Origin of the sequence: Mycobacterium sp. (assembly GCF_040509115.1) — a bacterium.
Lineage (GTDB): Bacteria > Actinomycetota > Actinomycetes > Mycobacteriales > Mycobacteriaceae > Mycobacterium.
In genome coordinates, this window is the sequence record NZ_JBEVLO010000143.1 from 1 (window position 1) to 53,606 (window position 53,606).

Annotated in this window: 43 protein-coding genes; 10 read left to right on the forward strand and 33 right to left on the reverse strand. The window is 67.0% G+C overall.

The window, feature by feature from the left end; translation table 11 throughout:
• A partial coding sequence (glgP, locus tag ABW137_RS10695; RefSeq protein ID WP_526399650.1) for an alpha-glucan family phosphorylase occupies window positions 1-1,688 on the reverse strand: 1,688 nt, incomplete at its 3' end.
• A 190-nt stretch (window positions 1,689-1,878) separates the two neighbouring features.
• Between glgP and ABW137_RS10700 the strand changes: the two genes are divergently transcribed.
• Both ABW137_RS10700 and glgB read left to right on the forward strand, forming a co-directional pair.
• Window positions 1,879-3,966 (forward strand): maltotransferase domain-containing protein, encoded by a 2,088-nt coding sequence (locus ABW137_RS10700; RefSeq protein WP_526399652.1) that lies wholly within the window; start codon window positions 1,879-1,881, stop codon window positions 3,964-3,966.
• A gap of 4 nt (window positions 3,967-3,970) precedes the next feature.
• On the forward strand, window positions 3,971-6,205 hold the full coding sequence (gene glgB, locus ABW137_RS10705) for a 1,4-alpha-glucan branching protein GlgB (RefSeq protein ID WP_526399654.1): 2,235 nt from the start codon (window positions 3,971-3,973) through the stop codon (window positions 6,203-6,205).
• Window positions 6,206-6,216: 11 nt separating this feature from the next.
• Here the strand turns inward: glgB and ABW137_RS10710 are convergent, their stop codons facing one another.
• Genes ABW137_RS10710 through ABW137_RS10725 form a run of 4 tightly spaced genes read right to left on the reverse strand, consistent with a single transcriptional unit; the run spans window position 6,217 to window position 11,332 of the window.
• A complete protein-coding gene (locus tag ABW137_RS10710; RefSeq protein ID WP_526399656.1) occupies window positions 6,217-7,686 on the reverse strand; it encodes a GntP family permease in 1,470 nt (489 codons plus the stop codon).
• Between the two features lie 31 nt (window positions 7,687-7,717).
• Complete coding sequence (locus ABW137_RS10715; RefSeq protein WP_526399658.1) at window positions 7,718-8,332, reverse strand: bifunctional 4-hydroxy-2-oxoglutarate aldolase/2-dehydro-3-deoxy-phosphogluconate aldolase; 615 nt, start codon at window positions 8,330-8,332, stop codon at window positions 7,718-7,720.
• Entirely contained in the window at window positions 8,329-9,942 is a 1,614-nt protein-coding gene (locus ABW137_RS10720) for an N-acyl-D-amino-acid deacylase family protein (protein WP_526399660.1), read from the reverse strand. The genes ABW137_RS10715 and ABW137_RS10720 overlap by 4 nt, the downstream gene beginning before the upstream one ends.
• Before the next feature lie 19 nt (window positions 9,943-9,961).
• Window positions 9,962-11,332, reverse strand: coding sequence for a type III PLP-dependent enzyme domain-containing protein (locus ABW137_RS10725; protein ID WP_526399662.1), 1,371 nt, complete (start codon window positions 11,330-11,332; stop codon window positions 9,962-9,964).
• A 74-nt stretch (window positions 11,333-11,406) separates the two neighbouring features.
• On the opposite strand from ABW137_RS10725, the gene ABW137_RS10730 reads away from it, so the two are divergent.
• From ABW137_RS10730 to ABW137_RS10740, 3 genes are read left to right on the forward strand one after another with little or no spacing between them, the layout of a single operon-like run.
• Entirely contained in the window at window positions 11,407-12,456 is a 1,050-nt protein-coding gene (locus ABW137_RS10730; protein WP_526399731.1) for a sugar kinase, read from the forward strand.
• Window positions 12,453-13,217: an IclR family transcriptional regulator gene (locus ABW137_RS10735; protein ID WP_526399664.1), complete on the forward strand. Its 765-nt coding sequence runs from the start codon at window positions 12,453-12,455 to the stop codon at window positions 13,215-13,217. Before ABW137_RS10730 ends, ABW137_RS10735 begins: the two co-directional genes overlap by 4 nt.
• 3 nt (window positions 13,218-13,220) lie before the next feature.
• Complete coding sequence (locus ABW137_RS10740; protein ID WP_526399666.1) at window positions 13,221-13,625, forward strand: RidA family protein; 405 nt, start codon at window positions 13,221-13,223, stop codon at window positions 13,623-13,625.
• Window positions 13,626-13,639: 14 nt separating this feature from the next.
• Here the strand turns inward: ABW137_RS10740 and ABW137_RS10745 are convergent, their stop codons facing one another.
• The 3 genes from ABW137_RS10745 to ABW137_RS10755 are packed head-to-tail and all read right to left on the reverse strand — an operon-like array spanning window position 13,640 to window position 16,168.
• Entirely contained in the window at window positions 13,640-14,533 is an 894-nt protein-coding gene (locus ABW137_RS10745; RefSeq protein ID WP_526399668.1) for a tetratricopeptide repeat protein, read from the reverse strand.
• 13 nt (window positions 14,534-14,546) lie between these two features.
• Window positions 14,547-14,930, reverse strand: coding sequence for a DUF3817 domain-containing protein (locus tag ABW137_RS10750; RefSeq protein ID WP_526399670.1), 384 nt, complete (start codon window positions 14,928-14,930; stop codon window positions 14,547-14,549).
• 56 nt (window positions 14,931-14,986) lie between these two features.
• On the reverse strand, window positions 14,987-16,168 hold the full coding sequence (locus tag ABW137_RS10755; RefSeq protein WP_526399672.1) for a thiolase family protein: 1,182 nt from the start codon (window positions 16,166-16,168) through the stop codon (window positions 14,987-14,989).
• An 84-nt stretch (window positions 16,169-16,252) separates the two neighbouring features.
• Between ABW137_RS10755 and mce the strand changes: the two genes are divergently transcribed.
• Window positions 16,253-16,726: a methylmalonyl-CoA epimerase gene (gene mce / locus ABW137_RS10760; protein WP_526399674.1), complete on the forward strand. Its 474-nt coding sequence runs from the start codon at window positions 16,253-16,255 to the stop codon at window positions 16,724-16,726.
• A 75-nt stretch (window positions 16,727-16,801) separates the two neighbouring features.
• Here mce and ABW137_RS10765 read toward each other — a convergent pair whose 3' ends face one another.
• Window positions 16,802-17,098, reverse strand: coding sequence for an Rv1322 family protein (locus ABW137_RS10765; protein WP_526399676.1), 297 nt, complete (start codon window positions 17,096-17,098; stop codon window positions 16,802-16,804).
• Between the two features lie 17 nt (window positions 17,099-17,115).
• The gene (nucS, locus tag ABW137_RS10770) at window positions 17,116-17,787 is read right to left on the reverse strand and encodes an endonuclease NucS (RefSeq protein ID WP_526399677.1); all 672 of its coding nucleotides are present in this window, start codon (window positions 17,785-17,787) and stop codon (window positions 17,116-17,118) included.
• A gap of 47 nt (window positions 17,788-17,834) precedes the next feature.
• Between nucS and ABW137_RS10775 the strand changes: the two genes are divergently transcribed.
• Together ABW137_RS10775 and ABW137_RS10780 are read left to right on the forward strand one after the other, a co-directional pair.
• The gene (locus tag ABW137_RS10775) at window positions 17,835-19,439 is read left to right on the forward strand and encodes an adenylate/guanylate cyclase domain-containing protein (protein ID WP_526399679.1); all 1,605 of its coding nucleotides are present in this window, start codon (window positions 17,835-17,837) and stop codon (window positions 19,437-19,439) included.
• Window positions 19,440-19,530: 91 nt separating this feature from the next.
• Entirely contained in the window at window positions 19,531-19,833 is a 303-nt protein-coding gene (locus ABW137_RS10780; RefSeq protein WP_526399681.1) for a hypothetical protein, read from the forward strand.
• A 62-nt stretch (window positions 19,834-19,895) separates the two neighbouring features.
• Here the strand turns inward: ABW137_RS10780 and ABW137_RS10785 are convergent, their stop codons facing one another.
• Window positions 19,896-20,666, reverse strand: a complete 771-nt coding sequence (locus ABW137_RS10785) for a hypothetical protein (protein WP_526399683.1) — start codon at window positions 20,664-20,666, stop codon at window positions 19,896-19,898.
• Window positions 20,667-20,751: 85 nt separating this feature from the next.
• Window positions 20,752-22,965 (reverse strand): WD40 repeat domain-containing protein, encoded by a 2,214-nt coding sequence (locus ABW137_RS10790; protein WP_526399685.1) that lies wholly within the window; start codon window positions 22,963-22,965, stop codon window positions 20,752-20,754.
• Between the two features lie 213 nt (window positions 22,966-23,178).
• Between ABW137_RS10790 and ABW137_RS10795 the strand changes: the two genes are divergently transcribed.
• Together ABW137_RS10795 and ABW137_RS10800 are read left to right on the forward strand one after the other, a co-directional pair.
• Window positions 23,179-25,227 carry a WD40 repeat domain-containing protein gene (locus ABW137_RS10795; protein ID WP_526399687.1) on the forward strand — a complete coding sequence of 683 codons (2,049 nt, stop codon included), beginning with the start codon at window positions 23,179-23,181 and terminating at the stop codon, window positions 25,225-25,227.
• Between the two features lie 34 nt (window positions 25,228-25,261).
• The gene (locus tag ABW137_RS10800) at window positions 25,262-27,346 is read left to right on the forward strand and encodes a WD40 domain-containing protein (protein ID WP_526399689.1); all 2,085 of its coding nucleotides are present in this window, start codon (window positions 25,262-25,264) and stop codon (window positions 27,344-27,346) included.
• A gap of 17 nt (window positions 27,347-27,363) precedes the next feature.
• Here the strand turns inward: ABW137_RS10800 and ABW137_RS10805 are convergent, their stop codons facing one another.
• The 21 genes from ABW137_RS10805 to ABW137_RS10905 form a co-directional block, all read right to left on the reverse strand.
• Complete coding sequence (locus ABW137_RS10805; RefSeq protein WP_526399691.1) at window positions 27,364-28,146, reverse strand: AfsR/SARP family transcriptional regulator; 783 nt, start codon at window positions 28,144-28,146, stop codon at window positions 27,364-27,366.
• 22 nt (window positions 28,147-28,168) lie between these two features.
• Entirely contained in the window at window positions 28,169-28,924 is a 756-nt protein-coding gene (locus ABW137_RS10810) for an AfsR/SARP family transcriptional regulator (protein WP_526399693.1), read from the reverse strand.
• A gap of 52 nt (window positions 28,925-28,976) precedes the next feature.
• Entirely contained in the window at window positions 28,977-29,159 is a 183-nt protein-coding gene (locus tag ABW137_RS10815; protein WP_526399695.1) for a hypothetical protein, read from the reverse strand.
• Between the two features lie 301 nt (window positions 29,160-29,460).
• Window positions 29,461-31,416, reverse strand: coding sequence for a DUF6519 domain-containing protein (locus ABW137_RS10820; RefSeq protein ID WP_526399697.1), 1,956 nt, complete (start codon window positions 31,414-31,416; stop codon window positions 29,461-29,463).
• 14 nt (window positions 31,417-31,430) lie between these two features.
• Window positions 31,431-35,135 (reverse strand): phage tail protein, encoded by a 3,705-nt coding sequence (locus ABW137_RS10825; RefSeq protein ID WP_526399699.1) that lies wholly within the window; start codon window positions 35,133-35,135, stop codon window positions 31,431-31,433.
• A complete protein-coding gene (locus tag ABW137_RS10830; protein WP_526399701.1) occupies window positions 35,132-36,703 on the reverse strand; it encodes a baseplate J/gp47 family protein in 1,572 nt (523 codons plus the stop codon). Before ABW137_RS10830 ends, ABW137_RS10825 begins: the two co-directional genes overlap by 4 nt.
• A 17-nt stretch (window positions 36,704-36,720) precedes the next feature.
• Complete coding sequence (locus ABW137_RS10835; RefSeq protein WP_526399703.1) at window positions 36,721-37,086, reverse strand: GPW/gp25 family protein; 366 nt, start codon at window positions 37,084-37,086, stop codon at window positions 36,721-36,723.
• Between the two features lie 14 nt (window positions 37,087-37,100).
• A complete protein-coding gene (locus tag ABW137_RS10840) occupies window positions 37,101-37,460 on the reverse strand; it encodes a hypothetical protein (protein ID WP_526399704.1) in 360 nt (119 codons plus the stop codon).
• Window positions 37,457-38,194 carry a phage baseplate assembly protein V gene (locus ABW137_RS10845; protein WP_526399706.1) on the reverse strand — a complete coding sequence of 246 codons (738 nt, stop codon included), beginning with the start codon at window positions 38,192-38,194 and terminating at the stop codon, window positions 37,457-37,459. Before ABW137_RS10845 ends, ABW137_RS10840 begins: the two co-directional genes overlap by 4 nt.
• A gap of 8 nt (window positions 38,195-38,202) precedes the next feature.
• Window positions 38,203-39,285: a contractile injection system protein, VgrG/Pvc8 family gene (locus tag ABW137_RS10850; RefSeq protein WP_526399708.1), complete on the reverse strand. Its 1,083-nt coding sequence runs from the start codon at window positions 39,283-39,285 to the stop codon at window positions 38,203-38,205.
• Between the two features lie 62 nt (window positions 39,286-39,347).
• On the reverse strand, window positions 39,348-39,662 hold the full coding sequence (locus tag ABW137_RS10855) for a hypothetical protein (RefSeq protein ID WP_526399710.1): 315 nt from the start codon (window positions 39,660-39,662) through the stop codon (window positions 39,348-39,350).
• A gap of 18 nt (window positions 39,663-39,680) precedes the next feature.
• Entirely contained in the window at window positions 39,681-40,415 is a 735-nt protein-coding gene (locus ABW137_RS10860; protein ID WP_526399712.1) for a hypothetical protein, read from the reverse strand.
• An 11-nt stretch (window positions 40,416-40,426) separates the two neighbouring features.
• Window positions 40,427-42,229 carry a hypothetical protein gene (locus ABW137_RS10865; RefSeq protein WP_526399714.1) on the reverse strand — a complete coding sequence of 601 codons (1,803 nt, stop codon included), beginning with the start codon at window positions 42,227-42,229 and terminating at the stop codon, window positions 40,427-40,429.
• Window positions 42,217-43,938, reverse strand: coding sequence for a hypothetical protein (locus ABW137_RS10870; protein WP_526399716.1), 1,722 nt, complete (start codon window positions 43,936-43,938; stop codon window positions 42,217-42,219). Before ABW137_RS10870 ends, ABW137_RS10865 begins: the two co-directional genes overlap by 13 nt.
• Window position 43,939: 1 nt before the next feature.
• Window positions 43,940-45,649, reverse strand: coding sequence for a hypothetical protein (locus ABW137_RS10875; RefSeq protein WP_526399718.1), 1,710 nt, complete (start codon window positions 45,647-45,649; stop codon window positions 43,940-43,942).
• A 191-nt stretch (window positions 45,650-45,840) separates the two neighbouring features.
• Entirely contained in the window at window positions 45,841-46,656 is an 816-nt protein-coding gene (locus tag ABW137_RS10880) for a T4 family baseplate hub assembly chaperone (RefSeq protein ID WP_526399720.1), read from the reverse strand.
• 10 nt (window positions 46,657-46,666) lie between these two features.
• The gene (locus ABW137_RS10885; protein ID WP_526399722.1) at window positions 46,667-47,143 is read right to left on the reverse strand and encodes a phage tail protein; all 477 of its coding nucleotides are present in this window, start codon (window positions 47,141-47,143) and stop codon (window positions 46,667-46,669) included.
• Between the two features lie 25 nt (window positions 47,144-47,168).
• Window positions 47,169-49,247 (reverse strand): phage tail sheath C-terminal domain-containing protein, encoded by a 2,079-nt coding sequence (locus tag ABW137_RS10890; RefSeq protein WP_526399724.1) that lies wholly within the window; start codon window positions 49,245-49,247, stop codon window positions 47,169-47,171.
• A 36-nt stretch (window positions 49,248-49,283) separates the two neighbouring features.
• The gene (locus ABW137_RS10895) at window positions 49,284-50,291 is read right to left on the reverse strand and encodes a hypothetical protein (RefSeq protein ID WP_526399725.1); all 1,008 of its coding nucleotides are present in this window, start codon (window positions 50,289-50,291) and stop codon (window positions 49,284-49,286) included.
• 278 nt (window positions 50,292-50,569) lie between these two features.
• Entirely contained in the window at window positions 50,570-51,739 is a 1,170-nt protein-coding gene (locus tag ABW137_RS10900) for a mandelate racemase/muconate lactonizing enzyme family protein (protein WP_526399727.1), read from the reverse strand.
• 57 nt (window positions 51,740-51,796) lie between these two features.
• On the reverse strand, window positions 51,797-53,500 hold the full coding sequence (locus ABW137_RS10905) for a tripartite tricarboxylate transporter permease (RefSeq protein ID WP_526399729.1): 1,704 nt from the start codon (window positions 53,498-53,500) through the stop codon (window positions 51,797-51,799).
• Window positions 53,501-53,606 lie beyond the last annotated feature (106 nt).

A 53,606-nucleotide genomic window follows, 5' to 3' on the forward strand; every position in this document is an offset into this window, starting at 1 on the left:
TGCGACTTGCCAGCCACGATCAACTGGATGGGACGCTCCTCGTCGAGCAGCAACCGTTCGAGGCGATCGGCATCACGAAGCATCAGCGTGAGTCGCTTGTAGGTCGGCACGCGTCGGGCGAACCCGACGGTCAACACCTTGGGGTCGAAAGCGTCTGCGATCCAACCGAGTTCGGCCTCCGCCGCGCCCCGCTCCAGCCAGGAACGGCGCAGCCTGGCGCGCACGTCGGCGATCAACAGCTCCCGTAGCTGCGAGCGGATCCACCAAAGATGCCCAGGGTCGACCTGCTGCAGCCGTTGCCAGGTATCCGGCTCGCTCAGCGGGCCGAGGTCTTCGCCGCCCAGCAGCTCGCGGCCCAGCTGCAACCACTGCGGCGCCGCCCACGTCGGCCCGTGCACGCCATTGGTGATCGAACCGATGGGCACCTCGTCCTGGTCGAACCCGTCCCACAGGTCGTTGAACATGCCGCGGCTGACCTGACCGTGCAGCAACGACACCCCGTTGGCCCGCTGCGCCAGACGCAGACCCATGTGCGCCATGTTGAACTTCGACGGGTCGTCCTCGGCACCGAAGGCCAGGATGCGGTCCAGGGGGACGCCGGGGAGCAGGCTCGACGAGCCGCCGATCGGTTCCTCGACCGTCGCTTCGTCCGCCCCGCCGAAGTACCGCGTGACCATCTCGACCGGGAAGCGGTCGATGCCGGCGGGCACCGGGGTGTGCGTGGTGAACACCGTGCTGGAGCGCACCACGGTCAGCGCGGTGTCGAAGTCGAGCCCACCGTCGGTGACGAGTTCGCGGATCCGCTCGACGCCGAGGAAGCCCGCGTGCCCTTCGTTCATGTGGAACACCTGCGGCTCTGGCAACCCCTCGACGGCGGTGAACGCGCGGATTGCGCGAACGCCGCCGATGCCGGCGAGAAGCTCCTGCTTGATTCGGTGCTCCTGGTCACCGCCGTATAGCCGGTCGGTGACGCTGCGCAGTTCGTGCTCGTTCTCCGGTATGTCGGAATCCAAGAGCAGCAACGGGATTCGGCCGACCTGGGCAATCCACACCCTGGCTTTCAGCTCGCCCGAGTCGGGCATCGCCAGCCCCACCAGCACGGGTGCGCCACCGTCGTCGGTGAGCAGTCGCAGGGGCAGGCCCTGCGGGTCAAGCGATGGATAGGTCTCGTGTTGCCAGCCGTCGGCGGTCAGGGACTGACGGAAGTAACCGGACCGGTAGTAGAGGCCCACGGCAATCAGCGGCAGCCCCAGGTCGGAGGCCGCTTTGAGGTGGTCACCGGCCAGAATGCCGAGGCCACCGGAGTAGTTCGGCAACACCTCGGAGACGCCGAACTCCATCGAGAAGTAGGCAATGCCGGTGGGCCAGGAACTACCGCCGTCGTCCTCCTGCTTCTCCTGGTACCACCTGGGCCTGGTCAGGTACGTGTCGAGTTCAGCGGCGAGATGGTCCAACTGGACCAGGAAGGACTCGTCACCGGCAAGCTCGTCGAGGCGGGCGGGGCTGACCCCGCCGAGCAGTGCCACCGGGTCTTGTCCCACCTGTTCCCACAGCTCGGAATCGATTGTGGCGAAAAGACCCTGGGTCGGCGTGTCCCACGACCAACGCAGGTTGACCGACAGCCGTTCGAGGGCCGCCAGACGCTCGGGCAGGTGGGTGCGGACGGTGAACCTACGGAGTGCCTTCACGTGAGTTCACCTTACTGACGCATCCCGCCTTCGCACGCAGAAGCGGGCACGCACAGATGCTCGACACGACCCATGGGGTTGAGCAGGACACTACGGTGGGTATAGGGCGCGACAGGGAATACGACGAAGCAATCGAGCAGACATAACCCTCAGTAGCCCGTGGCCCCCGCCGCGGGCGTAAGGAGCAGTGGTGGCCGGTCGGATCGAGATCGATGACGTCGCACCAGTGGTGTCCAACGGCCGATACCCGGCGAAGGCCGTGGTGGGCGAGGTGGTGCCAGTCAAGGCGGCAGTCTGGCGGGAAGGACACGATGCCGTAGCGGCCACTTTGGTCGTGCGGTACCACGGCACCAGCTACCCCGCTCTTGCCGCCGCGCCCGCGGGCTTGGCACCCCACGTCGAGCCCGTCCCGATCGAAGAGGTCGTCGGTGGTTCGCAGCGGGTCAAGCCGCAGCGGTCGCCGATGGAGCCTGGCCGAGAGCCGGACTTCTTCCACGGCCAGTTCACCCCCGACGCGGTCGGGCTGTGGACGTACCGGGTGGACGGCTGGAGCGATCCGATCGCGACGTGGCGCAAGAACGTCACGGCCAAGCTGAACGCTGGGCAGGGCGAGGCCGAGCTGGACAACGACCTGCGGATCGGCGCGCAGTTGTTCGAGCGCGCCGCGACGGGCGTGCCGCGTCAGGACCGATACCCGCTGATCCAGGCAGCGGAGGAGCTGCGAAAGCCCGGCGATCCGTTCACCCGGGCAGGCGCCGCACTGGCCCCCGAGGTGGCGGGGTTGCTGCACGACTATCCGCTGCGCGAGCTGATCACGCGCGGCGAGCAGCATGGTGTTTGGGTCGATCGCCCGCTCGCCCGGTTCAGCTCCTGGTACGAGTTGTTCCCGAGATCCACTGGCGGCTGGGATGGCGATGGCAAGCCGGTGCACGGCACCTTCGCGACGGCCAGCAAGGCCTTGCCACGGGTGGCGCGAATGGGATTCGACATCGTGTACCTGCCGCCGATCCACCCGATCGGCAAGGTGCACCGCAAGGGCCGCAACAACAGCGTCACCGCGGCGCCCAAGGACGTCGGATCGCCGTGGGCCATCGGCAGCGACAAGGGCGGCCACGACGCGGTGCATCCGAAGCTCGGCACGATCGACGACTTCGACGACTTCGTCCGCGAGGCTCGCGGACATGGTCTCGAGGTGGCTCTCGATCTGGCCCTTCAGTGCGCTCCCGACCATCCCTGGGCCAAGGACCACCCCGAGTGGTTCACCGTCCTGCCGGACGGCACGATCGCGTACGCGGAGAACCCGCCCAAGAAGTATCAGGACATCTACCCGGTCAACTTCGACAACGATCCCGCGGGGATCTACGCCGAGGTGCTCCGGGTGGTGAAGTTCTGGATGTCTCACGGCGTCAAGGTGTTTCGGGTCGACAATCCGCACACCAAGCCACCGAACTTCTGGGCCTGGCTCATCGGAGAGGCCAAGAACGCCGATCCCGACGTCCTGTTCCTCGCCGAGGCCTTCACCCGACCCGCGCGTCTGTTCGGGTTGGCGAAGCTGGGTTTCACGCAGTCGTACACGTACTTCACCTGGCGTACGGCCAAGTGGGAGCTGGTCGAGTTCGCCGAGCAGATCGCCGAGCACGCCGACTACGCGCGGCAGAGCCTCTGGGTCAACACCCCGGACATCCTGCACGAGAGCCTGCAGCATGGCGGCCCGGGAATGTTCGCCATTCGCGCGGTGATGGCCGCGACGATGAGCCCGACGTGGGGTGTGTACTCGGGCTATGAACTGTTCGAGGGCGAGGCCGTTCGCGAGGGCAGCGAGGAATACCTGAACTCGGAGAAGTACGAGTTGCGGCCCCGCGACTTCGAGGCCGCGCTCTCCAGGGGCGAATCCTTGGAGCCATTCCTGACGCGGCTCAACGAGATCCGCAAGTGGCATCCCGCGCTGAGTCAGATGCGCACCATCAAGTTCCACCACATCGACAACGACGCGTTGCTGGCCTACAGCAAGTTCGACCCGATCAGCGGCGACTGCGTGCTCGTGGTGGTGACGCTCAACGCGTTCGGCCCGGAGGAGTCGACGCTCTGGCTCGACATGAGCGCACTGGGAATGGCCGACTACGACCGCTTCTGGGTGCGCGACGAGATCACTGGTGACGAATATCAGTGGGGCCAAGCCAATTACGTGCGCATCGAACCAGCCCGGTCCGTTGCCCACATTCTGAACATGCCGCAAATACCAACCGAGAAGCGGCTAGAGCTGCTGCGGAGGGAATGAACACATGACCCGCACGAATGACATCGCCAGCCAGTACCTGCGACCCGACTCGTCGGAGTTGAACCGACTGCTCTCGGGCACGCACCATGATCCACACTCGATCCTTGGTGCACACGAGTACACCGACCACACCGTGATCCGGGTGCTGCGGCCAAACGCGCTCGAGGTGGTCGCCATCATCGGCAACGAGCGCTTCCCGTTCAGCCACGTCGAGGACGCGATGTTCGCGGTCGCGGTGCCCTTCACCGCGCTCATGGACTACCGGCTCGAGGTCGGCTACCCCGGGGGCGACGACGGGCCCCACGTCCACACGGTGGCCGATCCGTACCGCTTTCTGCCCACGTTGGGCGAGGTCGACCTGCACCTGTTCTCCGAGGGACGCCACGAGCGCCTCTGGGAGGTGCTGGGCGCGCACCCCAGGACCTACAACACGCCCGACGGTCCCGTCGATGGCGTGTCGTTCGCCGTGTGGGCACCGAATGCCAAGGGCATCAACCTGATCGGTGACTTCAACCATTGGAGCGGCAACGACGCCCCGATGCGTACGTTGGGTTCCACCGGCGTGTGGGAGCTGTTCTGGCCCGGTTTCCCCCCCGACGGGCTCTACAAGTTCCGCGTGCACGGCGCCGACGGAGTGACCACCGAACGCGCCGACCCGATGGCGTTCGCCACCGAGGTTCCGCCGCAGCGCGCGTCCCGCGTCACCAAGAGCGACTACACGTGGGACGACACGGACTGGATGACTCAGCGGGCGCTACGCAATCCCGTCTTCGAGCCGATGAGCACCTACGAGGTGCACCTGATGTCATGGCGGCCCGGCCTGAGCTATCGCGAATTGGCCACCGAGCTCACCGATTACGTCGTCGAGCAGGGCTTCACGCACGTCGAGTTGCTTCCCGTGGCGGAGCACCCCTTCGGCGGGTCCTGGGGTTATCAGGTCACCTCCTACTATGCGCCGACGTCGCGGCTCGGAACTCCCGACGACTTCCGGTACCTGGTGGACCGCCTGCATCAGGCGGGCATCGGCGTCATCGTCGACTGGGTGCCTGCGCACTTCCCGAAGGATGCGTGGGCGCTGGGCCGGTTCGACGGGACCGCACTCTACGAGCACTCCGATCCGCGGCGCGGTGAGCAACTCGACTGGGGCACTTATGTCTTCGACTTCGGCAGGGCCGAGGTGCGCAACTTCCTGGTGGCCAACGCGCTGTACTGGCTGCAGGAGTTCCACATCGACGGCCTGCGCGTGGACGCCGTCGCCTCGATGCTGTACCTCGACTACTCGCGTCCGGCGGACGGCTGGTCGCCGAACATCTACGGCGGCCGGGAGAACCTGGAGGCGGTTCAGTTCCTCCAGGAGATGAACGCCACGGTGCACAAGATCACGCCAGGTATCGTCACCATTGCCGAGGAGTCGACCTCCTGGCCGGGGGTCACCCGACCGACGAGCCTTGGTGGGCTTGGGTTCTCGATGAAGTGGAACATGGGCTGGATGAACGACACGCTGGCGTTCATCCAGCGCGACCCCATCCACCGGAGTTACCACCACCACGAGATGACCTTCTCGCTGTTGTACGCATTCAGTGAGAACTTCGTGTTGCCGATCAGCCACGATGAGGTGGTGCACGGCAAGGGCACACTGTGGGGTCGGATGCCCGGCAACGACCACATGAAGGCCGCCGGCCTGCGCGGCCTGCTGGCCTATCAGTGGGCCCATCCCGGCAAGCAGTTGCTCTTCATGGGCCAGGAGTTCGGCCAGCGCGCCGAGTGGTCGGAGGAGCGCGGCGTCGACTGGTTCCAGCTGGACGAGCAGGGCTTCTCGGGCGGCATCAAGCGGATGGTCAGCGACGTCAACGAGGTCTACAAGACCCGACGCGCCCTGTGGTCGCGCGACTCCTCCCCCGAGGGCTACTCGTGGATCGACGCCAACGACTCGGCGAACAACGTGCTGAGCTTCATGCGCTTCGGCGACGACGGCTCGATGCTGGCGTGCGTCTTCAACTTCTCGGGTTCCGAACACACTCCGTATCGCCTTGGGCTGCCTCATACCGGTACGTGGCGTGAGGTGCTCAACACCGACGCCACGATCTACAACGGTGCAGGCGCAGGTAACTTCGGTGCCGTCGAGGCGACGGCGGACCCATGGCACGGCCGTCCGGCCTCAGCCGAGATGGTGCTGCCCCCGCTGGCGGCGCTGTGGTTCGAGCCGGTGCCCGACGCTCTCGATGCCGAGGCCCCCTAGCCTCGGCGGCGTCAGCCGAACAGCGCGAACAATCCTGCGGCGACGGCGAAGCTGACCACGGACAGCACCGTCTCGAGCACCGTCCAGGTTTGAAGGGTCTGCTTGACGGTCAGGTTGAAGAACTTGGAGATGATCCAGAAGCCACCATCGTTGACATGACTGAGCACGATGGAGCCCGCCGCGATCGCCATGGCGATCAGTGCGACCGCCATCTGCGAGTAGCCGCCACCGGTCACCAGTGGCGCGACGATGCCACCCGTGGTGACGATCGCGACGGTCGCCGATCCCTGTGCGATGCGCAGCCCGCAGCTGATGACGTACGCCAACACGATCACCGGTAGTCCCGCTGCGGACATGGTGTCGGCGAGCGCGGTGCCAATACCGGTGGCCGAGATGACCTTTCCGAAGAAGGCGCCAGCGCCGACGACCAGCAGGAGCATCCCGACGGGCCGCAGCGACTCGCTGGTGAGGACGCTGAGCTCGCGTACGCTCGATCCGCGGCGCACACCGAGGACGTAGAACGCGATCAGCACGGCGATCAGGAGTGCGATCGCTGGAGTGCCCAAGAAGGTGAGCACGGAGAGCAATCGTCCCTCACCGAGCAGTTGGGTGCCGAACGTCGCACCGAGGATCAACACCAACGGGATGGCGATGATCGCTGCGATGAGACCCACGGACGGGGGGCTGGTCTCGACGACGGGGTCCTTCGTGGTCGCCGCTTGCCGGACCGCGGTCCCCCCACCTCCGGCCGGGGCGCCGCCCACGTCGTCGGCGGCCCCGTCCTCGACGAGGAACTCGCGCGGGACCTCCACCATGATCCGCTTGCCGATGTAGGTCCCCCAGAGGATGCCTGCGGCGATGAATCCTGGTATTCCACAGACGAACCCCATCAGGATGAGCCATCCCAAGCTGATTTCGAGCAGGCCGCCGAGGGCCACGGGCCCGGGATGGGGTGGCAGAAAAGCATGGGTCATCGACAGCCCCGCGAGCATCGGCATCGCGTAGAGCACCAGTGACTTTCCGCCGCGCTTGGCAGCCACGTAGACCAGCGGCGCCAACACGAAGATGCCGATGTCGAAGAAGACCGGGATCCCGAAGATCAGACCGAGCAGGCCCATGGCGACCGGGGCCCCACGCTCACCGAAGATCCCAAGCAGCTTCGACGTGAGAACGTCGGCGCCGCCGGATCGTTCCAATATCGCGCCCAACACGGTGCCGAGCCCGATGATGACTGCGATGTGTCCGAGGATGGAGCCGAACCCGGTCTCCAGGATCGAATCACCGCTCTTGATCGCGGTGCCGACGATGTCCTTGACGGGCAGGCCGGCGGCCAGCGCCAGCCCGAGCCCGGTGAGCAGGAGCGCCACGAACGGCTCGAGCTTGACCTTGATGATGACGAACAGCAGCAGTGCGATCGCGAGGCCGCAGAGTATTAGTAGCCCTGGCGTCGAGGTGCGGAGCCAGTCGATTGAGGGACTCATGGGTCGTCCTTTCCGGAACGGTAGCGGTGTCTTAGGTCAGCGACTGCACGAACGATGCTGCACGGGAGGCGATGTCGGGCCAGTCCCCGGACGCGACCGAGTGGGGTGCGACGACGTCGGTGCCCGCCGTCACCGCGACGGCGCCGTACTCCAGGAACTCGGCTGCGTTGCTCGCATTCACCCCGCCCGAGGGGATCAGCGCGACGTCCGGGAAGGGGCCGCGGAGGTCCTTGAAGTACCGCGGGCCGAATGCGCCTGCGGGAAAGATCTTCACGGCGGCAGCACCGAGATCGACCGCGATGAGCACCTCGGATGGTGTGAGCGCACCCATGATCAGCGGAATCTCGTGCTCGGCAGCCACCTTGGCGACGTCCGAGCGGATACCGGGGGTGACGAGGAATTCGGCACCGGAGTCGATGGCTGCCCCGGCCTGATCCGCGGTGCAGACCGTGCCCATTCCCAACACCGCGTCCGACGATGCCGCAGCACGCAGGTGTCCAAGTACCCCGGGTGTGGTGAAGGTGAGTTCCATGGCGTGAATTCCGGACTGCGACAGCGTGTTCGCGAGGGTCACGACGTCGGGGATGTCGGGCGCCCTGACGACGGCCAATACTCGGTCCTGCCGGATGATGGTCATGGCGGTCACGTCGTCTGCCTTGTCGTCGAGTCCATCCGCAGTGCGCGGCCGGCGAGGTGACCGGTTGGCCGACCGTCCTCGATGGCACAGACACCGTTGACGACGACGTGGCTGATCCCCTGCGCCTGCTGCTTGGGGTCGTCGAAGGTGGCGGTGTCGTTGACGGTCTTCGGGTCGAAGAGCACGAGGTCGGCGGCGTAACCCGGACGGATCAGGCCGCGGTCGGCGAGTCGAAGACGTTGGGCCGCACGTCCGGTCAGATGGTTGACGCACTCCTCCAATTTCAAGAGCCCGACTTCTCGCACGTAGTGGCCCAGGTACCGCGGGAAGGTGCCCCACGCTCGCGGGTGCGGCCTCGCGCCGACCAGGATGGCGTCGCTGCCACCCATGTGCCTGGGGTGCAGCATGATTGCCCGGACGTTGTCTTCGTCGCCGACGTGTTGCAGGATGCTGGTGGCCAGTTGGTCGCGTTGCAGGAGGTCGAAGAACACTTCGACCGGCGGGATTCCGAGGCCGTCGGCGAGCACGTCGATGGTCCGACCGACATAGTCGTCGAGGTCGTGGTTGGCCACGCCGCTGATCTGGATCGTGTCCCATTCGACGACGACGCCGTGGCAGCCGTCGGAGCCGTTGACGTTGACGTCCTCGGTGATTCGCGCACGCAGCTCGGGGTCGGCCAGGCGCCCGAGTGCGGCGTCGGGGCCACCGGACATCGCCCAGCTCGGCAGCAGCGCGGACAGCGTGGTCGCCCCTGGCAGGTATGGATAGGTATCGAGTGTGACGTCACACCCGTCGGCGATCGCCTGGTCGACCATGTCCAGGAATTCCGCGGCGCGACCGCGGTTGACGCCGAAGTTCATGGTCGCGTGTGTCAGGTGCAGGGCGCAGCCGGAGACCCGCGCCAATCCGATCACTTCGGCGTAGGCCTCTAGCGCACCGGCGCCGTAGGAGCGGGTATGCGGTGCGTAGAAGCCGCCGAACCGAGCGACGACCTCACACAGCGCGGCGAGCTCGGCGGTATCGGCGTACATGCCGGGGGTGTAGGTCAATCCACTCGACATGCCCACCGCGCCCTCGCTGAGACCCTCGGCGAGCAGTTCCTGCATGCGCCGAATCTCGTCGGCCGTGGCCGGGCGTTGGTCGGCGCCCACCACGAGCAACCGCAGCGTTCCCTGGGGTACCAGATAGGCGGCGTTGGGAGTGATCCCCCGATCGAGACGATCGAGGTAGTCCGCGACGCTGCGCCACGAGAAGTCGAAGTCCGTGGGATTGCCGTTCCAGCCGGCGATTTGGCGCCGGATGACGGCCAGCGCGTGATGGTCGATCGGCGCGTAGGACAGTCCGTCCTGCCCGAGGACCTCGGTGGTGACTCCCTGACTGATCTTCGGAAGATGGCCGGGGTCGGTGAGGAGCGCCAGATCGGAATGAGCGTGCAGGTCGATGAATCCGGGGGACAGCACGACACCCGGGTCCGATTCGATGATCCGGTCGGCTCCTCGGATCGTGCGCGGACCGGCGATGTCGACGATCCGCCCGCGGTCGACCGCGACGTCGGCACGGTAGCGGTCGGAGCCACTGCCGTCGATGACGTCGACGTCACGAATGAGGAGGTCTGTCATGGTATTTCGGCCCACCCGGCTAAAAGAAGGTATGGATCAGGTCGACGACGCGTGGATGCAACGCGCCGGCGTCGTCGACGACTGGGATCAGCCGCCACTTGTCGAATGCCGTGCAGGGATGCGACAACCCCAACCGCACCACGGTGCCCACCGGAAGGTCACCGGCGCCGGCGCCGGGCAACCTGAGGAATGCGTGCTGGTCGTTGAGTGCGGTGACCGCGGCGGCGTGCGGCAGCCCGTCGGCGTCCGAGTTGGTCGTGCGTTGCGGCACCGGTAGTCCTTCGTCGAAGGGTAGATCGCGCTTTCCGGCGTCCAGCAGCGCGAGTTCGGCCTCGGGTCGGGAGATCGTGCGCGCCCACCCGTGCATCGCCGAGCGCAACGACGGGCTCGCGCGCCCGTCGGCGAGTGGCGAGATTCCGGCGTAGAACCCGTCGTCGTGGATGGCATAGGCCCCGGACCGGAGGATGACCGAGGTGGCCCCGCCGCGGTGATCGTGATCGGCCAGGTGACCCAGGTGCTCGACGACGAGATCCGGATAGGCGCTGCCACCCGCGGTGATCATGGCGGGGCCTGCGCCGTAGAGTCCGTCGGCCGCGATCGTGCGATGCAGCGTGGCGAGTTCATCGAGGTAGTGCCGGACGATGTCGAGGCCGGCGGGTTGGCGATCGTGGCTCAGCGCCCCTTCGTAACCGCCAACGCCTGCCAACACCAGCCGCGACGACTTGTCGATCGCCGAGGCGACGGCCCGTGCCGCCTCGAGCGTTCGCGCGCCGGTGCGGCCATGGGGCGCACCGAGTTCCACGATCACGCCGACGGGCCGGTCGCCGGCCACCAAACTCAGCCGATCCTCCATGAGCTCGACGGTCTGCACGCCGTCCGCCCAGCAGACGAACTCGAACGACGGATCGTGGTCCAGCTCAGCGGCCACCCAGGCCAGCCCGCTCGGATCGACGATGGAGTTCGCGAGCATGATTCGCCCGACGCCGAAGGATCGGGCCAGCTGTACCTGCCATGGGGTGGCCAAGGTGATGCCCCACGCCCCCGCTTCCAACTGCTGAGCCCACACCTGCGGTGCCATCGTCGTCTTTCCGTGCGGCGCGAGCCCCACTCCCGACGCGGTGGCCCAGTCCGCCATCACCGCCACGTTGGCGGCCAACGCGGCACGGTCCACCGTGAGTAGCGGGGTGGACATGTCGTCAAGCGCAGGCTTGGTGTCCAGGAACTCGCGGACCGTCGATCCCCACGCAGCGGCTGGCAGTGCCTTGTGTTGCGGCCCCAAGACGCGGTCGTCGAGGGCGGCGACGGTTTGCCGGTCGATCACTGAGGTCCCCTCCCCTTGCCGCCAACTCCAGTGCCAGCATCGTTGCGTATTTTGCAACGCGCGTTGCATTAGGTGTTGATCGCCGGATATTGTGCCCCCACACGATCGGTGACCGCAAGCACCCGGAGGAATTCGACGTGACGATGCCCACGGCAGAGCTGCCGACGCCGGATCGACCGCGCGCCGTGACCGTCGGTGAAGGTCTCGCAGTGCTCGTGGCCCGGCCAGGACCCCTTGCCGACTCGGATCTCTTCGAGCGCACCGCCGGTGGCGCGGAGGCCAACGTCGCGACCGTGCTGGCGCAGCTCAACGTCGACGCGGCATGGATATCGCGGGTCGGTGACGACGGATTCGGCCGTTACTTGCTGCGCACCCTCGCCGAACGCGGCGTCGACGTGTCCGCGGTCGTCACCGACGCGACGCGACCGACGGGCCTCTACGTCAAGGAACGCGGGAGCGGCTCCGGGTCGGCGACCGACCTGCGTGATGGCGAGAGCCGCATGCTCTACTACCGCAGCGGGTCGGCGGCGAGTGCGCTGTCACCGGACGACCTCGGAACGCCTGCCGCCGCGCAGCTTGTCGCGGAGTCACAGGTCGTGCACGTCACCGGAATCACGCCTGCCCTCTCGCCATCGACGAGCGCGTTGACGGACGCGCTGGTGTCGATGCCACGCCGGGGGCGCCTCGTCAGCTTCGACCTCAACTTTCGGCAGGCACTTTGGATCGGCCGATCGGCCCAGGCGACGCACGTGCTGACCCGGTTGACGCGCAGCAGCGACATCGTGTTCATGGGGGCTGACGAGGCAGCCCAGGTGTTCGGCACCGGCGATCCCGCCGAGCTGCGGTCACTGTTCGGAGAACCCGAGCACCTGATCGTCAAGAACGACGAACACACCGTCACGAGTTTTCATGGGACAGAGCGGCTCGACGTGCCTGCGCTGAGCCTGGACGTCGTGGAGAAGATAGGCGCAGGCGATGCCTTCGCCGGCGGCTTCCTCGGCGGGCTTCTGCACGGGCTGGGGCACGAGGCCCGCATCCGGCTCGGCCATCTGTGCGCGGCGGCGGCCCTGACCGGTCACGGCGACCTTGCCACGCTGCCACCGATTCAGCGGCTTCAACGCCTGCTGTGTGTCGGACCCGAGGAGTGGACGAACGTACGGGTGGCCGACGAGCTCGCCGGACGGTCCTCGTGAGCCAGTCACTGTCTCGCGCACTGAGCATCCTCGGCGCCCTTGGTGAGGGGCCGAAGTCGCTGGAGCAGCTTGCGGTGCAGCTCGGCGTGCACAAGTCGACGGTGCTGCGGCTGCTGCGCACGATGGAGGCCGAGCGGTTCGTCCGACGCGACGTCGGCCACCAGTATCTTCTGGGCTCTCGCCTCTTCGAGCTGTCCAACCGCTCGTTGGAGCAGCGCGACGTCCGCACCTTGGCGCGGCCCCACCTCATGGCGTTGAACGCCGATACCGGACAAACCGTTCACCTCGCGGCCTACGAGGCGACCGAGGCCGTCTACATCGACAAGCTGGACGCCATCCAGAGCGTGCGGATGTACTCCCGAGTGGGCAGGCCCGCACCGCTGCACTGCACCGCCGTCGGCAAGGTCCTGGTGGCCGGACGGCCGCGATCAGAGTGGCGCGGCATTGCCGAACGGATTGAGTACGTCACGTTCACCGAACGCACCATCGACTCGCCTGCGCGGTATCTCGCCGAGGTGGAAGCCGTTGCCGCGCAAGGCTTCGCCGAGGATCACGAGGAACACGAGAGCTTCGTCAACTGTATTGCCGTGCCGATCCGCGACGGCTCCGGCACTGTGGCGGCTGCGGTGTCGATGTCGGTGCCCGACATGCTGCTCACCCACGAGCAGGTGCTGGCCACCTTGCCACGGGTTCGCGCCGCGGCCGATGCGATCTCCCACGAACTCGGCTGGGACCACGACCGAGTACACCAGGAAGGGTAGAAGATGACCGACAAGACAGCAGTGCTCTCCTCCGATGCGCCCGCCCCTGCCCACACCTTCTCCCAGGGCGTCCGGAAGGGACCGTTCGTCCAGGTCTCGGGCCCGGGCCCGGTCGATCCGGCGACCAATCAGTACCTCCACCCTGGTGACGTCGCGGCGCAGACCACGCGGACGCTGGAGAACGTCAAGGCGGTCGTGGAAGCCAGCGGCGCCTCGTTCGACGACGTGGTCATGCTGCGCGTCTACCTCACCACCCGCGACGACTTCGCAGCGATGAACGAGGCCTACGGGGCGTTCGTTGCCGAAAACACCTTGGGCGATGTACTGCCTTGCCGAACAACGGTTTTCACGGGGCTACCCCGCCCGGAGATGCTCGTCGAGATCGACGCGTTCGCAATCGCCGAATAGCGGCCGCTGCCATATCAGAACAGTGCGTTGGCCAGATTGCGACGGCCGGCGACGACGCGAGGATCGTCCTGAGGGAACAGCTCGAAGAGCTCCACCAATCGGGTGCGGATCGCGGCGCGATCGTCGCCCGCAGTGCGCCGCACCAGGGCGATGAGACGGTTGAAGGCCGCATCCGCGGCATCCTGTGTGACTTCGACGTCGGCCGCGGCGAACGCCGCCTCGACGTCGTCAGGGGCGGCGTCGGCAGTCGCGACCGCATCAGCCGGATGGGTGGTCGCCCGCTTGAGGAAGCCGATCTGGCGCAACGCGTCCTTGGCCTCGGCGTGACTCGGCTGGGCATCGAGAATCGCCTGGTAGGCGACGAGTGCCTCGTCGAACTCACCCTCGTCCCACAGTTCGCGGGCCCGCTCCAACTGGGGATCGGCTTTCTCCTCGGCGCCCTCGGGCGCCGGTCCACCGAGCTTGCCTGCCGTCGCGCTGAGCAGCGAGTCGATCCACCGGCGCAGCTGCTCGGGAGGTTGCACGCCCTCGAAGCTGGAGATGGGCTGCCCACTGGCAACCGCGACGACGGTCGGCACGGCCTGCACTCCGAATACCTGCGCCACCCGCGGTGCGGTGTCGACGTTTACGGTCGTCAGGGCCCACGTGCCGCCGTCGTTGTTGGCCAGGGCCGCCAGCGCGTCACCGAGCTGCACGCTGGCGTCGCTGCGAGGGGTCCACAGCAGCACCACGACGGGGACTTCGTTGGACCTGGCGAGTACCTCGGCTTCGAGGTTCGCCTCAGTGATCTCCAGCCCGACGGGCGCGCCACTGGACGCACCTGCCTTCGATGGAGGTGGCTGCTTGAGTGCCGAAAGGTCAACCGCGCCTGCCAGCGCGGGGCCGACGGATGGTCGTGGGCGTGTCACGCCCTCAAGTTTGTCACGTCGGCTCGACAACCGACGCCGAGGCCACTGCCTGGCCGCGGTGGCCCATCCGACCGGTCCGATCGGCCCATATGACGAAGATCACGCTGCCGAGCGGCACGATGCTGCCCAGCAAAGCAAGCGCCCACGTGGCGACGCCCCATTTGAAGGCAATGCCGACGAGCAGCGCCACCACCACGAAGGCGATGAAGATGCCGCCGTGCACGGGTCCGAAGATCTTCACCCCCACCTCGGTGCGGGGCGTGCCCAGGTACTTGAAGAACATTCCGATCAGCAATCCTGCCCAACTGACCGCTTCCGCGAAGGCGATCAGCCGGAACCAAGTTGCCGCGGTGTTGCCCCTGCGCTGAACGTCGAACGTGCTCGCCATGGCCGCCATTGTGCCAAAACGAGCGGCGAGCTACTACATAGCGTCGTTGTGAGCTGAGCAAGCTCTCAGGGTCGGCGCAGAATCAGGGCGTCGCCCTGCCCGCCCGCGCCGCACAGGGCGGCGACGGCGTAGCCGGAACCGCGCCGGGACAGTTCGAGGGCGGCGTGCAGGGTGATGCGCGCACCCGACATCCCGATCGGGTGACCGATCGCGATGGCACCGCCGTCGACGTTGACCTTCTCCCCGTCGATGCCCAGCTCCTTGGTCGACGCCAGCGCAACGGCCGAGAACGCTTCGTTGATCTCGATGACGTCCAGCTGGTCGACGGTGATGCCCTCCTTGGCGATCGCCTTCTTGATCGCGTTCGCGGGCTGGCTCTGCAACGTCGAATCGGGGCCGGCGACGACGCCGTGGGCGCCGATCTCGCACAGCCATTCCAGCCCGAGCTCCTCGGCCTTGGCCTTGTTCATCACGACGACTGCACATGCGCCGTCGGAGATCTGCGATGCCGACCCCGCGGTGATGGTGCCGTCCTTGCGGAACGCGGGCCGCAGTCCAGCCAGCGATTCCGCGGTGGTGTTGGCTCGGATGCCCTCGTCCTCGGCGAACTCGATGGGATCGCCCTTGCGCTGCGGGATGCTGACCGGGACGACCTCGTCGGCGTAGACGCCGTCCTTCCACGCGGCGGCCGCCAGCCGGTGGGACCGCGCCGCGAACTCGTCCTGCTCGGCCCTGGTGAACTTGTCGACGTCGTTGCGCTGCTCGGTGAGGGCGCCCATCGGCTGATCGGTGAACACGTCGTGCAGACCGTCGTAGGCCATGTGGTCCAGGACCGTCACGTCGCCGTACTTGTAGCCGGCGCGGCTGTCCATCAGCAGGTGCGGTGCCTTGGTCATCGACTCCTGGCCACCGGCGACGACGACGTCGAACTCGCCTGCGCGGATCAGCTGATCGGCCAACGCGATTGCGTCGATGCCGGACAGGCACATCTTGTTGACGGTCAACGAAGGGACGTCCCAGCCGATGCCCGCGGCGACCGCAGCCTGGCGAGCGGGCATCTGCCCGGCGCCCGCGGTCAGCACCTGACCCATGATCACGTACTCGACGGCCGAGGCGGCTACGCCTGCCTTCTCCAGCGCCCCTGCGATCGCGACGGCACCCAGGTCGCTGCCGGAGAAGTCCTTTAGCGAACCCATCAGCTTGCCGACGGGAGTACGGGCTCCAGCAACGATCACCGACGTCGTCATGTGTTACCTCCATTGGCGTTTACTCGGGGGATGTGTGGCCAATCACACTTACGCAAACATTCCCATGAAGGTTACCGTGACTAAATGACCACCGAACAGGTTGAGGCACGTCCGGCGCTTCACAGCGCACTCGTGACAGCGGTCGACCACGTCGGCGTCGCGGTCCCCGATCTGGACGTCGCGATCAAGTGGTACCACGATTACCTCGGCATGATCGTCCTCCACGAGGAGGTCAACGACGATCAGGGCATCCGCGAGGCGATGCTGTCCGTTCGCGGCGCACCGAAGGGCAGCGCCCAGTTGCAGCTGATGTCGCCGCTGGACGAGGAATCGCCCATCGCCAAGTTCATCGACAAGCGCGGCCCAGGCCTTCAGCAGCTGGCCTACCGGACCACCGACCTCGACACCCTTTCGGATCGGCTGCGCGACGAGGGGCTGCGATTGATCTACGAAGCCCCCCGCCGCGGTACGGCAAACTCGCGGATCAACTTCATCCACCCGAAGGACACCGGTGGCGTGCTGATCGAACTCGTCGAGCCGGCAGACACCGAGCACTGAGGATTCGGCCGAACACGAGATCGACGTCCGGCGGGGAAAGTGGCGAGTGAGACCCTGCCACAGGCGGGTCTCGCGCTAGGACCACTTCCTGGTTGGCGCTCGGTTCGCGCGGTTGCTCCAACATGGCGTGTGCCAGTGGCGCCGGTCGTCCCCGGAGGACTCCCCAACATCTGACGGCCACGCCACCACGTGCGCGGTTCCCGGCCTTATCTCCTGATCGCAGCCGGGGCACCGGTAGGTCTTGGTGGCCCGGGTCGCCGCGATGGCGCGAACGTCGTAGTCGTGGCCGTCCGGTCCGAGTTCGATGCGACGCATCTCCGGCAGCGGCGGCAACGAACGTTGCCTTCGGGGTGGGGGACGGCGCCTGGCCATCACGCCATCCTACGGCGTCAGAACAACCTGAACTCGTTACTGTCCAGCCCGCGCATCTGATCATAATCCAATGTCACACAGCGTATTCCGCGATCCGTTGCCAGAGTGCGCGCTTGCGGCTTGATCTGCTGGGCCGCGAATACGCCGCTCACCGGCGCCAATACGGTGTCCCTGTTCAACAGTTCGAGGTAGCGCGTGAGCTGCTCGACGCCGTCGATCTCGCCGCGCCGCTTGATCTCGACGGCCACCGAGCGCCCGGTTTCGTCACGGCACATCAGGTCGACGGGACCGATCGCCGTCATGTACTCCCGACGGACCAAGGTGTATCCGACGCCGAGTAGTTCGACGTGCTCTGCGAGCAGCATCTGCAGGTGGGCCTCCACACCGTCCTTCACCAGGCCGGGATCTACTCCCAGTTCGTGGCTGGAGTCATGCTCCACGTCCTCGACGGTGATCCGCAGTTGTTCCCCCGCCTTGTTCTCGACCACCCAGACCGGGCTGTCGCCACCGGTCTCCTCGACGAGCCAGCACGGCGGGCTCATCCAGTTCAGCGGCTTGTAGGCGCGGTCGTCGGCGTGCACGCTGACCGAGCCGTCCGACTTGATCAACAACAGCCGGCGAGCAGAGGGCAGATGGGCAGTGAGTCGACCGACGTAGTCGACGGTGCACTGGGCGATGACGAGGCGCACGCAACAACCTTAGATGGCGGGTTTCTGGTAACTAGGCTGACGCCACGATGACGCAGAAGAAGAGCACGGCACAGCGCCTGGGCCGGGTCTTGGAGACGGTGACCAATCAGAGCGCCAGGATGCCGGCCACCCCCGAGTACGGCTCGTGGATCCTCGGCCGCGTGTCAGAGAGCCAGCGTCGCCGCCGCATCCGCATCCAGATCATCCTGACCCTGTTCGTGGTGGTTGCCAACCTGATCGGCATCGGCGTCGCGACGCTCGTCGTGACCGTCGCCTTCCCGACGCCGAACGTGTTCGAGCCGCAGGCCCGGTGGATCACGTTCATCGTCGTCCCCGTCTACATCTTCGGCGCGCTCGTCGTCGGCGTCTTCTGGGCCACCAACCGCGTGATGAACAACGTCCGGTGGGCCGTCGAGGAACGTACGCCCACGAAGGCGGACCAGCACAACACGTTCTTCGCGCCATGGCGGCTGACGCGTGTCCTGTTGATCCTCTGGGGGCTCGGCACCGTCGTACTCACCACGATGTACGGACTCGTCGACCGTCAGTTCATCCCGAAGTGGCTGCTGGGCATCAGCTTTCCCGGCATCGTCGTCTCGGCCAGCTGCTACCTGTTCACCGAGTTCGCACTCCGCCCGGTGGCCGCCCAGGCGCTCGAAGTCGGTCCCCCGCCGCGGCGGTTCGCCCCCGGAGTGATGGGCCGCACCATGCTGGTGTGGGCGCTGGGATCGGGCGTGCCGGTTCTGGGCATTCTGCTGGCCGCCGTCTTCGCCATCACCCTGGAGAACCTCACCCCGACCCAGTTCGCTTGGGCGATAGTAGTTCTCGCGCTCTTCGCCCTGGTGTTCGGCTTCATTCTGATGTGGATCCTGGCCTGGCTCACCGCCACCCCGGTGCGGGTGGTGCGCGCGGCGCTCAACCGTGTCGAGCAGGGCGACCTTGACACCAATCTGGTGGTGTTCGACGGCACCGAACTGGGCCAGCTGCAGCGCGGGTTCAACTCGATGGTGGCCGGACTGCGGGAGCGGGAACGCGTCCGCGACCTGTTCGGCCAACACGTGGGACGCGAGGTTGCCGCGCTGGCCGAGAAGGAGCGGCCTCAACTCGGCGGCGAGGAACGCCCGGCAGCCGTCATCTTCGTCGACATCATCGGCTCGACGAAGCTGGTGACCAGCAGGCCCGCGGTCGAGGTGGTCGAGTTGTTGAACCGTTTCTTCGCGGTCGTCGTCGACGAGGTGGACAAGCATCACGGGCTGGTGAACAAGTTCGAGGGTGACGCCGTGCTGGCCGTGTTCGGTGCTCCGGTGACTCTCGACAACGCGGAGGAGGAGGCTCTGGCCGCGGCGCGTGGTATGGCCGAGCGGCTCCGCGTCGAGGTTCCCGAGTGCCGGGCAGGCATCGGGGTGGCGTCGGGTCAAGTGGTCGCTGGCAACGTCGGCGCCAAGGACCGCTTCGAGTACACCGTGATCGGCGAACCGGTCAACGAGGCCGCCCGCCTGTGCGAGTTGTCCAAGAAAGTGGATGGCAATCTGGTCGCATCGTCGACGACGGTGCACGCGTCCGGCGAAAGCGAGAGTGCGCGTTGGTCTCTGGGTGACACCGTGACCCTCCGCGGTCACGACGAGCCGACCCGGCTCGCCGTACCGGTGTAGAAGCCAGGAACGGCGCCTCGCAGGCGTTACGCTCTGAGCGCTCTCACAGGCAAGGTACAGATCTCGGAGATCGCGGAGAGGACTTGGGTTCATGGCATTCGCACTGCGCCGCGCCGCGCCGCCCCTGGTCGCGCTGGGCGGCGCCATGGCGATCCTTCTCGCCCCCGCCGCCGCGTCGGATCCCGACATCGACACCGAGTCGGCCGCAGCCGTCATCCAGGAACTGCAGGAGCAGGGCTACTCGGTCCAGGTCAACGGCGCTCCCGCAGGCGATGTTTCGCTGCTAAGCACGTGCGTCGTGAGGTCGATCCACAATCCCGGCGACGCCACGACCGACCCGACCACCACGACCATCGTCGACGTCGCCGTCGCCTGCCCCATCACCCACGGCTGAGCCCCGACGGCAGGCGCAGCTCTGCCGCAGATCCTGTTCGGCCGCCGCGATGGCGTCGGATTCTAGGGGCCGACGACCGCGGCCTGCGCTGCGATCCAGGTCGTCCCTTCACGGGCCGCCCGCATCAACGCGCCGTACTCGCCGAGGAAGTCCGCGATCGCGCCAACGGCAGGCAGCATGCCGAGATAACGAAAGATGGCTCTCGGACGAGGTCGCTTGACCAGTTCGTCCCCGATGGCTCGCATCACTCCGGCCAGATGCCACAGTGCCTTGGCCAGCGCCACGGGAGGACGGTCGGCGACCTTGCTCGAATCCGATGTCGGCTGCGTCGAGGCATCTGAGTGCGCGTCACCCGCTCCGAGCTCACGGTCGCACATGACGGCGGCGAGCAGGCGGACCTGCTGGTCGTACGCGACGACGCCATGTTCGCGCGCAACGGCGCACAACACGATGGCCTGGTTTCCGAACCCGAGCACGTCCTGGATGGGCAGACGGTCGGCGAGCACGCCGAAGACGCCGGGAAACGCGACGAGGATGGTGTCGAGGGCGCCGACCCGCCGCACCCACCAGTTGGTCCTTGCCTCGAGATCCATGTCCTCCCACGACTGCGTTCCAGGCACGTCGGCCGTGTTGAGCAGCCACGCGATGGCGTCCAGCGCCGTGTCGAGCGTCCCGTCGCGGTCACCGAGGTGATGGCTACGCCCCTTGAGCCCCAGCGGGTCGACCCGCGACAACGCGTCGACCACGGGGTTGATCAGGCGGACCGCGACGCCGAGGGCCGAAGCCACGTCGGCGTCGGCGAGCGTGGCGGTGGGCAAGGGGATGAAGGTCACGACCCCTCTCTACCCGTTTCCCGCGGTTGCTAGCTCGGCTGGTGACGATGTGGAGTCAGCGCAGGTCGCGAGATCCTGCCTCGGTCTACTGCAAGCCAGCGGGGAGTGCGTACACCCGCGCGGATCCGTCGTCGCTACCGCTGATCAGCATCGTCCCCGACGGATCGACGTCCAGCGCTCGCACTGGTCCATCGTGAACCAGCCGGGACAGCAGCTGCCCCGTTGAAGCATCGAAGACGCGGACGCTGCCGTCGATGCTCGCGGTGCACAGTGCCGCGCCGTTCGGGGTGAACTCGACGGCGCACACCGCGCCGTCGTGCGGCAACCGACGCGTCTCGGAGGCCGTCGCCGCCATGGCAATTCGCGCCGTGCCGTCGTCGACGCCCACGCCCAGACATGCCCCATCGGCACTGAACACGACCGTGTTGACCGGCGCCCCGAAGTTCAGCTGGCCGGTCAGGTTGCCGGTCTGCATGCTGAAGATGCGAACAGTGCCGTCGGCGCTGCCCGTCGCCAGATGACTGGCATCGGGGCTGAACGCCACCGAACTCACCGAGCCGTTGTGCGCAAGGCTCAGTTCCTGTGCGCCGGTCGTGGTGTTGAAGACACGCGCCGAGTTGTCGGCGCTTCCGGTGGCCAGTCGCCCGCCTGCCCCGTCGAATGCCACCGCGTTGACCGCATCGCCGTGATTGAGCCGGCGGATCTGCTGACCAGTTGCCACGCTGATCAGACGTACCGTGTCGTCGTCACCCGCGACGGCGACTCGTTGCCCGTCCGGGCTGACCGTCAACGCGATCACGGCACCGTCGAGCCTGACCCGTCCGTGCTCGGTCGCCGCGGTCGGGTCGAAGATGCGCGCGCTGCCGTCGCTGCTGCCGGTGGCGATCAAGGGGCCACCTGGTATCCAGAGCGTGGCGGTGACCGCTGCGTCGTGGGTGAGCCGGTGAATCTCGGTGCCGGAGGTGACGTCCCAGACTCTGGCGGTGGCGTCAGTGCTTCCCGTCAACACTTGGCCGTTCGTCGCGCTGAAGGCCACTGCCCGCAGGGGCCCGTCGTGGTCCAACCTGACTAGCTCCAGTGCCGGAAGCTCGAACAGCGTGACCGTCTCGGCGGCGCGGACCGCGGCGTAATGCCCATCGGGGCCGATCATGGCGCCACCGATCGGAGCCCCACCCTGGCGCGACAGCGCGTACCGGTCCGCGCCGGTGGCCACGTTCCAGACATGCGCGTCCTGGCCGTTCTCGGCGGTGAGCACGGCCCGCGAATCGGGGCTGAACGCGAACACCCGCGACGAGGCGTGGTCCAATTCGCGGCGCATGTGCATCGTGGCCGCGTCGAACACCCGGATCGCCACGATCCCGGGCCGGTAGAGGACCCCCGGCCGTGGGGGGCGAGCCCCCCGCGTGGTCACGACGCCCACCATCTCGCTGTCGGCGCTGAAGCTGAGCGATGCCACCCTACGACTGTTACCGTATTGCGGGTCAACGGGATTCGGTGACGCATGGATGGCTACGGCAGATAGCTCGATGGTACCCACCTCGTAGTCGGTGCTGAATCCGAGGAACCGACCGTCGGGCGAGAATGTCAGAAGCCTTGCCGGCCCGGGTTGCGCGAATCGGTCCGTGACCGTGTCGGTCGCGACGTCGAGCATCACGATCTCCGGAATCGAGCCATTGGGTCCGACGCCGATCGAAAGGGCAATCCGAGCGCGGTCCGGACTGATCGCGGCGGCGAAGATTCCCTGGCCGACGGGCAACGGTCCGTAACGCCATAGCAGGCTGCCGGTGGATCCGTCGCAGACGGCGGCTTCACTTCCACCGAGCAGAAGGAAGAGCTGCCCGTCCGAACTGAAGATGCATTTGTTCACACCCTGATTGGGCGACAAGTCGAGGCTCCAGCGCAGTGCGCCGCTGGCACTGTCCATGGCCTGAACGTTGCCAGGTCCGGTGATGAGGAGGAGGCGTCCGCTGGGATCGAACAGGCTGCTCATGATGGTCGATCGGTCCACCCGCCACAGTTGCGTACCCGTGCCAGGGTCATAGGCCACGACGGCGTACGCGGTCGCTCCCCCTGCCGTCACGGCGCCGTAGGCGGCGGCCCTCGTCGTCCCAAGCACCACGTCGGAGATGCTGGTGAGGTTGCTGGTGAACGTCGAGATCGGGGTGCCATCGGCTACCTTGCGGATCTCGACGGTGGTGTCACTGACGGTGGCCAGCCGATCTCCGTCCGTGCTGAACGCCATCGCCTTGACCGGCCCGGCGTGACTGAACGTCTCCACGATCCGCGCAGTCAGTGTCATCACGGCCTCGCTTCCATCGGCCCGCCCTCGGCGTTGCCGCTCCGAACGGCGAGGTATGCGAGGTGGTGGGTTGATGGTCGGGCGCAGGCCGTCACCGCCGCGTCACCCCGACCGGCATCGGCGACAGCGGTGACGCCCGAGTGACAGCCGACGGGCGACCGTAGTGCGTGTGCACTCCGCTCCCATTAGTCGCCCTGCGTCCCTGGAGGTCACGTGCCAACGGCCCGGTTGACGAGCTTCCTACCCGCCGACGGACTGGGGCCGGTCGCCATCAGTCCCGACGGACGCTCGGTGGCCACCGCCAGCACTCTGCCCGGCGGCGTGTCGGGACTCTCCAGCCAGCTACGCGTCTTCGACACCGAAACCGGTGAGCAGCGCTTCTGGATGCCGATCACGCCCGCCGTCATCGGGCAGCTGGTCTACAACCCCGACGGACGTCGCATCGCCGTCGCAGGTGCGGAGGCGCTGACGGTCGTGGATGCGCGCACTCCGAACGTGCTGTGGCAGCGCAAAGCTCAACGGGCCGAGGACAGCTCGATCGTCTACCGCCCAGACGCCACCGAGATCGTGACCTGTGAGTTCGGCGGAGTGATGGAGATGAACGCCGAATCCGGCAAGCTCACGTCGCTGGTTGGGTTCGCCGCCACCGTCCAAGTCCGAGACGTCGCAGTGAGCCCAGATGGCACGTCCATCGCGAACGCAGGATTGCGAACCGGTCCGACCGGAGGCGGCCACGTCGAGGTTCGGGGGGTCATGGGGCACGGCTTGCGCTGGCACGTGGCCACCGCCGACGCGGTGACCGCGATCCGCTACGACAGCACCGGACAGGTCTTGGTGGTCAGTACCGACGGCGCCGTCCTGATCCTCGACGCCGCCACCGGGGTGACGCGCAGCACGCTGGCCAGCGCGGACCGCGGCGCGTTTCGCATCGCGTTGAGCCCCGATGGTCGACATCTCGCGGTGGTGGACGGAAAACGCAGGAAGCTCAGCGTGTTCGACGGAGCTGCCCTCACCACACCGGGTGTGCCGACCGCGCGGTACCACACGGACGTCAGTGTCAGACCGCGACCGGTCTTCAGCGCCGACTCCTCGCTCTTGCTCGTCGGCGCACCGAGCCCGTTGACCTCCACCAAGGCCGCATGGGCTCTCGACGCGGCGACGGGCCGCCGTGCGTTCGCCGTCGAGCACGATGCGGTCGTCGAGTCGGGGCGGTTCGCACCCGACGGCAGCGCATTGGTTACCGCCGCCGGCGACGGGCTCCGGATCTTTGCGCTCGACCCAGGGGCAGTCGAGTTGCATCGGCTGCCGCATGGCGGTCCCGTGCGCTCGGTCGCCTTCAGCGGTGACGGGACGTTGGTGGCGACCGCGTCCGCCGACGGGACGGCGCGAGTGTTCACGTCCGAGGGGGTCGAGCGAGCGAAGCTGCGCCACGGCGGCGCGGTGCATTGGACGGGCTTCACGCCAGACCAAGGTCGCGCGGTCTCCGCGTGCGAGGACGCCACGGCGCGAGTCATGGACGCCACCAGCGGTGCCGAACGTGCGAGCTTTGCTCATGATGGCCCCGTCACCGCCGCGACGGTCAGTCCCGACGGGACGATCGTCGCCACCGCGAGCGCCGACAACACCGCCCGGTTGTTCGACGTGGGCGGTGGCCAGCAACGCAAGTTCAACCACAACGGAGTCGTGCGCGCGGTCGCGTTCAGCCCCGACGGGTCCCGGCTGGCGACCGGCGCCGATGATCAGATCGCCCGCCTGTTCAAGATCTCCACCGGCGCACCACAATTCGAGTTCCCGCATCACGGCACGGTGACTGCCATCGCCTTCAGTCCGGATGGCGCCAGGCTGGCGACCGCCTCCGAGGACGGAACGGCGCGGATCTTCGACAACGCGACCGGTGTGGGACAGCGCGAGTTCACTCACGGCGGGCCCGTGCACGCCGTCGTCTTCAGCCCCGACGGCACCATGCTGGGTACCGCGTCCGAGGACGGAACGGCGCGGATCTTCGACGGCTCGTCCGGCGCGAGGCGGCACGAACTCCCCCACGCGGGACCCGTGCACGCCGTCGCGTTCAGCTCCGACGGCACCCGGTTGGCGACCGCCTGCCAGGACGGCACCGCGCGGATCTACGACACCCGGTCCGGCGAGCACTTGGTTGAGTTCGCCCACGACGGTCCCACGTACGCAGTGGCTTTCAACCCCACCGGCGATCGATTGGCGAGCGGCTCGGAGGACAACACCGCACGCATTTGGACCACCCCATGAATCAGGACCTCATGCGCATAAACAGAGGAGTGAGATGACCCCGACACCACGGGTGGTTGGCACGTTCACGCATGCCGACCTCATCAATGCCGTCGCCTTCAGCCAGGACGGGCGCAGAATCGCAACGGCCAGCGAGGACAAGACGGTTCAGGTTCATCGTCTCGATGGCACCGTCCCACCGGTCACGTTCACGGCCGAACTCTTCCTCTCCAGGGTGAGCTTCGACGCCGCTGGCGAGCTGGCCGCCGCGTCGGGGAGAAGCTCCGGCATCCGGTCGAACTTCTTCGCGATCGTGTTCGATCCCGCGACCGGACGGGAACTTTGGCGGGTGGCTCCGATGACTCAGGGGACCGCCAGGCCCAGCCCGGTGAACATCGTGTTCAGTCCAACGGGGAACGTGGCACTGGCCGTCGAGCGAACCGCCGTGCGGGCCTTCGCTCCGAAGACGGGCGGCGTTCCCCTGTGGCCCTTCGACGCCCCGGCGGGAACGACGCTGTACTGCGCGACGTTCAGTCCCGACGGCGCCACGATTGCCGTCGGAATCGGCGGGACCGACCTGTCCAGCGGCCAGACCGTGCTTCTCGACGCCGCTTCTGGAAACGAGCGGAGACGGTTCACCCACTCCGGGCACGTCCGCCAGGTGGCCTTCTCCCCCGACGGCGGTCAGCTGGCGTTCGGTGCCGACGACGGGGTCGGCGTTCTGGACTTGGCGAATGGCGCGATGCGCAGTCTCCCCAATCCCCCAGCCCCGCACGGCGGTAACCTGTTCGAGGTCATCCGACTCGTGTTCAGTCCGGATCGCACTTTGATCGGCATGGTGAGCGTCCGACTCAACGGCATCATGCCTTTGGCGACGATCCTCGACGCCGACCCGCTGGCGAAGAGGTTCGAGGACATTGGCGGCGTCCTCGCCGGGTTCAGCCCCGATTCACGGTGGGTGATGTCAACGCGCGTGACACCGCCGGACGCGTTTGGCCTCAGCATGTGGGATCCCGAGACCGGCACCGTGATGTTCTCCCTACCCCCCGACCTGCCCTTCAACAACGTGGTGTTGGGGCCCGAGGCTCTGCAGGTGGCGGTCACCCACGACAACACCGCGACCGTCTTCGAGCTGCCCTCCCTCGCTCGCCTCACCATGAACCACGACGGCCCGGTCACCTCCGTCGAGTTCAATGCCGACGGCTCCCAGTTGCTGAGCGCCTGCGAGGACGAGACGGCACGGGTGTTCGACACCGCGACGGGCGCCGAGAAGGGCAGGATCGATCACGACGGGCCGGTGAACGGGGCGAAATGGCTGCCTGGTCGCGCCGCGTTCGTGACCGCCAGCGATGACCACACCGCTCGCACGCTCGATCTGAGCACCGCGACGCAACGGTCGCTCCTGACCGACAGCGGGCCGATCAATGCCGTTGCGGTCAGCAGCGACGGGCAGCGGGTGGCGACCGCCGGTGACTCCCAAACGGTTCGCCTCATCGACCCGACCACTGGTCAGCAGGGTCGTCGCTTCACCCACGACGCCGTGGTCCGCGCGGTCGCATTCAACCCCGACGGCACCCGGTTGGCGACCGGATGCGACGACGGTTCCGTCAGGGTCTTCAACACCTCGAGTGGTGCCGAGGTAATGAACGTCTCCCACAACGGCGCGGTGCCCGCGGTCGCGTTCAGCGCCGATGGCACGACGCTGGCCACCGGGTGCGCCGACGGATCCGTCCAGACCTTCAGCATGGTCAGCGGCGCCGCGCTGGGCGGGCGGCGCTACGCAGCGCCGATCAACGCGGTCGCCTTCAGCCCCGACGGGACCCGCGTCGTCACCGCGGGCGACGACGGGACGGCTCGAATCGTGCTGGTCTCCTCGGGTGCCGAGTTGGGGTCCTTCACCCACGGCGGACCTGTCCACGCCGTGGCATTCAATCCGGCGGCCACATTGCTGTGCACCGCAAGTGAGGACAAGACGGCGCGAATCTTCGACGTCGCCAGCGGTGCTCAGCGACGCGAATTCGTGCACGACGGACCGGTGCGGGCACTGAGCATCGACGCGGGTGGTCTCGTGTTGGCCACGGCGAGCGACGACAAGGCCGCGCGGCTGTTCTCGCTGCCTGCGACCAAGGCCACCCCCTAGCGGACTTCTGCCGGGGGTTACGCGACGCCACGCTCCCACGCGGTCGGTGAGACCTGCAGCGGCGGCAGTTGCACGCCGAGCTCCTGGTCCAGGATCCGGCAGTAGGCGTCGCGGGCTCGATGCGCTTCGACGAGATTGCCTTCGGCGAGATGGGCGGACAATAGCGCGTCCTGGGCACTTTCCCGCAGTGGATCGGCACCGACCGCGATGACGGCAGCCTCGACCGCCTCGGCGAACCGGCCCTCGGCATTCAGTCGCCGACTGAGCACCTCTAGAGCCTCCAGCACCGTCGCCCTCAGGGACTCCCGCGCCATCAGAATCCATTCATCGCACCAACCCGGCAGCACGCACAGGCCTTCCTCGATGCGTGGTGCCAGCGCAAGGTCTTCGGATCGAGTCGCGCCCTTGATGATTCGCGTTGCCCAGGCAACGAGAAGCCGGGCATCGACGACGACGTCGCCGCGTAAGCGCAACTCGGGGCCGTCGGAGTCCACCAGGTCGAGATCAGCGCCGTGCAGCCTCCACAACGCGGTACGGAGATTGCCGTCGGCGCGCGCGCGGTCGACCCGGGGCCATAGTTCCGCCGCGACCCGGTGGCGTTGCACGGCGGTATCCTGCAACGCCAACCACGCCAACAGTCGCTGACCGCTCTCCGGCGGCGTCACCGGGTGGCCGTCGATGATCACACGCGGCCCGCCGAACAGCTGCAGGACTGGCCCTCGAAGGGAAAGGGGTTGGCGCGCTTGATGTCCCTGCACTTCTTCTCCCATCCCTCTGGCGAGGAAACTAGTGGTCGACACGTCACCGGGCTGTCTTCGGTCGTCACCGCGGCCGAGCGGCGAGAGGGTCGGCACACCGCGCCACCAACTCACGCAGGCGGCTCGACGGGTCGACACCGAATACGCGTCGATGCAGTTCGCGGTAGGTCTCGGCGACGCGCATCGCACCTGCCGGGTCGTGGGCCGCCAGCAAGGACATGATGAGGGCCCGCTGAGCGCTTTCCCGAAGGGGGTCAGCAGCCACCAACGTGCGCGCCGCCTTGACCGCGTCGGCAACTCGATCGGCCTCGATCAGCAGCACGCTGAGTTGCTCGAACGCATGCAACGTTCTGTGCCGCAACCGTTCCCGCTCCAAGATGGCCCAGTCGTCGGACCAGTTCGACAACAAACTCGTCGCGGCGGCGAACCATGGCACCACACGAAGGTCGTCGTCGCGATGCTGACCGCCGATGATGCGCTGCGCCCAATCCGAGGCGACGTGTGCGTCGACGGTGACGTCGGCGTGCAGCGTCAGCGAGCTGGTGGTGGTGTCGACCAACTCGAGCCCAGCACCTCGCAGTCGCCACAACGCCGAGCGCAGGTTGCCCGCCGCCCGACGATCGTCGGCCAGGGGCCACAGCACGCCTGCCGCGACACTGCGCGCAACCCATGTGCGCCGCAGCGTCAACAACACCATCAGCCGTTCGCAGCAATCCGGGATCGCGTGCCGTCGCCCGTCGATCGTGACGAACGGCCCACCGAACAAGTGCAGGTTGGGACCAACGGCGAGATCCACACCCGCAGAGGGGAACGGCGTCACCGTCACCGCCCCCAGGTCCGGGAGAGGGGTTCGCGGGTTCCTGCGGCGTTGGTCAGCCGCGGTGAAAGCCGGTGAGGAAGTCGTGGACGATCCCGGTCGCCGAGTCGATGTCGATGACCCTGCGGGTGCACGGTGGAGTGGATCCGTCGTAGTGCTCGGTGGTGACGGTCACCAACACTCCGGATCCCTGGGTCTCGACCCGAACGATGCAGACGCCAGAAGTCGCGGCGCTCATCTCGGTAGCCTGCCGGAAGGCACGTCACCGCGGCGTCGCAACAGGACCGGTGTGTCATCACGAGTTCCATGGCCGCGAAAACCCCTCCGTATGCGAAACGCGAACGACTGGCCGGCACTCGATCGCACCGGCTGGACTCGCTGCGTTCGACTGCTGATGTCGGGGCAATTCTGTGTTCGGGCAAGTGCGGAGGTCGCGAGTAGTCGACTACTCGAAAGTGATGTGGCCACCACACGGCGGTGGCCCGGACGCTCGTCCTGGGGCGGGATCGGTAGACCTGCGGTCGTGGGCATGGCGAGGTTCAGACCGCGGTGACCAACCGCTTGCAGTAGATCTTCACCGACCCGTCCCGGTCGCTGGCCCAAAAGACCCACACCGTGGTGTCCCGGCCCGCGACCCCGAATGGTGCCGTATCGTCGCCGGCGGACGTCACCAGCTGACGCGCAGAACCCCACAGTCCGAGCGCATCACGACGCATCATGAACACGTCGCCGTCGCCGATCGAGCCGCGACTCCAGATCAGCCAGATCACCCCGTCGGCGTCCTCGACCGCGCACGCCCGGTGGTCGCTGCCGCCGGTGCCGCCGATACCCTGCGTCGCGTTTTGCCACGCCCCGTCCCGAAACTCACGTGCCGAGATCCCGTTGGACTGCCAGAACACGAAGGCGCCGCCGCTCCGTGGGCACAGGACGAACGGGGGCTCGCTGGCGCCGCTCGCGCCTTCGAAGATCTTGAAGGGGTCCGCCGGCGACGCGCCGCTACCGGGGTCCAGCAGAGACGCCATGATGGCGGTTGAGGCGGCGGCAGGGGTGGAGCTGGGGGTCTTGAAGACGGCCCAAATCTTGCCCGTGCTGTCTGCTGCGGCGTGGAAGTCGCGAATCGTGGTGTCGTTGGGCGCCAGCTGAACGGCGTTGTCGTCGATCCACTTTCCGGTGTCGAAGTTCCACCGCCGGTAGTACCACCGGTCGGTCGTCGGTGTCGGAGTGGTCAGTGTCTTGTGGAAGAAGACCGTCACCACCGACCCCGTCGCCACGACGAACGGGCTGTCCTCCATCACGTTTGGGGTGGCGGCCACCGGGATGTCCTGGGCGCCTGCCAGTTCGTCCAGAGTTCCTCGACGCGCCACGATGTCGGCGTTGTTGCCGGTCTGCGACTGGAACACCACGAACAGTGAACCGTCGGGCAGTTGGGCTACCGACGGGTGGGTGTGCCCGAGACCGGAGGTGACCTGGACTGGTGCGGCGAAACCGTCCTGCGCTGCATCGACGCGCATCCTGGTGGCGTAGATCTGGTCGGACCCGCCGCGGTCGCTTGCGAACAGCGCGACGAGACCGTCGGCGCTGTCGAGCAGGAATGCCCGCTCGATCGCGTCCAGCACGTTGGGCCCGGCTGCCGGCGCCACGGCGATCTCGGGACTCGTCAGGAGTTCGCCTCGCAGAAGCGCATTCACCGCTTCCCTCAGGCTGATCGGCGGGCGCCGAAGCCCGGTGCGATAGTCCGAGGTGCTCATGCCCATTACGTCTTCGACGAGCGTCGCCGGGGGGACCTGCAGGCGCTGGTGCCGCCGGTCGACGACGTCGGCGCCTCGTATCTGGGGCTTGCCGCCTCGCCGGCCGATGTGGGCGAGCAGCACATAGGAGTGCCCGGGGATGAAGTCGGCGTCGCCTGCGCTGGGGGCGCTGCGCCCTTCGCGGACCCGAACCACCCAGTCGCGGCGCACCCGTGCACAGGTTTCGACCCCGAGACCGCTGTGCAGCAACGCGGTGTCGTCGTCGGCGGTGACCAACGTCTCCCACACGTCGAGGTATGCGGCGATCACCGTATTCGTCGTCGGGGTCGCCAGCTCGGGAACGACCGGTACCTTCAATCTGGCGGCCAGTGTCTCGGCACCCGGATTCAGCTGGTACAGCTCCTGTTCGGAGAAGGCGAGGTCGGCGGCAATGGTGACGTCGAGCCCATCAGCGATCATCCGGCCAACGTTGCGAAGGCCTTGCTCAGCGGGCGTGGCACCCTCGGAGGCCGATCCGCCAAACCGGATGAGGAAGTCGTTGTCGCGGTCGGCACCGTCAATCCGGAAGCCGTCGTTGCCGTCCGGAACGCCGTCGCCGACGAACCACTTCAGAAACGCCCGGAGCTCGAACTTGCGGATGTCGTCGAGTTCGTTGACGTCGGCGTCGACGATCGGCACTCCCTGCTGCATCCGCACGTTGACGTAGCGGGCGAGCGGATTGAACGTCGTCTCGGAGATCGATGGCATGGGCGGGCTGCCTTTCAGGGATTGGCGATCGTGACGACCCGCACGTTGGCGGGCAGGAATTCGGAGAGCAACCGACGCAATCGCTGAGGGTCGTTGAGTCCCGTTGATTCGCCGGTGGATTCGCCTGCGAAGAACACCGCCACGGTCCCGGGGGTATACAGCTCGTTCGGTTGGGCGGCGTCTCCACGAGGCCGTTGCGGGGTGTAGTCGAGCAACTCGCCGAACGTCCCCGCCATCCCGTTGCGTGCCGTGTCGCGGGGAATCGCGGTACCGGAGCCCGCAAAGCGGCGGACCGACACCTGCTGCGGTGCTGGACCATCCGTCGACGGAGCCACTCCCGACAGGGTGACGTTGCGATCGCTGCGCATGATCAGCAGCGGCGAGTCGGGGTTGTCGTCGGCGGCTAGCACCACCGGATTGGTCTCGGCGCTCGCCCCAGTGGTCACGGGCGTCGGCGCCGACGCGGTGCCCGCCGAACTGAGTTCGAGGCGCCAGATGCGGTTGCCACCAGAGCGATCGGAGCGGAAGTACACACCCAGCCGTCCACCGCTCAGGAGCGTCAGCGCGGGCTCGCGGTCCTGAGCCTCGGCCATGGTCAGTTCGGTGGGAGGTGACCACGCCGCGCCGTCCGGCTTACGACGCAGGGTGATTTGCCAGGTGTCGCCGGTGGCGGTGCGGGTGCGCCTGGCCGCGACCAACGTGACGGTCGTGCCGTCGCGGAGAAGGTGCGGATCGCGTTCACCGTCGCCAGCATCACCGAGGAAGCCGGGCGCCGACCAGCTACCCGCGAGGGCGGTGGCGGCCACCCCAGCCGCCCGAGATCGCCACTGCCCGTCGGTCCCGCGGGTGACGATGCCCGACGCGGTACCGACCCAGATCTCGCCGTCGGTGGCGACGATCGCCCGGCAGTCGTCGCCGCCGATGTCGGCGTGCAGGCGAGCATCGTAGGTACCGCGCCATTCGACCACTCCCGCGGCGGTCGCCAGCCACACGGTGGACTCGCTGATGCTGAGGTCTCTGACGTCGGCGGCCCCGGAACCCATTGCCGCCAAGTCGAACACCGTGGTGACACCGTCGGGTCCGACCTTGGCCAGTCCGCTGTCGGTGGCCGCCCACATCGTGCCGTCGGGTCCGGCCGCCAAGCCTCGGACATCCAGCGTCGGGTGAGTAGACGACGCGGCCATGCGGTGCCACGCCCCGGATCGGCGCACGGCGAGCCCGGCTGCCGTCGCCGACCACACCGAGCCGTCAAGTGGGACGGCGACGGCACGCACGTCGTCGCTCGGCAATCCGGCCGACGTGTCGAATCCCGTCCAGTCGCCGCCGGCCGTCAGCACGCTGATGCCGGCAGCGGTGGCGGACCAGACCGCTCCGTCGGCGTCGATCGCCACGCCGCGGACGTCGTCGGAGAGCAGACCTCCGGCGGTGGATGCGGCGGTGTGAACGGTCGTCTCGCCGTCGAGTGTCCGAGCGACGAGTCCCGCGGCCGTGGCGAGCCACACGGTGCCTTCGCCGTCCACGGCCGCGCGACGGACATCGTCGGACGGCAGGCCGTCGGACGTGGTGAGTGTCGAAACCGCTTGCGGTGTGACGATCGTGAGGCCGGACGCCGTTGCGGCCAAGACCCTGTCAGTCCACCGGCTGGACATCAACCGCCACACCTGAGCGAGATGCATGCTCCAGCAGAGTCGCACCGCGCCGTCGGTTTCGACTGCCGCAGTGCAGTCGGCGTGCCGACCCGCGGGCACCCCGGCGACCTCATGCGCGATGCCCCACGCCACCTTCGGGTCCCAGCGGCCGCTGTCCACCAGGCTGCGCGCCCCGAATCCGAGCGCCCACGCCGCGGTCGACGCGGCCAGATCGACACGCATCGTCACCTCGGGTCCCCGCGCGTCGCTGACGACCGACAGCGTGCCGTCGGCGTTGGCTTGCAGGAGTGGTCCATTCGCCGCCCGCTGCTGGTTGAACGCCGCCGCGACCTCGGCTGCCGTCGCGGTGTTCAGGTCTTGGTAGTCCGCCTCTTGGACGGTGAAGACGTGCTGGCCCGTCGAGTCGACGATCGCGAGCGCCGTATCGGCCGCCAGCCGGAACGGCTGTCCTGCGTCGCTGCGCAGCCGCGCAGGCGTGGCACGTGGTAGGTCTCCCAGCCGGTACCGCAGCCGAGATCCCGCGACGTGGGGATCACTGACCCACGCGCACCACAGCCGGTCGGTAAGCACCGCCAATGCGGGATCCGCCTGCGCCTCGACGTCGTCGGCCACCGCGCAGGCGTCGTACCAGCGGCCGGCCACGCGTGTCTTGAGCAGCAGCTGAGGGCCTCGCGCGACCCCGGGACCCGCGGTCGTTGCATAGGCCAGCCAGTCCGTGCCCTCGGCATCGGCGACGTGCGCCAACCGCCCGGCGGGCGCCCCGTCCAGCGTGAGGAGCGATGCGCTGTCCTGCCATACCGCAATGTCCGCCCGAGCGCCCGAAGTCGAGGACCCCAGTCGCAGCTGTCCCGCCACGACGTCGGCCTCGACGGCACGCAGTCTGCGGCCGATCACGGTGGCCACCTCCGTTGCATTGGCATGGCGGATGTCGACGAAATCCGCCGAGGTGAAGACGACCTGAGCTGGCGACGCGTGATCCACCGAGAGCCACAGCGACATTCCGTCGGCCAGCCGGAACGGTTCACTGGCGGCCCCGGTGATGATGGGGCCGCTCATACCGGCCAAGCCCAGCGCACTCGCGGCGTCGTCGGGGCCCGACCAGTCATCATCGCCGCGCTCGACGGTGGCGAACAGATTGCGTTGCGGAGCGTTGTTCGTCAGCGAAATGTTCTGGGCAGGTTCGCCGATGCGCACCGACATTCCGGTGTGATGCTCGATGATCGCGCGGACGCCTGCGACGGTGCCCACCGAGCGGTACCGGGTGGGCGCGGCGGTGATCTCGGCGCGTTGGCGGGCGATGTCGTCGTCGGTCAGCTGCCAGCCGATCCACTGGGCGAGCACGGGCAGAAAGCGGGCATCGGTGAGATCGACGTCGCGCAGACCCCGCAATCCATCCGCCGAACTGCGCAGTGCACCAACGGCGGTCGCGAATACGTCGGTGAGCCGGTGCAGTGGGCCGCCCGCGGGGTTGGCCTCCGGCCACAATCCGGTCCGGGCGTCGCGTGGACGCTCTCCCGTGTCATGGCGCCGGTACACCGCAGGCAGCAGCTCGTAGAGCGCCCGGTGGTACTGATGAACCCCCGTCGGTGTGGCAGTGGCGCGCAGTGGAGTGGCCGGGACGGTCTGCGCGTCGAGCTGGTAGTAGTAGGTCAGTCCCGGCTGCAGTGGCTGCGAGCCGCCGCCGGCGTCCAGCAGCTCGACGTCCTGGCGCGCGACGCTGCGGTCGACGTTGAAGAGCGTGCGTTCGGTGCGGCGCACGATCTCGATCCACCGGCCCTCTTCGCGACGAGTGACGGTACAGATTCGTTCGGTGCACCGCAGGCCCTCCACCGTGTCTTCGCTGCCGGCCAGCGGGTGGACCGCCAACTCGCCCGGCACCTCGGCGGGCGGAAACGCCCCACTGTCGTACAGCAGGTACGGCTCCGTCTCAGCGGGAAAGTTGAAGTCGCGTTCCTTGCGGCGCACCATGACCCGCGGCAGCACACCGTCGTCGATCGGAAAGACGCTCCACCGCAGTGCTATTCGTCGACCGACGAGGTCGGCTGACGCAGTGAAGTCGGTGGCGGTCATCGCAGGCGGGTCCCCACGTCGAGGGTGCCGAGGACCGGAATCTCGGTTTCTCCGACGTCGATCCGACCGCTCGACTCGACGTCGCCGGACACCGCGGCTCTGATCACGTCGGGCAGCTGCGCAAGCGGCGGCAGACCCGACCGCGCCAACTCGGCGTCGACGTCGAGGGCCGGACGGTCCGCCCGGCGGAACCGGTTCACCGTCGTGCCGAGCACGCCGGGCACCGATTCGACGACTGCGTAGACGTCGCTCAAGTAGAGCGTCTGAGCGAAGTCCACCCGTTGGAAGGCCAACAGGTCGGTGACTGCGGTCCGCACGTTCGCCACCACGGCGGCTGCGACGAACCGCTCGTCGACCACCACCTCGCAGGCGATGTCGACGGGCGCCGGTCGTGCCCCGAACACCTGCACGTTCACCGAGACCTGGCGCTTGTCATCGAAGTAGGCGAGCAGATGATTTCGCAGCGACTCCGACAGCGGCGTCAGTGCGGCGCCCGCGGGCGCGACGTAGAGCTCCACACGATTCCACGCCGGGCTGTGCACCCGGACCTTGGCCACCGCGCCGGTCCGCTGCGCAAGCGCAATGTAGTCCGCAGCGGTGACCGCGCGTTCGGTTGATCGAAAGAGCTGAGGCGCGTTGGCAATTGCGCTGTCCGACGATTCGCTGTCACTGCCACCCGCGGCGGCCACCAGGTTGCTCACCGCCGCCAGCCCCGCAATCACGTCGATGGCCTGCGAGATGACACCGGCGGCGACGTTGCCGCGAGCGCCTGCGCAGACCCGGTAGCTCGCCCTGACGTTGTTGATGGCCACCGGCAAGGGCCGGTTGGCGAACACCACGCGTGCCGTGTTGGCGGCATCGACGATGAGGCGGTATTCGCGCGCGAGCGGATCGCTGGACGCCACATTGCCCTGCGCCCGGTACCAGCGAGTCCACCCGGCTCCCTCGTGCACTTCGATCACCACCGAGTCGAGGTCGACGTCGACGTCGGGCAACGACAGGTTCTGGCCCGTCTCCCCACTCCCCGAACCGATCACGGGGTCCGGCGTGACCTGCCTTCCCTGTTCGACGGGAAGCCCGTCGTAGTAGACCAGCGGCTGGGCGGGGTCCGGGTGGGGCCGCACCTGGCTGGACGTCAGGTCGACGGTCAGATCGGCCCCCAGATAGGCGAATTCGATCGGCCCGTAGGAGGGCACCTCGGCCCGGAACCGAGATCCGGTCGTGATCACCGCCACCCGGGGGTCGGCCGCTCCGGCTGGACGCTTGAACGTCAGCTGCAGATCGGCGCGGGCGGGCGTGGCCTGCCTGAATTCGTAGCCGACCAGGCGCAGCAGGTCGACGAGGCTGGCCCGCTCGGTGGCGGTGGACGGGAACATTTCACTGGCGATCCGGTCCTGGTAGTAGGCGACGATGTCACCGCAGTAGGCGAACAGATCGATGAGCACCATCACCAGATCCGATGGCGACCGGTCGGTCCACTCGGGCAGCCGCTGGCTCGCCAGGCGCATCATCGCCGCCCGCAGGGACGCGAAATCCTTGTCGGTGTAGTCGATCGCGGGCGTGGTCATCGTCAGTCAGCTCCTGGTCAGATCAGCGGCACGTTCAGTTGCCCGGACACCGGCGCGTCGGCGTGGACGTAGGTCAGCAGCAGCTGCAGTTCATCACCGGAGCGCTCCACCCGCGCCTGGGTCACGACGATCCGTGGCTCCCAACGGATCGCCGCCTCGTGCGCCTGACGGCGCAGTAGGTCCGCGGTCACGTCGTCGTCTGGCTCGTGCACGAGAGCCGAGATGTTGGAACCGTATTCACGCAGTAGCGGTCGTTCACCGTGACGAGTGCCCAGCAACAGCACGAGGTCCTCGCGAATCTTCTCGGTGCCCTCGCTCCATGCCGCCGACCCCGTGTGCGGGTCGATGCGGAAGGGCACGGACGGCCCTCGTGGTTGGGTCATGATTGGCACCTTTCTCAATCCAGTGGGCAGCCCGGCAGGGCAGGCGGGCTGGGCAGTGGCGGAAGTTCTGGGATGGCGGGTAGGCCGGGCAACGCGGGTATGGGCACCGCGAACTGCGGCAGCGGCGGCAGCGCGACGCCGGGAAGGTCAGGCAACGTCAGTGTCGGCAACTGTGGAATGTCGGGAATCGCAGGCAGTCCCGGTAGCGCTGGGATCGGCACCGCGAACTGCGGCAGCGGCGGCAGCGCGACACCGGGAAGGTCAGGCAACGTCAGCGTCGGCAACTGTGGAATGTCTGGAATCGCAGGCAGCCCCGGCAGCGCGGGCAGCACGACGCTGATGGTCGGGAAGTCGGGGAACGTACATCTGCTCACTTGACCACCACCGAACTAGTCAGGTGCACACCGGGAATCAGCTTGGGGATGGCCACCAGGGTGGGCGCCGGCGAGGGCGGCCCCGGCGCGGCGGTGGGGTGCACGTGGCTGGCCAACAGCGTCCACAACGCCTCCATGCCGCTGCCGAGCACCGTGCTGTCCGTGGCACCGGCGCCCAACGCCACCGTCGTCGCCTCGATCACCACCTTGGCCGCTCTGATGTGCACGGTGTCCTTGGTGACGTTGACAACCGCGCCGTCGTTGTTGACGATGCTGACGCCGCCCTCGCCCATCGACACGAAGTTGCCGTGTCCCTCGGCGAGGGTCGCCGACTCGTTGGCCGCATCCAGGTGCAGATAGGACCCCGCAGGGCTAGACAGCAGTACCCCACCGTCGGCGCCCATGGAGATCATTGCCTCCCCGGTCGCGGTGAGCAGGACGTTGTCGGACGTCACCTTGGTCGGATGGGCGGCGGTGATCGCGACCGCCACCCAGAGGGGACGCTCGGGGTCGCCCGCCTCGAACTCGACGTAGATCACGCTGCCCTTGGGCGGGACGAAGTATTGCCCGTAGGGAAGGCAGGCCTCGGCGGTCACCTCGACGCCTGCGCCGAAGACGTCGGGTACCTCCACCCTCAGCAGGCCGCGGTGCTCGTCGTCGGCGTTGTCGGTCACCGTTGCGCGGTACTTGCCGTAGTACCGCCCGACGTGCCGGGTGCTCTCGTCGATCAACATCGGGATTCCTATCGTGTCGCCATGAACTCGGTCGAGTAGGTCGGTCGGGTCGCGGTGACCGCCCGCTGGTAGACGTGGTTGACCCGTCGGACGTACCAGTTCCCCTCGGCCCAGCCCGACACCCCCGAGATGTGCACCCGCGACTTGGCGCGCAGCGCAACGGTTCCCGAGGCCACGCCGTGTCCGCTGAAGCCCAGTACCGACGTCGGATCCGGTGCCCTCAGGTAGGCCAATTCGTCGGCGGTGCGCGCGGTGTCGCCGGTGACCCGCTCGGTGGGTCGGGTGAGGGTGGCGGCCGCCGCGGCGGCCAGGTCGCTCAGTGCCTCGATCGCGGTGCGCCTGCGCGGGTCGAGGTCTGCGACGGCGTCGGTGGCCGGCGGCGGAAGGGGCGGCCGTGGCACCGTCGTCGGCGAAGGCGAGACGCGGGCCGTTCCGGTCACCGGGTCGATCGTCGACGCGGAACGCAGCGGCGCGGCGGTGGTAGCACTGCGTTCATAGCAGAACTCGATCAGGTTGGCGTTGCCCCGCCCATAGTGCAGCTCCCCGATCGGCTCCGCCGCAACCACTTTCGCCAACGGCGTGAAGTAGAAGTTGGAGGTGTCAGTACCGTCGAACTCACAGAACGCGAGGCAACCCTGCCGTTCCGCCTGATCGAGCACGAACTCCCACTCGTTCACGTTGGCCGGGCGGGCCGGTCGTCGTTCGTCGAGCACGATGTCCGTGGCTGGGGTGATCTGGAACGGGCTGAGGTCGTACTCGGGCCGTGCCACGATGCGTGCCAGCACCGAGCCGAGTGTCTCGCCGGGTTTCCACTCCGCGGGGTCGTAGTCACGTCTGCTCATGCGAAAGGTGAAGTCCAGCGCGGTGAGTTCGACGAGCTGACGCCCCGGGGTGGCCAGCACCCGGGAGCTGGCCACCACCCCCTCGAATACGTAGGTCTGATGGTCGGGGTCGCCGAAGGCCACCCTCAACTCCAGGCCCTCGAAGGACGCGTCGGCGAGGACGCCGGTGCTGTCGTCGAGCCGGATGACCGCCTTGTCCGTGAGCCGGTCGTCGTCTTCGACGTTGACCGCGAAGACCGGGGCGCTCACGTCCCTCCAGTCGGAACCGTCCGCGCTGACCAGAACGGTCGCTGCGACCGCGGGTGCCCCGCTCACCGGAACACCCGGGTGCGGTCGCCGCCGCGGGGTTGTTCGCCCATCGGCACCTCGACGACGTCGCCGACCGCGACGTCGAGGGGGAACACGATCGGGTTGGCGTCGGCGATGGTCCACCAGGCCTCACTGTTGCGCAGGTAGCGCCACGATAGATACTCGATGTCCTCGACCCCGGTAACCCTGTGCCGGTAGGTGGCTGCCTGCGGCGACACCGTGCGCCGGATCGGCAAGGTCGGACGCAGCGTGCCGTCCGCGGCTGCGGCGGGGTACGCGGTGAGCTGCCGGTAGCGTGAATTGGCTCCAACGGTCATGGTTGATCCCTTCGATCGCTATCCGAATGCGTCCTGGACGAAGCCGTATCCGGGCACCTGCTGAGCGAAGTCCTCTCCGCTGAGCTGTCCGTAGGATCTGGCAACTTCGACGGTGCGGGTGATGACGTCGATTCCCGTGGCGAACGATCTGGTCTGCTCGGTCAGCGTGAGGCTGATCTCGGCGCGTTCCGGGGTCAGATCCGACTTGAACTTCGTGATCTTGATGTTGAGATCGGTCATCACACAGGTGAGTTCGATGTCCCCGAGCTTGAGGTCACACGTCGGCGGATGCGTCCAGAGCTTCTTCTTCGCCAGCATCGCCTGGACGTCGATGGTCGGGTTGATGAACGACCGAAGCACCGCAAGGTCTGGTTCGATGCGCCGGTCGCCGTCGCCCGCCGACGGGTCGTCGGGCTTGGCACGCGCGTCGAGCGCGAACTCGAGGCCGAAGGTGCGGGCGCGACCCATGACTGGGTCCATCGCCTTGGTGGCGACGAGCAGGCTGTTGAACTCCTGGAAGTCGTCGAAGAGCCCGCCTGCTAGGCCGATGCCCTTCGAAAAGGAGCTCTTGTCGGGAGTCGCAGCATTGGCGCCCTTGGCCTTGGCGATCTTGTCGAAATCCCAGTCGCCCAGGGAATCCGCCGACTTGTACTCGAATCCCTTCTTCTCCGAGAGGATTTCGGGATGAAACTGGAACTTGAAGATCAGCGGGGGCACTGATAACAGGTTGGCGATGTAGCCCTTTCGCGACATGGTGACTCCTCTCAGAAAATCGGTGTGTGGGGACGTCGACGGCCTCGGCTGCCTCGGAGTTCGTCCATGCGATGGAGGCTGTGAATGCGGTCGAGCTCGTAGCCGTCACCCGGGAGCAGGGGGGTGCCCTCACCCCGCAACGCTTCATCGGCCCGCAGCGGCGGTGACGGTGGTCCTGCGATGTCGATGATCACCTCTCCGATCTGCACCATCGGCAGATCCGTTGCGGGCGTGGTCGTCTTGGGCGCACTCGGCGGCGACGTAGGCGTGGTGAAGTACTCGGTCATCGAGTCGAGTAGCCTTTGCAACCCGCCGGTGGCCAGCCACTGACCGTAAGCCGCCGCAATCGGGTGGAAAGCGGTGTCGGGGGGTGTCGTAGACACCGGCAGCAGCCTGTTCGCGGTCTCGGTGGCGTTCGTGGCGATGCCTCGCAGGCGGTCATCGAGTTTGGTCCCCGACAGTCTGGACTCCTTGATCGCGGCCTCGTCGAGTTTCTGAGCGAATGTCGTCAGCCCGTTCTGCAGTGCCTCGGTGGGCTTGTTGACGAGCTCGGTGGCGGCGGTCTTGATCTTGTCGGTCATCGTCTTGGCGTCCGCGCTGACCTCGTTCATCAGGGCCACGAGATCGGGCGGCTTCGGCGGCGCGATCGGTACGCTGCCGGGGGCGGCCGGGTTGGCGGCGCTGCCGGCGGGGGCGCCTGGTTTGTCCTTGCCCGCACCGAAGAAGTGGTGCGCGATGTCGGCAAGTTGGTAGACCAACCGGAAGATCCGCAGCTCACCGAGATCACGGAGGATCTTGTCGACGGTGGGGACCAGCCAGTTCAGCAAGCTGTTGATGGTCTTGGTGATCGCCGAACCGAGCACTGCGCCGAGTTTGAGGGCACCGTCGAGCAGTTTGGCCAGCGCATCGAAGATCGCCGCGAGGGCCCCGGTGACGGTGTCGGCCAGGGTGCGGACGGCCATCGCGGCAACCCGGGCGAGCATCGCGATGGTCTCAAGGCCGAGCACGATCATCGCTCCGCGCAGCACCAGCGCGGAGCGCACGACGAAACGCAGCGTGTCGGTGACGGCATTGCGGACGTCGGGTAGGCGGTCCAACAGCCAGGCTAGCGCCGCGATCGCGGTGGGGATCGCGACGACGAGGCCACCGACGGCGCGGGTTGCGGTCGCCAGCATCGCGGTCAGGGAATCCACCCATGACCGGTACGCGGCGGCCTCCGGAGCTGCCAGCGCGGCCGCGCCCTCGCCGGTACCCTGGGTCGGCGTCCCATTGGCGGCCCTCAGCAAAGCCGTTGCAGCATCGACCCTTTGACGCAGTGTCGACAGTTGGTTCATGAAGTCCGGCTGTCCACCTGCCGCAGAAGGCGTGGCCGCGGCTGCGCCCGCCGACGCTCCCGTGCCTGCTACTCCCCCGGCGGGTGGGGCCTGCGCCGTCTTGGACAGCCCGAGCTTGTCGATGATCCTCTCGATGCGCCCGGCCAGCGCATTGATCGTGCCCAGTGCTGCCGCCAGTCGCATGGAGCCGATCGTGCCGCCGACGGCGCCGCCGACTAGGTTGCCGATGAAGCTGCCGATACCGCCGAGCAGGCCGGTGACGGTGTCGCCGAATCCGCCACCGGCGGTGAGGTCACGGAGGTTGACGATGTGCACGCGTAGCGCGCCGTCGAGAAGCGGCGGACTGCCCGCAGGGGTGATCGCCGCGGTGAAGGCATAGGAGCCGTACTGCCCCGTCGCACGCTCGATGTCTTCGAGAGCGCGACGCGCGAAACGCGTTTGGGTGAGCAGTAATCCAAGCTGGGTGATCACCTCGTCCACGTGGCACCTCCCGCTCCGGCGAGATGCATCCTGGTGCCGTTCCGGTAGGCATCGCGGACCGCCCCGGCGAACTCCCCCGCCACGGCGTCCAGCACGCCGTCGGGGTCTCCACTGATCCGTACGACCACCCGTGGCACCTGCACGCGAACGGCAACGGTGTGCTTCCGCAGGATGTGCGGCGAGGTGGGGGCGCCACCGTCGGGGCCGGGGCCACCCGGCACTGGTTCCTCGAGATAGCGGGCACGCCACAGCCGCGCCATCTGCTGGCCGTAACCGCGGGTGACGCCTTCCAGGATGTCGATGCCGCCGTGGGCCATGCACGCGTCGAACGCCTGTGCAAGGGGATCGCGTTCGAGCGCAACCGGCTCGGTCGGGAACAGGGCCGCGGCCAACTGGTCGGCGTCACCGCCGAGCTGAGGCGTCAGCGGCCCGGTGTCGCCGGCGGTGTCGGCCAGGCTGGAGAACTGTCTGGCCCTGGCGTCCAACTGCCTGGCGGTCGAACTGAACCCGGCTTCCAGTGCTGCCCGCATGGCGTCGTCGGTCTTGGCGATGACGTCACCGACCTGACGCTGCACCTCGTCGCCGAACAATGAGCTTCCGATGTCGATGAGGTCCGAATGGAAGTCCAACCGCGGTGCCTCCGCCGGTATCGGGATGTCCGACCGCGCCCATCTATCCAGTCCGAGCGTCTCGAGCACGTCGACCAAGATCTGCATGAACACCGCTACCGTCTTCAGGAAGCCCGCCAGTTGAAAGACGAAATCTTTTACGGCCGAGCCGAATCCGATACCGAAGGCCAGGGCGAAGGCGATCGCACCACGCGCGAACGCGCCGACGACCACTTGGATGCCGCGGACGATCTGCGTTAGCCTCAACCCCAGCTCGCCGATGGTGGTGAACACCTTGTCGTAGACCATGGCGATCGCTGACCTGACCGCCTGCTCGACGGTGACCAGCACCTCGAGAACCCCCAGCCGGGCGCGGATGCCGACGGCCTCGGCCACCAGACCCACCAGTCGCGGCCACGCCAGCAGCATCACCGTGGCGGCGAGGATGGGGGCGTCGTCGTCATCGGTCCCCGCGGGCTCGGGCGGCGCAGGCACGGGCGCCGCGGGAAATGCACCCGACGGGATGGGTGCCGCCATGGCGTTCGGTGGCTGAGTCCCGCCGAGGCCAAGGGTTTTCGCTGCGTCCGCGACCGCCTGATGGATCCGGTCGGCGTCGCCGCCTGGCTGGAGCGCGCGTTTGAGACCGGCGTACGTTGCGGCCGCGACCCCCACGACGTCGAAGATGGTCGCGCCGCGCGGATCGAACGTCTGCGGCGTGGGCGTGGCCAAGCGGGCGATCGATGCCTCCGCGGAGGCGACCAACTGGTCGACCGCGTCGATCATCGTCGGAAGGTCCGTCGCGGCGTGCAGCCAGCGATTCCATCCCGAAACGCCCAGTCCCACCGTGTCCTTCGAGAGCTCGCCGACACCGAGGAGGATGGCGGCAGTGCCTTCGGTGGCGGCCGCAAGCACCCGCACCGCCAGAGCGCCGTCCTCGAACCGCAGGGTCGGCAGATCACCGGTGTTCACTTCGGCCGTGTGGGCGCCGGACAGCCGCTTCTCCAGCGCATCTTGAATGACCTTGCCCGCATCGGTCGACAGTCGATCCTGGTAGGCGAGGTCGGCGAGGCGGGCGGCGATTGCGGCGAAGTCGATGGGCACGTCATCTCCCCCCTGTTGCCGGGACCGCGTAGGTCTGCGAGTTCAGCCGCGTCAGGAGTCGGTCGTAGAGCGCCCGCGATTCCTCGGCGGTGCGACCGGGCGCACGCAGTCGCAGGGTTCCGATGACCGGACGGACTGGCACTGGCTCGTCTGGCCGCCGGACGGGCAGGTGGCGGTCCGGCCGTGCCGGTGCGGCGCCCTTGCCGTAGACGACTTCGACGAATCCGTCGACGGCACCGTCGAGGGCGGGGGCCATCCGTTCCCACAGCGCGGGCGTGAGGAAACCGTTGACCAGGTCCGACAGCCGGTAGGCCAGCGATGTGAGGGCGGCACGGTTCTCGCCGAGCGCCTTCCTCTCCTGGGCGTGCTGCTCGGCGAAGATGCTTGGCCGCCGCGCCATGTCGGCGACCGCGGCGCGCGCGCTGAGCCCCAACATGATTCGGGCAGGGATGTTGGCCGTCAGTGGTACGGGTCGGGGATTGAGTCCCGCCTGTTGGATGGCAGGCCAACTCGGTGTCGCGGGTGCGGGCACGGCGAGATGTTTGAGGATCGCGCCCGTGTCGGGCAGCGTCACCTTGGGCAACAACCGGTCGAGAAGGCCGGGAGGTTTGGGACCCTTTTCGGCCTTCGACTCCAGCGCCGCGGTCAGCGCCAGAATCGCCTTGACCGTGGGGTGCTCCATGAACATTCGACCGAGTAGCCGCTCGTTGTCGCCCTGATGGATCTCGAGCGCGACGCTGAGCTCGTCGTACCCGCGGATGATGGTGAGTTTCGCGAATTCGACGGCGTCGAGGATCGTGGTGACGACCGTCGCGACGACCTCGCCGGCAACGGACGCGAACCGTGCAAGGAAGGGGCCCAATGCCCAGTCGCCGCTGGTGAAGCGGTCGCGATCGTCACGCAGCTCGGCGATGATCGCACCGAGTGCGTCGGTGGCGGTGGACACGCTCTGCCGCATCGCTGCAAGGGTCTTCGCGATCATCGGAAGGCGCGGCGCCACCTGATCGATGACGAAGGCCATGGCGCCGAGCACCTGCACGGCCAGCGCCCCAAGTCGATCACCCAGCACCAGGACGGCTTTCAGAAGGGGGTTGACCACCTCCGTACGCGGCCCGAGCACTTGGCCGATCAGTTCGGTCAGGGCGTTCATCGCACCGGCGGCGGACGCCGCGAACTCGAGGACGCCCTCGACGGTGCTCGCCAGGAACAGCAGTAGGCCTGCGGCGCCGACCAGTCCGATGGCCGCTAGGACCCCGACGACGGCGACGGGGCCGAACCCCACCAGCGCGGCCATCACGACCAGATAGCCCAGCGCCTCCGTCAGGGTGGCCACACCGAAGCCGGTGAACCTGAGCAGCAGCATGATCCCGGCCACCTGGCCGACGGGGCTGAGCAGTGTGCCGACGACCATGCCCGCCAACGCCGTTACGGGGCCGGTGATCGAAGCTGCGCCCGCGGTGCGCGACCCCTGCCCGAGTATCTCGGCAAGACGGTTGTCGAGCTCAGCCCGGTTTGCGATCGCGATCCGCACGTAGGATCCGTCGCGCGGAACCGACGTGCCGAACCACCGGATCATGAACGCGCCGCGGGCCCTGGCGAAGAGCACCGCCTCCACGCCGAGGACCTCCACCCACGGCGTGAGTCCCTTCGCCGCAGCGAGCAGCGTCGGCAGTGTGGCGAAGGGCTTCTGGAGCAGCAACGCGATCGGCATCGGGTGTCCTCCCTTCATGGTGGGTCATCGGCTCTGCGCGGCTTCGATCCGGGCATTCTCCTGATCGATCTGTTCGGCGAGCAGCCGAACGAACTCGTGGCGTTCCCCGACGGCCATGTCCATCAGCTCCGTGTGGGACCAATGCAGGTGGTATGCAAGGAAGAACACCTCCCGCTGCAGTTGAGCGAGGCTTACTCCGGAGCTAAAAAATTGGTCATGTCCAAACTGGCGCGGATCTCGTTTCCGCACGCGGGGCAGTCGAGTTCGCGAACAAGATCGATACCTGGCGCGGCATCGTTGAAGGCCCGGTCGATGAGCCGCCGGTCACCGAGGGTCAGGTCGGCGAAGATCTTGGTGCCCAGCGCCTCGGTGCGGTGTTCCAGCATGTCGCCGAGCCGGATCAGGCATCTGGCGAGAAGCGCGTTCTTGCCGAGCGAGGCGTTCTTGCGCATCTGCGGCGCGGCGGCGGACTCGTCGTCACCACGCGCGAGGCGCAGTGTCATCGTGTCGTGCACCGAGCCGTCGGTGTCCAGGTAGCCATCCCGCAGCTGAACCGAGATGTGCTCGGGCAGTTCACCATCGGGAAGCATGGTGGTGGGCAGTTCGTCGAGGTTTTCAGTCGTCGAGAAGCGCTCCCCACACGCGGAGCAGGAGTAGTTGGCGGCCAGCTCCGGCCCAAAGGTCAGCGATCGGAGCTTGATCAGCAGATAATTGCGGTCGACCGAGTACATCTTGTCGATCTCGCGGCGGCCGAAGCCCTGCAGATCTCCAAGCCGGACGATGCAACTGGCGAGCAGGGCGGTGACCATCCGTCCGCCGTTGCGCTGGTTGGCGGGATCGGCGAGCAGGGCCTCGTCGCGGCCGGTCATCTTCCGCAACGTCACGGTCCGATGCATCTGACCGTGGTCGTCGCAGTAGCCGACGGGCAACCGGACCTCGGCGCCCCGTGTGCCGGCGTTCGGCGCGGTCCGGTGCTCGGACAACGGTGTCATCTCCAGTGCTGTCATGTTGTGCTCCTTAGCTCTTCGGGCTCCACTCGAGCCCCTCGTGCTCGAGTACGATGGTCTGCACCATCAGGTTGGTCGACCCTGCTTCTAGGTCGCTGAACTTCGACGACTTCACCCAGGCGTGCCAGAACAGGAACCGCCCGACCTCTTCGCCGTTGTGGTTCTTGATGATTGCGCCGTTGCGTCGCTTCGACGAGCCACCCTGCTTTGCGGTGTTGAGGTCGAACGTGTCGCGGAACCATTGCCGAAACTTGATGTCGTCCTGACTGCCGTCGACCCGTCTCTCGACGGTCAGCGGCTCGAACTTCACCTTCGACGAGGACAACCGGTACACGTGCCCGGTCAACCCGTCGGGCTGCTCGATGGTCTCGACCTCACCTTCACTGAGCCCGGAGACCTTGCTCAACTGTGGGCTCCATGTTCCCTCGACCTCCATGATGAACTCGCTGGCCCGGTAACCTTCTGAGAAATCACCGACTACTGGCATCGAAACTCCTTGTATGAGAGGTGGATTAGGCGTCGCTGCTGGTTGCGCCGCTGGCTTGCTGCCCGACCTTGATGACGATGGTCTCCGCGGGCCTGCTCGGGTAGAAGTAGACCTCGCAGGTCAACAGACCCTGCTCGACCTGGTCGGGAGGGTTGTTGGTGGCGTCGATGACCACCGTGAAGGTCTGCTCCGGGGTACCGGTCCCAAACGCCCCTTGCCGCCACAGACCCAAGAGGAACGGCTGAATGGTGGTGTATTTGACCGAGGTCCAGAGAGATTCGCGGTTCGGTTCCTGACGCGCCCACCGAAGGCCGTCACGAAGACTGGACTTCACGTAGTTGAACAGCAGGCGCACGTTGACGTACCGCCAGCGCGGGTCGGTGCTCAGCGTCCTGGACGCATCGACGACGATGCCCGCTCGGGGCACCGCGCGGATGCCGTTGACCGAGCCGTTGACCACCAGATCGGTGTGGTCGGCGTCTGACAGTCTGGTCTCGACGTCGAGCACTCCACGCAGGTTGGCTTCATCGCCCGCGGGCGCCTTCCAGATGCCGCGGGTGGTTTCGGTGCGCGCGTACACACCCATGACGTGGCCCACAGGTGGAATGGTCAGCATCGGGTTGTCGCCGAGTCCATTGGGATCGGGCACGACTATCCACGGGCCGTATAGCGCACCATAGGATTTCGCGGTCTGGAGCTTCTGTCCGTAACCGACCGCCTGGCCACCCGCCACAGATTGGGCAGGAACCGACCCGATGAACACGGCGTCGCCCCGCCTCTCGCAGTACCCGAGCGCGGCCTTGGCGACCGACGTGTCGGTGCGCTCGCAGGCCAGCAGCTGGATGGCGAACGGGTCGAAGGCCGAAAGGCCGGTTCGCGCCGCCTCGTCGCCGATGTAGTCCGCGGCGGTGAGTGCACCCTCCGCGCCGCCTTGAAGGGGCGTCCAATCGGTTTCCACGGGTCGCAGGCTCTGACCGGCTGTCACGGCGACGCGGACGAAGCGCGACCCGCTGAGCGGGTCGTTGACGGCATGTTCGGCAAAGTTCGCCAGATCGGGCAGCATCGACAGGCCCACGTGAGTCTCGACGACGTGGTCGTCGTCGCCCTTCCCCTTGGCGATCAGCACGTTGAATTGCGTCGTGGCGACGGTGGTCTTGCGCGCGTCGAACGTCGAGGCGTTGGAGACGTCTGGTGTCCACGACACCACGCCGCTGTTCGCGTCGACGGCGGTCAGCTTGACGGTGGCCTTGGCGCTGCCGTCGCTGATTTCGACCAGGTCGCCCGCGGTGAACTTCGCGGCGCTCGCCAGCGTGGCGCGGCCCTTGGCAAACGGCGTCAAGGTCCCGAGCACCGGATCGGCACCGCTGGTCGCGAAACCGAGTGTGTCGTTTGCGGTGGTCACCTTCAAGCTGGTGAACCCCCCGCCCTGACCGGCCTGCTCGCCGGTGGAGGTGAGTGTCAGTTTGTCCGTGTCGATGTCGGCGACGATCAGGTGCGTGCGACTGTTGATGGCATTCTTGATCTCTTGCCGGGTCGCCTTGTTGACGTCACCGAAGTCGGTCAGTTGAAACGTGACGTCGAGCGGGGTGCCGTCGACTTCCAGTTGAAGTGTCGGCAGTGCCGCCATGTTGACCGGCTCGGCAATCGTCTTGCCGACGATGACGGCTGCCTTGTCCTCGGCTAGGCCGCTGGTCGCCGCCGCGCTGTATGCGAGTTTGACGAATAGTTGCTCGGCCCACTTGCCGGGGTCGGGTTGGCCGCGGTAGCCACCCTCGATCTGCAAGACCACCGGGTCGGCGTTGCGGGGGCCCGACTTGAGCCCCAGTTTCGCGGTGTCGGCGGACGAGTCGACGACCCGATTGACGTAGGCGGTCTGCCCGCCGTTGTCGAAGAATCCCTTCACCAGGTAGGCGCCGAAGCTACCGGCGCGGAACCCGCCGAATCGCTGCGCGAACTGCGTGTAGCTGGTCAGACGGGTCGGCTGGTTCGGCACCCCCCGCTCGGTCGATATGCAGAAGCCGCCGACCGACACCGCTGCGCCGGTGATCGACGGCGCTGTCGCACCATCGACCTCGACGACGTTGACCCCGATATCAAATCCCATGTCCGCCTCCTTGATTCACGTCAATACACTGTCCGGTCATGATGCGTCCCGCAGGTCGACGCCCACGTCGATGTGGTCGACACGGACGACGCGTTGGCTCCGAACCGCTGGCGAGCGCACTCCCACCCGGTACACCAGGGTCGGGGCGTCGCCCACCACGCCCCCGATGCGATCGGTCCCGGACATCGTGATCAGTTGAATGGGCGCGCGGTCGCCATTGATCACCAGTTCCCCGTCGCCGGGCACGCGCGCCAACACCGCCTCGAACAACTCGGCCTGCGATGCGCGGTCGAGACTAATGGGGCGCAACGCGTAGTCGAGATCGAATGGAAGCCCGGCGCGGCACTCCCGGTAACCGTCGGACGTGTAGTCACAGCGAACCGGCGTGCCTACTAGGCGGTGAGCGGCGTACCGGATGTCGAACTGCTCGATGTCGATTGCGGGAGCCACCGGGACCGGCTGAGCCGGAACGCGGATCGCGGACAGGGCGGGAGTACCGTTGACTTCGACACCGCGTAGCAGATCTAGCATCGCCGCATCCGCGTCGACCAGAGGCTGCGGTCGCACCGCGACGAGGTCGTCGAGATGAAGACGGAAATCACCTGCGAGGCAACGTAGTCGAATGCCGGTGGCGGCGCGGGCAATCTGCGTTGGCACGTCGTCGATGCCGACGGTCAGCAGGGTCCAGCCCCGCGCCGGTCCGGCTGGGATCCACCGATGCCAGGTATTGGCGGCGTCGTCGAAGCCCAAGTCGTCCGACGCGAGGCGGATCTCCAGCAGGAATCCGGCTCGGGGGGCATCGACGTTGACCGAGATCCGAAGTTCCGTGAACCCGGAGAGGTCGACGTTGCTCAGATCGCGCTGCAGCCGGTGGTCACTCGCCAGGGAGCTCGCGGTCACGACAACGCTGACCCCGTCGGCGCCCCATCCGGCGGTCGTGTGGTCCGTCGCGATCGACAGTTCCTCCGACGGCGTCACGCCGTCTGGTGCGTGCGCAACCCACGCGGTGACATCGTCCATCGCGTCGAGAACCCGGGCGGTCATCGGCCGATGGGTCTGCGGGTGGATCGTTCCATGGCGCAGACGGTCGCAGCTCCGGCGTCACACCCGCGTCACCGTCGGATCTGAGCGACTGCATTCGGTCCAGACCCGACACACGGGGCGCTTCGCGCGCGATGTCGATGCCCCGTCGGGCGGGTGGCGTCTCACGTAGGGCCGACGTGCGTCCAGTCGCACCGAGTAACGCGCGATGATGCGCGGGACACCAGTCCGGCACGCGCCCGATGGACCGCGCGCCGGACCGGGTGTCTCGCCTCCAGGGTCTAGCTGTTCCAATAACGGCCACGCGGTTTGCCCGCGATCTCCACGCCGCCCTCCTTGAGCTCGAACTCCTTCACGAAGTCCATGTTGAGATCGGTACCCAAGCCGGGCCCAGTGGGAACGAACAGATCGCCCTTTTCAACCCTGACCGGATTGGTCAGCATTTCGTCCCGCAGTTCGTTGGGAGAGGTCGGGTCCCACTCGACGTAACCGCGGACGTGCGCGGGGATCGCCGCGGCCAGATGGACATTGGCCAATTGGCCGAGGCCGTTGAGAGTGTGCAATGCCACTACTGTCTCATTGGCGCTGGCCATGTAAGCGATCTTCAGTGTTTCCGAGATACCGCCGGATTTCACCACGTCCGGGGTGATGTAGTCAACGCCACCACGCTCAAGCAGATTGCGGTAGTCGAAACGACTGTAGACGTTCCCTCCGGAGGACAGCGGCGAGAGGCCCATATTGCGCAACCGGCCCACGTCATCGTGGTGATTGGTGATGGTGAAGTCGAACGGGTCCTCGATCCAGAACGTGTCGAACTCCTGCAGCTTCTTTGACAGCCTGACGGCTTCGGGCCAGCTGTAGCGAGCATTGAAGTCGATCATGAGATCAACGTCTGGACCGACGGCGTCGCGTACCGCACTCATGGCTTCGACGTCCGCCCTGAACCCGGCCCCGCCACGCACCTTGATCGCCTTGTAGCCTTCTTCGGCATAGCCCTTGGCTTCGGCTTGCAGGTCGGGTAGCGGCTTGTGCCCCATGCTCATGCAGCCGACGTAAGCGGCCATCTTTTCTACGCCGCCCCCGCCCAGCAAGGTGGCGACCGATTGTCCGGAATACTTGCCGAGTATGTCCCACAGAGCAATGTCGATGCCGGCCAGCGCTTGGACACCAGCCGAGCCGACATAGACCGAGCTGTAGAAGCACTTCTCCCAAACACTCTGAATTGCAAGTGGATTCTCACCCAGAGCGACGGGCGCGACCTTGTGGTCGATGACACCCTTGACCGCCTGGGCGGCGTGGGCGTGATAGGACGAACCGTACCCGGTCAATCCCTCGTCGGTGTGGACGACGACAATGAGTTCGTCGCGACGATAGGCCGTACCGATGCCCATCTCCCACGGCGTGGCCAGCGGTACCGACACGATGTGTGTGTCAATTTGTGTGATCTTCAAAGTTGTCTCCCTCTACGCGCATTGCTTGATGTTTGCTACTAGTTCTCCGCCGGGCGCTCAGTTCTTTCCACTGCGCCCCTTGGCAATCAAGGGGGCCCGTTCTCCTTTCTCCGTATCACCGCGCGACGTGGCAGTCGGGTTGGACGGTGCGTCGTTGATGTCCGCGCCGGGTTCGTGTGCTTCGGTCGCGTCGACGTCCGCCAGAGTCGCCTCTGGCATTGGCTTCTGTGCCGCAAGGGATTCAAGCGGAGCTGAGAGATCAGTGATGGGCGGCTTACCGGCACTGCGCCGTAGTCGCGAGATGACGGGCGGAAGGATCACCATGGCGGCCACGATTGCAAGTAGTGTCAGAGCGATCGGGTGATCGAGATAGATCGCCATACTGCCCCGTCCGATTTCGGCGCTCTGCACGATTGATCGCTCGAACGGACCGCCCAGGATGATCCCAAGGATCATCGGCGCTAGCGGGTAGTCGTACCGAACCGCGAACCATCCAACGATTCCAAAGATGAACGCCAGCCATACACCAGTCATGTGGTTGTCGACGGAGAACGCTCCGATGAAGCACAGCACGACTACCGCGGGGTACAGAAACGCATACTTCACGCGCAGGATGGACGCAAAGAGCGGGGCCAGCGGGACGTTGATCAGCACCAACATCAGGTTGCCGATGTAGAAGGACGCCAACAGTCCCCACACCAAACGCGGTTCAGTCGTCATCAGCAGCGGTCCCGGTTGTATCCCGTGCAACAGCATGCCGCCCAAGACGATTGCGGTGGCGGCGGAACCGGGAATGCCCAGCGACAACGTGGGTACGAACGAGCCGTTTACCGCCGCGTTGTCCGCCGCTTGCGGCCCGCAGACACCCTCGATGACACCAGTCCCCAGGACTCGCCCCTTCCTGGCACCAATCCGTCGCTCCATGTCGTATGACAGGAACGACGACACCGTGGCCCCTGCCCCGGGCATCATGCCGAGGAAGAGTCCAAGGAAGCCGCCGCGCAGAATCGGCATTCTTGAATGCCGCCAGTCATCACGCGTGATGATCATTTCGCGCAGTCTGGTGCGGATGGGATTGGGTTGGCCCACACCAATGGAATGCAAGACTTCGCCGAGCGCGAATAGACCGATGACGGCATACAGGAAGTCCACCCCGCCAAACATCTCGGTGATGCCAAACGTGAAGCGCGGTATACCAGTTCCGGTGTCGAGGCCGACCGCGGCGATCAGCAATCCCGCTGCTGCCATCGCAAAGCCCTTGAACCTGTTCTTGCCGACGAAACCAACGACGCCCACGAGGCCGAGCAGGATGATCACAGAGATCTCGGGCGGGCCGAACCTGAGGCTGAAGGTGCCGAGCACGGACACGAAGATCATCACGAACGGAATGGTCAGCGTCCCTGCGAGAAAGCTGGCAAGCGCGCTCATGGCCAAAACCGGGCCCGCCCTCCCCATTCGGGCGAGGGTGTGACCGTCGAGCACGGTTACTACCGCCGACGACTCACCGGGCGTCGCGATGAGCACCGCCGTGATGATTCCGCCATGCATGCTGCCGTAATAAATGCCGGCCAGCATGATCAGGGCGGGCAGCGGATCGAGCCCAAGCGTCAACGGCAAGAGTAGCGCGATGGCAGTTGCTGGGCCGAGCCCTGGCAGAATTCCGACCAGCGTGCCCATGATGACGCCGATGAAGCAATAGAGCAGATTGGTGGGGGTGAACGCGTCACCGAAACCGGTGAGAATGTGTGTCAGCAAGTCCATCGGGATCCGTCAATCTCCAGGTGTGAGGGTTGGACCGGACAGCGGATGAGTGCGGTCATAGCGGCGGTAAGAAGCTTCCGAGATATCCGAAGTCCAAGGGCACCTG

What these genes read in the sequence shown, in the direction of transcription:
- mce (WP_526399674.1), top strand. Translation starts at nt 16,253, where the DNA reads ATGACCACCGAACAGGTTGAGGCACGTCCGGCGCTTCACAGCGCACTC.
- ABW137_RS10855 (WP_526399710.1), bottom strand. Translation starts at nt 39,662, where the DNA reads ATGACCGTTGGAGCCAATTCACGCTACCGGCAGCTCACCGCGTACCCC.
- ABW137_RS10800 (WP_526399689.1), top strand. Translation starts at nt 25,262, where the DNA reads ATGACCCCGACACCACGGGTGGTTGGCACGTTCACGCATGCCGACCTC.
- ABW137_RS10845 (WP_526399706.1), bottom strand. Translation starts at nt 38,194, where the DNA reads ATGTTGATCGACGAGAGCACCCGGCACGTCGGGCGGTACTACGGCAAG.
- ABW137_RS10755 (WP_526399672.1), bottom strand. Translation starts at nt 16,168, where the DNA reads ATGACGACGTCGGTGATCGTTGCTGGAGCCCGTACTCCCGTCGGCAAG.
- ABW137_RS10825 (WP_526399699.1), bottom strand. Translation starts at nt 35,135, where the DNA reads ATGACCGCCACCGACTTCACTGCGTCAGCCGACCTCGTCGGTCGACGA.
- ABW137_RS10885 (WP_526399722.1), bottom strand. Translation starts at nt 47,143, where the DNA reads ATGCCAGTAGTCGGTGATTTCTCAGAAGGTTACCGGGCCAGCGAGTTC.
- ABW137_RS10750 (WP_526399670.1), bottom strand. Translation starts at nt 14,930, where the DNA reads ATGGCGGCCATGGCGAGCACGTTCGACGTTCAGCGCAGGGGCAACACC.
- ABW137_RS10710 (WP_526399656.1), bottom strand. Translation starts at nt 7,686, where the DNA reads ATGAGTCCCTCAATCGACTGGCTCCGCACCTCGACGCCAGGGCTACTA.
- ABW137_RS10860 (WP_526399712.1), bottom strand. Translation starts at nt 40,415, where the DNA reads ATGTCGCGAAAGGGCTACATCGCCAACCTGTTATCAGTGCCCCCGCTG.
- ABW137_RS10765 (WP_526399676.1), bottom strand. Translation starts at nt 17,098, where the DNA reads ATGGCCAGGCGCCGTCCCCCACCCCGAAGGCAACGTTCGTTGCCGCCG.
- ABW137_RS10820 (WP_526399697.1), bottom strand. Translation starts at nt 31,416, where the DNA reads ATGCCATCGATCTCCGAGACGACGTTCAATCCGCTCGCCCGCTACGTC.
- ABW137_RS10905 (WP_526399729.1), bottom strand. Translation starts at nt 53,500, where the DNA reads ATGGACTTGCTGACACACATTCTCACCGGTTTCGGTGACGCGTTCACC.
- ABW137_RS10775 (WP_526399679.1), top strand. Translation starts at nt 17,835, where the DNA reads ATGACGCAGAAGAAGAGCACGGCACAGCGCCTGGGCCGGGTCTTGGAG.
- ABW137_RS10730 (WP_526399731.1), top strand. Translation starts at nt 11,407, where the DNA reads ATGCCCACGGCAGAGCTGCCGACGCCGGATCGACCGCGCGCCGTGACC.
- ABW137_RS10815 (WP_526399695.1), bottom strand. Translation starts at nt 29,159, where the DNA reads ATGAGCGCCGCGACTTCTGGCGTCTGCATCGTTCGGGTCGAGACCCAG.
- ABW137_RS10790 (WP_526399685.1), bottom strand. Translation starts at nt 22,965, where the DNA reads ATGACACTGACTGCGCGGATCGTGGAGACGTTCAGTCACGCCGGGCCG.
- ABW137_RS10740 (WP_526399666.1), top strand. Translation starts at nt 13,221, where the DNA reads ATGACCGACAAGACAGCAGTGCTCTCCTCCGATGCGCCCGCCCCTGCC.
- ABW137_RS10830 (WP_526399701.1), bottom strand. Translation starts at nt 36,703, where the DNA reads ATGACCACGCCCGCGATCGACTACACCGACAAGGATTTCGCGTCCCTG.
- ABW137_RS10875 (WP_526399718.1), bottom strand. Translation starts at nt 45,649, where the DNA reads ATGCCGATCGCGTTGCTGCTCCAGAAGCCCTTCGCCACACTGCCGACG.
- ABW137_RS10880 (WP_526399720.1), bottom strand. Translation starts at nt 46,656, where the DNA reads ATGACAGCACTGGAGATGACACCGTTGTCCGAGCACCGGACCGCGCCG.
- ABW137_RS10895 (WP_526399725.1), bottom strand. Translation starts at nt 50,291, where the DNA reads ATGACCGCCCGGGTTCTCGACGCGATGGACGATGTCACCGCGTGGGTT.
- glgB (WP_526399654.1), top strand. Translation starts at nt 3,971, where the DNA reads ATGACCCGCACGAATGACATCGCCAGCCAGTACCTGCGACCCGACTCG.
- ABW137_RS10720 (WP_526399660.1), bottom strand. Translation starts at nt 9,942, where the DNA reads ATGACAGACCTCCTCATTCGTGACGTCGACGTCATCGACGGCAGTGGC.
- ABW137_RS10725 (WP_526399662.1), bottom strand. Translation starts at nt 11,332, where the DNA reads ATGCAACGCGCGTTGCAAAATACGCAACGATGCTGGCACTGGAGTTGG.
- ABW137_RS10835 (WP_526399703.1), bottom strand. Translation starts at nt 37,086, where the DNA reads ATGACCCAACCACGAGGGCCGTCCGTGCCCTTCCGCATCGACCCGCAC.
- ABW137_RS10780 (WP_526399681.1), top strand. Translation starts at nt 19,531, where the DNA reads ATGGCATTCGCACTGCGCCGCGCCGCGCCGCCCCTGGTCGCGCTGGGC.
- ABW137_RS10890 (WP_526399724.1), bottom strand. Translation starts at nt 49,247, where the DNA reads ATGGGATTTGATATCGGGGTCAACGTCGTCGAGGTCGATGGTGCGACA.